Annotated in this window: 42 protein-coding genes, 1 tRNA gene, 1 other RNA gene and 2 riboswitches (2 of these 46 cut by a window edge); of the genes, 12 read left to right on the top strand and 32 right to left on the bottom strand. The window is 58.5% G+C overall.

Annotation, left to right across the window (positions count from 1 at the left end; all coding sequences use genetic code 11):
• From FFV09_RS11570 to FFV09_RS11535, 8 genes are all read right to left on the bottom strand, one after another.
• Positions 1 to 879, bottom strand: partial view of an alpha-L-arabinofuranosidase C-terminal domain-containing protein gene (locus FFV09_RS11570; RefSeq protein ID WP_141447966.1) — the beginning only. Its footprint begins 3069 nt before the window's first position; 879 of the gene's 3948 nt are visible here — the first part of the coding sequence; its start codon is at positions 877 to 879; the stop codon falls past the left edge of the window.
• Positions 880 to 1374: 495 nt separating this feature from the next.
• The gene (locus FFV09_RS11565; RefSeq protein ID WP_141447965.1) at positions 1375 to 2028 is read right to left on the bottom strand and encodes a transcriptional regulator; all 654 of its coding nucleotides are present in this window, start codon (positions 2026 to 2028) and stop codon (positions 1375 to 1377) included.
• A gap of 237 nt (positions 2029 to 2265) precedes the next feature.
• On the bottom strand, positions 2266 to 5040 hold the full coding sequence (locus tag FFV09_RS11560) for a glycoside hydrolase family 3 protein (protein ID WP_141450438.1): 2775 nt from the start codon (positions 5038 to 5040) through the stop codon (positions 2266 to 2268).
• A gap of 334 nt (positions 5041 to 5374) precedes the next feature.
• Positions 5375 to 6454 (bottom strand): DUF4179 domain-containing protein, encoded by a 1080-nt coding sequence (locus FFV09_RS11555; protein ID WP_170315001.1) that lies wholly within the window; start codon positions 6452 to 6454, stop codon positions 5375 to 5377.
• Between the two features lie 2 nt (positions 6455 to 6456).
• Entirely contained in the window at positions 6457 to 7032 is a 576-nt protein-coding gene (locus tag FFV09_RS11550) for a sigma-70 family RNA polymerase sigma factor (RefSeq protein WP_141447963.1), read from the bottom strand.
• A 214-nt stretch (positions 7033 to 7246) separates the two neighbouring features.
• Positions 7247 to 12235, bottom strand: a complete 4989-nt coding sequence (locus tag FFV09_RS11545; RefSeq protein WP_141447962.1) for an S-layer homology domain-containing protein — start codon at positions 12233 to 12235, stop codon at positions 7247 to 7249.
• 493 nt (positions 12236 to 12728) lie between these two features.
• Positions 12729 to 15164 carry a polyprenyl synthetase family protein gene (locus tag FFV09_RS11540; protein ID WP_141447961.1) on the bottom strand — a complete coding sequence of 812 codons (2436 nt, stop codon included), beginning with the start codon at positions 15162 to 15164 and terminating at the stop codon, positions 12729 to 12731.
• A gap of 184 nt (positions 15165 to 15348) precedes the next feature.
• Positions 15349 to 16197, bottom strand: a complete 849-nt coding sequence (locus FFV09_RS11535) for an aldo/keto reductase (RefSeq protein ID WP_141447960.1) — start codon at positions 16195 to 16197, stop codon at positions 15349 to 15351.
• A 174-nt stretch (positions 16198 to 16371) separates the two neighbouring features.
• On the opposite strand from FFV09_RS11535, the gene FFV09_RS11530 reads away from it, so the two are divergent.
• The 6 genes from FFV09_RS11530 (at position 16372) to FFV09_RS11505 (ending at position 22756) form a co-directional block, all read left to right on the top strand.
• Positions 16372 to 18024, top strand: coding sequence for an AraC family transcriptional regulator (locus FFV09_RS11530; protein ID WP_141447959.1), 1653 nt, complete (start codon positions 16372 to 16374; stop codon positions 18022 to 18024).
• Between the two features lie 123 nt (positions 18025 to 18147).
• Positions 18148 to 19200 (top strand): ABC transporter substrate-binding protein, encoded by a 1053-nt coding sequence (locus tag FFV09_RS11525; RefSeq protein WP_141447958.1) that lies wholly within the window; start codon positions 18148 to 18150, stop codon positions 19198 to 19200.
• Between the two features lie 28 nt (positions 19201 to 19228).
• Positions 19229 to 20263, top strand: coding sequence for an NAD(P)/FAD-dependent oxidoreductase (locus FFV09_RS11520; RefSeq protein ID WP_425472298.1), 1035 nt, complete (start codon positions 19229 to 19231; stop codon positions 20261 to 20263).
• Positions 20264 to 20384: 121 nt separating this feature from the next.
• Positions 20385 to 21029: a TetR/AcrR family transcriptional regulator gene (locus FFV09_RS11515; RefSeq protein ID WP_141447956.1), complete on the top strand. Its 645-nt coding sequence runs from the start codon at positions 20385 to 20387 to the stop codon at positions 21027 to 21029.
• Between the two features lie 81 nt (positions 21030 to 21110).
• Positions 21111 to 22022 (top strand): ABC transporter ATP-binding protein, encoded by a 912-nt coding sequence (locus FFV09_RS11510; RefSeq protein ID WP_141447955.1) that lies wholly within the window; start codon positions 21111 to 21113, stop codon positions 22020 to 22022.
• Positions 22023 to 22045: 23 nt separating this feature from the next.
• Positions 22046 to 22756, top strand: a complete 711-nt coding sequence (locus FFV09_RS11505; protein ID WP_141447954.1) for an ABC transporter permease — start codon at positions 22046 to 22048, stop codon at positions 22754 to 22756.
• An 82-nt stretch (positions 22757 to 22838) separates the two neighbouring features.
• Here the strand turns inward: FFV09_RS11505 and FFV09_RS11500 are convergent, their stop codons facing one another.
• The 12 genes from FFV09_RS11500 to FFV09_RS24485 all read right to left on the bottom strand — a co-directional run bounded on the left by FFV09_RS11500 (position 22839) and on the right by FFV09_RS24485 (position 38453).
• The gene (locus FFV09_RS11500; protein ID WP_141447953.1) at positions 22839 to 24125 is read right to left on the bottom strand and encodes a galactokinase; all 1287 of its coding nucleotides are present in this window, start codon (positions 24123 to 24125) and stop codon (positions 22839 to 22841) included.
• Between the two features lie 193 nt (positions 24126 to 24318).
• Positions 24319 to 24780 carry a GNAT family N-acetyltransferase gene (locus FFV09_RS11495; RefSeq protein ID WP_141447952.1) on the bottom strand — a complete coding sequence of 154 codons (462 nt, stop codon included), beginning with the start codon at positions 24778 to 24780 and terminating at the stop codon, positions 24319 to 24321.
• A 36-nt stretch (positions 24781 to 24816) separates the two neighbouring features.
• Entirely contained in the window at positions 24817 to 26091 is a 1275-nt protein-coding gene (locus tag FFV09_RS11490) for a mechanosensitive ion channel family protein (protein WP_141447951.1), read from the bottom strand.
• Positions 26092 to 26490: 399 nt separating this feature from the next.
• Complete coding sequence (locus FFV09_RS11485) at positions 26491 to 27651, bottom strand: cobalamin-independent methionine synthase II family protein (RefSeq protein WP_141447950.1); 1161 nt, start codon at positions 27649 to 27651, stop codon at positions 26491 to 26493.
• 225 nt (positions 27652 to 27876) lie between these two features.
• Complete coding sequence (locus FFV09_RS11480; protein ID WP_141447949.1) at positions 27877 to 28968, bottom strand: hypothetical protein; 1092 nt, start codon at positions 28966 to 28968, stop codon at positions 27877 to 27879.
• Between the two features lie 326 nt (positions 28969 to 29294).
• Positions 29295 to 30242 carry a DUF3800 domain-containing protein gene (locus tag FFV09_RS11475; protein ID WP_141447948.1) on the bottom strand — a complete coding sequence of 316 codons (948 nt, stop codon included), beginning with the start codon at positions 30240 to 30242 and terminating at the stop codon, positions 29295 to 29297.
• A gap of 347 nt (positions 30243 to 30589) precedes the next feature.
• Positions 30590 to 30958, bottom strand: a transfer-messenger RNA (tmRNA) gene (ssrA, locus tag FFV09_RS11470).
• Positions 30959 to 31309: 351 nt separating this feature from the next.
• Entirely contained in the window at positions 31310 to 31783 is a 474-nt protein-coding gene (smpB, locus tag FFV09_RS11465) for an SsrA-binding protein SmpB (RefSeq protein ID WP_141447947.1), read from the bottom strand.
• Positions 31784 to 32090: 307 nt separating this feature from the next.
• Positions 32091 to 35183 (bottom strand): ribonuclease R, encoded by a 3093-nt coding sequence (rnr, locus tag FFV09_RS11460; protein WP_141450437.1) that lies wholly within the window; start codon positions 35181 to 35183, stop codon positions 32091 to 32093.
• Between the two features lie 246 nt (positions 35184 to 35429).
• Complete coding sequence (gene secG, locus FFV09_RS11455) at positions 35430 to 35663, bottom strand: preprotein translocase subunit SecG (RefSeq protein ID WP_141447946.1); 234 nt, start codon at positions 35661 to 35663, stop codon at positions 35430 to 35432.
• Between the two features lie 435 nt (positions 35664 to 36098).
• A riboswitch (cyclic di-AMP (ydaO/yuaA leader) is annotated at positions 36099 to 36270 on the bottom strand.
• Between the two features lie 606 nt (positions 36271 to 36876).
• Positions 36877 to 37650 (bottom strand): glutamate racemase, encoded by a 774-nt coding sequence (gene murI, locus FFV09_RS11450; RefSeq protein WP_141447945.1) that lies wholly within the window; start codon positions 37648 to 37650, stop codon positions 36877 to 36879.
• A 74-nt stretch (positions 37651 to 37724) separates the two neighbouring features.
• A complete protein-coding gene (locus FFV09_RS24485) occupies positions 37725 to 38453 on the bottom strand; it encodes an aminoglycoside adenylyltransferase domain-containing protein (protein WP_342782103.1) in 729 nt (242 codons plus the stop codon).
• A gap of 245 nt (positions 38454 to 38698) precedes the next feature.
• On the opposite strand from FFV09_RS24485, the gene FFV09_RS23740 reads away from it, so the two are divergent.
• Positions 38699 to 38896: a hypothetical protein gene (locus FFV09_RS23740; RefSeq protein ID WP_170314999.1), complete on the top strand. Its 198-nt coding sequence runs from the start codon at positions 38699 to 38701 to the stop codon at positions 38894 to 38896.
• Positions 38897 to 39454: 558 nt separating this feature from the next.
• On the opposite strand, the gene FFV09_RS11440 is transcribed toward FFV09_RS23740, so the two are convergent.
• Positions 39455 to 40438 carry an acetate and sugar kinases/Hsc70/actin family protein gene (locus tag FFV09_RS11440; RefSeq protein WP_141447943.1) on the bottom strand — a complete coding sequence of 328 codons (984 nt, stop codon included), beginning with the start codon at positions 40436 to 40438 and terminating at the stop codon, positions 39455 to 39457.
• 165 nt (positions 40439 to 40603) lie between these two features.
• A riboswitch (purine riboswitch) is annotated at positions 40604 to 40702 on the top strand.
• An 88-nt stretch (positions 40703 to 40790) separates the two neighbouring features.
• Between FFV09_RS11440 and FFV09_RS11435 the strand changes: the two genes are divergently transcribed.
• Positions 40791 to 42002 (top strand): MFS transporter, encoded by a 1212-nt coding sequence (locus tag FFV09_RS11435; protein ID WP_141447942.1) that lies wholly within the window; start codon positions 40791 to 40793, stop codon positions 42000 to 42002.
• A gap of 213 nt (positions 42003 to 42215) precedes the next feature.
• Here the strand turns inward: FFV09_RS11435 and eno are convergent, their stop codons facing one another.
• The 6 genes from eno to FFV09_RS11405 form a co-directional block, all read right to left on the bottom strand.
• Entirely contained in the window at positions 42216 to 43514 is a 1299-nt protein-coding gene (gene eno, locus FFV09_RS11430) for a phosphopyruvate hydratase (protein ID WP_141447941.1), read from the bottom strand.
• Positions 43515 to 43570: 56 nt separating this feature from the next.
• Positions 43571 to 45121, bottom strand: a complete 1551-nt coding sequence (gene gpmI / locus FFV09_RS11425) for a 2,3-bisphosphoglycerate-independent phosphoglycerate mutase (protein ID WP_141447940.1) — start codon at positions 45119 to 45121, stop codon at positions 43571 to 43573.
• The gene (tpiA, locus tag FFV09_RS11420; protein ID WP_141447939.1) at positions 45121 to 45873 is read right to left on the bottom strand and encodes a triose-phosphate isomerase; all 753 of its coding nucleotides are present in this window, start codon (positions 45871 to 45873) and stop codon (positions 45121 to 45123) included. Before tpiA ends, gpmI begins: the two co-directional genes overlap by 1 nt.
• Before the next feature lie 319 nt (positions 45874 to 46192).
• Positions 46193 to 47377, bottom strand: a complete 1185-nt coding sequence (locus FFV09_RS11415; protein WP_141447938.1) for a phosphoglycerate kinase — start codon at positions 47375 to 47377, stop codon at positions 46193 to 46195.
• 208 nt (positions 47378 to 47585) lie between these two features.
• Complete coding sequence (gene gap, locus FFV09_RS11410) at positions 47586 to 48596, bottom strand: type I glyceraldehyde-3-phosphate dehydrogenase (protein ID WP_141447937.1); 1011 nt, start codon at positions 48594 to 48596, stop codon at positions 47586 to 47588.
• Positions 48597 to 48701: 105 nt separating this feature from the next.
• Entirely contained in the window at positions 48702 to 49739 is a 1038-nt protein-coding gene (locus FFV09_RS11405; RefSeq protein WP_141447936.1) for a sugar-binding transcriptional regulator, read from the bottom strand.
• A 301-nt stretch (positions 49740 to 50040) separates the two neighbouring features.
• Between FFV09_RS11405 and FFV09_RS11400 the strand changes: the two genes are divergently transcribed.
• The 3 genes from FFV09_RS11400 to FFV09_RS11390 all read left to right on the top strand — a co-directional run bounded on the left by FFV09_RS11400 (position 50041) and on the right by FFV09_RS11390 (position 52046).
• Positions 50041 to 50115, top strand: a tRNA-Arg gene (locus tag FFV09_RS11400).
• Between the two features lie 302 nt (positions 50116 to 50417).
• Positions 50418 to 51020, top strand: coding sequence for an ATP-dependent Clp endopeptidase proteolytic subunit ClpP (clpP, locus tag FFV09_RS11395; protein ID WP_141447935.1), 603 nt, complete (start codon positions 50418 to 50420; stop codon positions 51018 to 51020).
• Positions 51021 to 51263: 243 nt separating this feature from the next.
• Positions 51264 to 52046: an AIM24 family protein gene (locus FFV09_RS11390; RefSeq protein ID WP_150233941.1), complete on the top strand. Its 783-nt coding sequence runs from the start codon at positions 51264 to 51266 to the stop codon at positions 52044 to 52046.
• A 186-nt stretch (positions 52047 to 52232) separates the two neighbouring features.
• On the opposite strand, the gene FFV09_RS11385 is transcribed toward FFV09_RS11390, so the two are convergent.
• Together FFV09_RS11385 and FFV09_RS11380 are read right to left on the bottom strand one after the other, a co-directional pair.
• The gene (locus tag FFV09_RS11385; protein WP_141447933.1) at positions 52233 to 52694 is read right to left on the bottom strand and encodes an Rrf2 family transcriptional regulator; all 462 of its coding nucleotides are present in this window, start codon (positions 52692 to 52694) and stop codon (positions 52233 to 52235) included.
• A gap of 72 nt (positions 52695 to 52766) precedes the next feature.
• Positions 52767 to 53858 carry a branched-chain amino acid aminotransferase gene (locus tag FFV09_RS11380; RefSeq protein WP_141447932.1) on the bottom strand — a complete coding sequence of 364 codons (1092 nt, stop codon included), beginning with the start codon at positions 53856 to 53858 and terminating at the stop codon, positions 52767 to 52769.
• Positions 53859 to 53968: 110 nt separating this feature from the next.
• On the opposite strand from FFV09_RS11380, the gene FFV09_RS11375 reads away from it, so the two are divergent.
• A complete protein-coding gene (locus tag FFV09_RS11375) occupies positions 53969 to 54886 on the top strand; it encodes a LysR family transcriptional regulator (protein WP_141447931.1) in 918 nt (305 codons plus the stop codon).
• Between the two features lie 215 nt (positions 54887 to 55101).
• On the opposite strand, the gene FFV09_RS11370 is transcribed toward FFV09_RS11375, so the two are convergent.
• The 3 genes from FFV09_RS11370 to FFV09_RS11360 all read right to left on the bottom strand — a co-directional run.
• Positions 55102 to 56217 (bottom strand): DUF3298 and DUF4163 domain-containing protein, encoded by a 1116-nt coding sequence (locus tag FFV09_RS11370; RefSeq protein WP_170314998.1) that lies wholly within the window; start codon positions 56215 to 56217, stop codon positions 55102 to 55104.
• 158 nt (positions 56218 to 56375) lie between these two features.
• On the bottom strand, positions 56376 to 57005 hold the full coding sequence (locus tag FFV09_RS11365) for a DUF4262 domain-containing protein (RefSeq protein ID WP_141447929.1): 630 nt from the start codon (positions 57003 to 57005) through the stop codon (positions 56376 to 56378).
• A gap of 249 nt (positions 57006 to 57254) precedes the next feature.
• Positions 57255 to 57671, bottom strand: partial view of an SIMPL domain-containing protein gene (locus FFV09_RS11360; RefSeq protein WP_141447928.1) — the 3' portion only. Its footprint extends 336 nt past the window's final position; only the last 417 of its 753 coding nucleotides appear in the window; its start codon lies off the right edge, out of view — the gene reads right to left on this strand; the stop codon is at positions 57255 to 57257.

The raw sequence follows: 57671 nt of genomic DNA, 5'->3' as shown, positions 1-57671 counted from the left end.
CGGACGGCTGGATGTCCAGTTCACGCGGACTTTGCCGCCCATCAGCGAAGTAGGCAGACTGACGTCGCCCGTCAAAATGCTCGTCGGAAAAGACAAATATTTGTCCGCCGCCAGCCGCACGATCTCTTCGTCCGTCAGCGATTCGCACAGCACCTCGATCACGTCGTCGGCCGACAGGCCCGCCGCGTAGACGCGGAAGTCCGAGATCGAGCCGGCAAAATCGTCGTCTGCGGCGTACTGCGAACGGCCGATGAAATTGCGGCTGTAGCTGCCCTCTTCGACGAACGTCTCGAACCAGCGGCGCAGCTGCGCGTAATGGCCGCTCGACGTCTGGCTGATCGTGCCGTCGGCGACCGGTTCGCCGTTGACGTACGCGACCGGGCCCGCGCTGCTCAGCGTTCCGCCCTGCGTGCCGACCACGCTCAGCGCGACATGCATCCATTCGCCGCGCACGAACCCTCGGCCCGGATCGACGACGAGGTCGCCGCCCCCTGACAGCGTGCCGCGCAGGCTGCGGGTCAGGAACAGCGACGGTCCGCCTTCATTTTGGCCAAAATCGAAAATGCGTTCCCACACGCTCGTGCCCGCGTCAAAACGCACCCAGGCCGTCACCGTCACACCGCTGCGATCGCTTACATCTTGCAGCAGATCGGACGGCAGTTCGAGGTAAGAGGTGCCGCTGCGCCCTCCGCCGAACGTGACCGCCGGCCTGCCGGTCTCCTGCGAGATCCGCGGCAGCACGCTGCCGGCGGCGCGAGCGTCTCGCCCGTGCCCGGAAGCGTCCCGCCCGATATCGGCAGCGTCATCGAACGTATAGTGGGCAAGAAGGCGATCGCGGAACGAAGCCTGGGCTGGATTAGGGATTGGCGTTGAAGTCATGGATGAATTCTCCTATCGTTAATGGATTTCTTAATTTAATTAATATAATTGTTAATTAGTAATAGATATGCGTTATATGCTTATCATACCCTGTTGTACGTACAACTTCAAGTCGGGTCGGGGAATCCCCGTTCCCCGTTCCCCGTTCCCCGTTCTCCGTCCCCCGTCCCCCGTCCCCCGTCCCCCGTCCCCCGTCCCCCGTCCCAATGATGCAGCTAACGAACCCTCATAACGCTATTCCGGAAAAAAAGCCGTTTTCCGAATGTTAACGAATCGTCGTAACGCTATTCGGCCCCATATCGCACATTTCGCACGTTTTTGTTCCTATAGCGTGACTACGATTCGTTAGATTTTCAAAATCCCCGTTTTCGCCAATGTAGCGTTATACGGATTCGTTAGCTTTTACCCGAGAGCCGGCGAAACCCGTCTGCGGGTCGTTGTGCGAGCCGTTTTGTCGTTTTGTCGTTCTGCCACCTATCCCATCTCCCCAAACCCTCATTTCCACTCCGGCAGCCGGTACGTTCGGAATCTTTCTTTGCCGCTCGCCACGACGAGATGTCCGCTTGATACGGACGCATGCAGCAGGCGCCTGGCGTGCTGGCTGCTGATTCGCAGATGCTCCGCAAGGCGCGCCGCCGTAAACGGGATCGGCGTCGTGCGAGCAAACCGCAGCAGCTCCGCCTCCAACCAGGATAGAGACGGTTCGGCAGCCGAAGCGGTGAATTTCCCGGCAAAAGCAAGGATCAGCTGGCGGCAGCGGCCCGGCTCTTCCGCAATCGACGGATACGCGATCGGCAGCAGCGTCCAGTCGTCCAGAGCGAGCAGGCTGTGCCTCCAGCACAGATCCTTGAACCGCCGCACATCCAAATCCCGGGCATGCGGACCGTAGCCCTGGATTTCGATCGCGCCTTTCGCGCCGCCGGGCCGGTACGCGAAGTCGATATACCGGTATCCCCCGTTCAGATCGCGCACTTCCCATTCGGCATGCAGATGGTCGAAATGTTTGAGCGCGGGCAGCCAGATCGAACGCAAAAACTCCACGCTCCCGTGCCCCAATCCCGCTTCGAGCCGCTCTCTTCTTCTCGGATTCGGCTCGGCCGCAAGTTGGGCGTCTATCCAACCGGCGTATTCTTTTGCAAACTCCGTCATTACAGCCTCTCCCTCCTTCTCCCGAGACGCGCGAGCACGCAAAAAAGCCGCTTCAACCCCGAAGGATTAAAGCGGCGCGTGCTTCGCGTCCGTATGGCATCAAGTGTAGAAAAGAACGCGAAAAGAGGCAAGTGCCGTTCGCCTTACAAACGCGGGGCGACCGAACTCCCCACACTTTGCAATCTTAAATCGCTCTAACTCTTAACCTGCTCCAAGCTCTTAACCTGCTCCAAGCTCTTAAACCGCTCTAAACTCCACCGTACCGAGCTGCAGGCCCGGTTTCGTGAATTCGACTTCGAGCTTGTACGTGCCTTTTTCCAGCTCGATCGACACGAGGCGCTGCTTGAGCCAGCGGCCCTGGGTGCCGTTCATCTGCACGGTCGTCATGATCTTGCCGTTGAGCAGCAGGTTGCAGGCGCTTTGCGAAAGTTCCGGCTCCGGCGACATGACGTTGACCGCTACGCGGTACACGCCCGGCTGCTCGACTTTGAGGTAGACCGGCGAATCGACGGAAGGCTGAATGTCTCCCTGGCCGGCCAACGCCTGCGCGCTGTCCAGTTGGGTGACGCCTGCCGCTGCGAATTTCTCGAACGACTCGTCCGTTTTGCGTTCTCTTCCGAACACCGGCGCGTCCATGATGAACTGGCAGATGTTTTTGGCGCTGCGCTGAAGCTCGCCGCGGGTTAACGTGCCGTCCGCCAGCGATTCGATCGTGTTGTCGCCCCAGATGTTGGTCTCGGCGCCGTAGTTCATCACGACCATGTACAGATCGTTTTGCGCGCGAATCATGAAGTTCGTGTTCTTGCGATCCGCTTCGCCGCCGTTGGCCGAATCGTTCATGATCGCCCACCAGTCGGTCATGACGATGCCGTCAAAGTTCCACTCGCCGCGCAGGATCGTCGTATTGAGATCGTAATTCGACGCCGCCCAGTGGCCGTTGATCGGATTGTACGAAGTCATGATCGATTTGGCGCCGCCTTCGCGGACCGCGATCTCGAAGCCTTTGAGGTAGATCTCGCGCAGCGCGCGTTCGGATACGACCGCGTTCACTTTGCTGCGGTACTGCTCCTGGTTGTTGCAGGCAAAGTGCTTGAGCGTCGCGTTGGAACCGCCTTTGGCGATACCGCGCACGCAGGCTGCCGCGAATTCGCCCGACACGATCGGATCTTCGGAGAAATACTCGAAGTTACGGCCGTTCAGCGGGCTGCGGCGGATGTTGAGGCCCGGTCCGAGCAGCGTATCCACTTCGTTGAGCACCAGCTCCTGTCCTTCCAGCACGTACAGTTCTTCGACCAGATCTTTGTCCCAGGTCGCTGCGAGCAGCGTGCCGATCGACACCTGGGTCGCCTGTTGGCCGCTGTCCATCCGGATGCCCGAAGGGCCGTCCGCCGTACAGGCGACCGGAATGCCGTAGCCGAGCAGCGTGTCGCTGACTCCGCCGAACACGGATGCCGTACCCGGCGTCGCAAGCGGGCTGCTCATGCCTTCGCCGCGCACGAGCGTCGCCAGTTCGTCGTTGCTGAGCTGCGCCACGAAAGCGTCCAGCGAAGCTTTGCCGGCTTTGACGTCCTGCAGCTTGATGCCCTGATCTCCGGTCTCCGCCAGCGATTGCGGCATACGGTCCTGGATACGACGCGCCATGTCGACGCTGCGGGTCGGCACGATCTCGCTGTCCATCTCGTACGAACCGTCCGCTTGGCGGGCGCCCGGCTTGAGGCGGTTGAAAGCTTCGACCGGCGCCATCGCTTCTTCAAACTGGGCCACGACGCGCAGTTCGTTCACGATGTAACCGCCGGCTCCGTCCACCTGCACGACCGAGGTCTGCTTGACGCTCGATCCGACGTGCAGCAGGTACGTACCTTCTTCGAGCACGTAGGCGTGCGCGTGTCCGGTCGTGCCGGCGTCGTCGTACGAAGCGAGCTTGTCGATCGGGAAACCGACCGTAATACGCTGCGATTCGCCCGGTTGAAGCGACTTCGTTTTGCCGAATGCCACGAGCTTTTTATACGGCTGGCCGAGTCTGCCCTGAGGCGCTTCCACGTAGACCTGCACGACTTCCTTGCCTTCGAACGTATCGCCCGTATTCGTCACGGTTACGCCGACTTCGATCCATTCCGCGCCGTCTTTTTGCAGCGTTTGGGCGGGTTCCGGTGCATGCTCAAAAGTGGTGTACGACAGGCCGAAACCGAATTCGTACTGCACTTTTTCCGGTCGAAACGTTTCGAAATACCGGTATCCGACGTATACGTCTTCCTCATACACACTCTTGAACTCATTGCCGTAGTTGCTCGTGGACGGATAATCGTCGATCGAGTAGGCGATGGTGTCGGTCAATTTGCCGCTTGGCGTCACGTCGCCGGACAGCACGTCCGCGATAGCGTTGCCGCCTTCCATCCCGCCGTGCCACGCATAGATGACGGCCGCGATCGGATGTTTGTGCGCCGCGTCTTTGACCCAGCTCATGTCCACGATGTTCGACACGTTAAGCACGACGATCGTCTGCTCGAAATGGTTCGTGACCTGCGTCAGCATATCCAGTTCTTCCGGCGTCAGGCGGTAGCTGCCCGGTGCGTCGGCGTTGTCCTGGTCTTCGCCGGCCGTCCGGCCGATGACGACGATCGCTTTGGACGATGCGTCGCGCGCGCCTGCGACCAGTTCGTCGCTCAACGGCATTTCCGCCTGGTGCCACGGTTCCGCCGCCCAGCCGCCTCCGCCGTTATCGAACGGATTTTCTTCGATCCATTTCGTGTACACCGACGCCAACTCTTCGTTGACCGTGACGGAAGGCTTGCTCCGCAGTCCGTCCAGCAGGTTCGTCGTATGCGACACATGCACGCTGCCGCCCGATCCCGTACCGCTGCGGTAATAGTTGAGCTGTACCCGTCCGAAAATCGCCACGTTCTCGTTTTCCCGGATCGGCAGTGCCTGTCCTTCGTTCTGAATCAATACGGCACCTTGAGCGGCCACCGTTCTGCTGAATTCCGCGAAGCCTTTTAGAGGTCCTGCACCCATTACTTTATTCAAAGCTTTCCCTCCCGATTCTGTGTGAATGCTGCACGTGCGCGTACGTTCCCTGCGCTTTCCGGTCGGCTGCCGAATGTTTTCCGATTGCATGATCGCGCTTTCCGAAAACAGTTTCGTAAATGCCGGAAACACGCCGCGCATCTCCCTCCACTATAAAGAATTCCGCCCCAAGAAGCAAAGCTTTATCTGTGAAAAAAGACGGGGAAGCACTCCGGTCCGCCTAAACAGACCCGGGCCGCCGCGGCCGGGTCTGTCCGAACCTTCCTCCTTCCTCCATACGCGGCCGATTGTGCCGAAACAGCGGGCTTTCCATAGAAACGTTCTATTTTTCCAGCGCAAAAGATTCCCCGACCGCATGCGGTTCACCGTCAAAATGCTGATACGGCGTCAGCGTGTACGCATGGGCAGCCGGATCTATGGTCGCATAACGGGCATAATGCCAGGCTTCTCCGGAACGGCCCGACGCTTCACGGCTGCCTGCCTCGATAAAAGGAATCTCCGTGCCGTGCTCGTCCTGCAGAAGAAAAGCGGTCATTCGCGGCGTCTCGGGATTCGCAAATTCGCTCTCGTTAAGCACGCGATAATACAGCAGCGTCGATACCGGACTCACGATCGCTTTTTCTACCCGAATCTCTTCGCCTGTAGCCAGCTTCATGCTCCGTTCCAGTTCGATCGTCTGCGTGTCCGCCACAAGTTCTCCGGCCGAAGCTTGAATATCGAACGTCCACGGCCGCTTCGGTTCGATGATCGACGAGTCCGATAGCCAGGTCTGACCGTGCCTGATCTCGTCGTAGATGATGGACAGATTCATCGGACCGTCATTCGGAAGTTCGCTCAGGTTCACTTCGCCGTAGATCGTATACGTGCCGTCCTTTTCTTCGATCGATTGGGTGCCCGTCGTCAGTTGAAGGTCGTCTCGCCCGTCGATCGCGACCGCAGCCGACAAAAACGTCCGGTAATCGAAGTCGGCTTGGGCGGTCGGCTCGAACGTGGCACTGATTAGAAGCCGGTCCGTGTCGAACAGCACTTCGTTCAGCGTGAGCTTCCCGTATTCGTTCTCCGCCGTCTGTCCGATCTGCGTTTTGTACGACGAGTAATCCGCCGCTTCGCCTCCCGACGTGCTGCCGAAATTCTCGATCAGTCCCGCTACCCAGGGCATCTCGGCCAGCGCCTGCGGGCTGTACGTCCATGCCGCTCCGGCGAGCAGCAGAACGGCGGCGGCAGACATCAACCCTTTGGCTTTTCGGTTTCTACCGCGCTGCCGGACGCCCCCCGTCGACTGCAAGCCGCCGGGCAGCCTGCTGCCTACTCGCTGCGTCCACTCGCGCCGCTCCGCCTCGCTTAACGCTTCTTCTTCGTAATCCGCGGCATCCAGCTTCCATTCGTTCAAATCGTCGTACACGCTCATTTCTCCTGCACCCCGTTTCGCGAAATCCAACTATTTTTCAACTTCCGCCGGCCGCGCGACAGCTTGTTATGAATCCACGATTCCCGCACGTTCAGTCCCGCCGCAATCTCTCTCGCCGGAACGCCTTCCAGATAGTAGCGTTCGAACAGCCTGCGCTCGTCTTCCGGCAGCTGCTCCAGCACGTCTTCCACGCTCGACTTCGCCGCCACGCGATCGCTGTCCGTCCCGGGCAGCCGCTCCGGGTCCAGCTCTCCGCCGGCTCGGCGCCCGCGTTCGCGCAGCTCTCTGCGCCGATAGTCGATCGCCCTGTATTTGGCGACGGCCGCCGACCACTGCCGCAGCGTATTGCGCTCCGCGTCGAACGACCCGATATGGGTCCAGATCGCCAGCAGCACGTCGTCGAGGCATTCCTCGCGGTCCTGCCGACTGCCGGGCAAATGCCGATACACGATCGCTTTCAGCAGCGCACCGTGCAGGTCGATCAGCTCGCGCAGCGCCCGTTCGTCCCGGCGGCGAATACGGTCGACCAATTCTTTTTCCTTCTGCTGCCTGTCTTCCGACTCCTGCTCCATCCCGCTCGTCCCTCCTTCCGTTCCAAGTACCGACCCCGTTCGAATCCGTACCGACATTGTATACTACGAAGGGAATAAAGGGATTCTATCGTGGGGTTCAAAAAAAGGAGTCATGAAAAAGAACCCTCTTCCCTTACGCACGCAAAAAAAAGGACGCCGATGTGTGATCGGCGTCCGTTTTTCTTCTTGTCCGCGAAGCGGACTTCGTTTGATTTTACTGCACGTCGTCTGCCAAAGTTCCCGTCCAGATCTCGCCGGAAGCGCCGCGTTTCGCGGTGTGCGAAATCGTCGCTTCCTGCACGTCGCCGAACGCCCAATGCGTCTGCGGCATGTCGGGGAACTGCGGCTTCAGTCCGGTCAGCGGACCGCGGGACAGCATGCGGTTGATCAGCGTTACCGCTTCGGAACGCTTGAGCACCTGGTTCGGACGGAACGATCCGTCCGGGTAGCCGGCGATAAAGCCGTCTTGGCTCAACCGCTCGATCGCCGAGGACGCCCAGTGTCCCTTCGTGTCCGTGAAGGTCGAACCGCTCGCGGCCGAACCTTCCAGTCCGAGGAAGCGGACGGCGACGGCGGCCAGTTCGGCACGGGTCACCTGGCTTTCCGGCTTGAACGTCCCGTCTTGGAACCCGTCGAAATAGTCGTGCTTGACGGCGATGCGGATATAATTGGCCGCCCAATGCGAAGTCGGCACGTCGCGGAATCCGATCGGATCGTTAAGGTTGACGTTTTCGGTCAGGCGCGCGACGATCGCCGCGAGTTCGGCGCGGGTCAGCGAACGGTCCGGCTTGAACTCGCCGTCGGGATAACCGAGAATGTAGCGCTGATGGCGCAGTTCTTCGAAGCGCGGCGACAGGACGCGGACGTTGACGTTGGACTGCGCCGCCGCCTGTACGCCTGCCTGCGAAGCGCCGGCCGAGAAGCTGCCCGTCACCGGGTAGCTGCTTTCCGGCCCCTGCTGCATCGGCCATTTCAGCACGATATTGTAGCTGCCGGACTTGCCTCCGTCCAGATTGCGGACGGTCCATACCAGGCTACCGCCGCTGCGGGTTCCGCCCGCCGCGTCGATCACTTCCGCTCCCGCGGGAAGGGCGACGCGAATCGTGCCTTCGCCGAGCGTTACGCCCGACACGTTCTTGTAATCGACCTTGATCGTCGATTGTCCGCCTTCTTCGACCGGATTGCGGTCGACCGTCAGCTTCAGTTCAAGCTGCGGCGCCTGTACCGGCTCCGTCGTCGCGACCGCGGCCGGGCTGCCGGAGCGCTGCGGCGTCAGTTCAAGGTCGTGCCGCACGATCTCCTGACCGACCGACAGGGTCGGGCTTGTGTACGTATCGTACCCTTTTTGCGTGACGATCAGGTAGTAATCCGTCTCCGGGTAGACCATGTAGGCGTAGAAGCCGTTCACGTCGCTCAGCTGGACCGGGCTCGCATTGTCGTTCGGAGCGAAGCCCGGAATGGCCGGCAGAACGACTTTGGTGTTCGGAGCGACGCCGCTGCCGCGATTTTTGGCGGTATCCGCGTAATACAGCGTCACGGTGGCTCCTTCGATCAGCGCTTTGGTCGAAGCGTCGCGAATCGTGCCGTACGGATCGACCAGTTCCTGGGAAATATTCATCTCCCCGTTGGCCTGCACGTGGACGGTGCTCGTCCCGATCGTGATCGCCTTGCCCGGTTCAAGCTCGTAGCGGATCTCAAGCTTGTAATCGCCGATCGTCAAGCCCGGGGCGCTGAATACGCCCTGCTTGCCGAGCGAGAACGACTTCGGACTGCCGTTTTCGGTCACATAGTGGCCGGAAGCGTCCTGCAGGTAGACCGACGTATGCGCGATGAACGCGTTGTCGATCAACGAACTGCTGCCGTCGGGCCGTTTGAACATGACGATGCCGGCCGCGGTCTTTTGCGATTCGTAGACTTCTTCTTCCGTCGTGCCGGCCATGCCGACCTGGGCTTTCTGCTCGTACGTCACCGGCGTCGGAACGCCGCCGACTTCGATCAGGCGGGTCACCGTCAGCGTGTATTCGCGTCCGCCGAACGGAACCGGCACCGAGTAAGCGCCGTGCGTGTCGGTGTTCACCGTGCGGTCGAAGTCGACGCCCGGCTCGATCGAGCCGTTACCGTCCACGTCAAGCGTGATACGGACAGTGGCTCCGACGACAGGCGTATTGTTTTTGCCTTCCGTCAGCACGCCTTTTACGGATGCGGGCAGGAAGACGACGCGGATCTCTTTTTGTCCCCACAAGCCGCGGACCGGATCGTTTACGGTCGCCGTGACGGGGAACGACTGCTCCTCGACGCCGGTAATATTCGCCGATTGATACGTCAGGGTCGCTTTGCCGTCCGCGCCCGTCACGGCGCGATCGCCGTTCGGGAACGAGCCGATGCCGCCCGAATCGAACGACACTTCCACGCCCTGGACAGGGACGCCTTCCGCGTCTTTCAACAGCGCCGTCAGTTCGGTCCGCGACGTGCCGTCGCCGACGATGGCGGCGGGATCGGCGGTCAGCGTCAGATCGACCGCCAACACTTCAAATCCGTTATCGGCCAGACGCGTTTCCGGTTCCGCCGGCAGGATCATGCCTTCCGACCCCAAGGCCGTATAGGCGACCGCGTAGCGGCCGGGAAGGGTGCGGGCGTCCAGCGCATACGTCGATTTTTCCCACTGCTTGTAGCCGTCCTGCGCGAACGTCGAAGCGTTGGCCAGCAGCAGCGGCACTTCCTCGCCGCCCACCGTCGCGCTTACGCCTTCGGCCAGCAGCGAACTGACGGCCGACAGCTTCAGCGATTGGCCCGGGATCGCTTTCGCGGGACGGGTATCGCCTCTTTCCTTGTCGCCCGGCCATCCGTCGAGCGTCCGATCGATACGGACGGTCACGGTCGCCGGAGCGCTTTCCTGGCCGTCTGCGTCTTTTACGGTATACATGAACGTATCCGTGCCGCCGATGAAGTCGGGATTCGGCACGTAGGTCCAATTCCCTCCGTTCGGATCGGCGGGATCGGCCGGCGTAAGCACTCCTTTGAGCGGCTGGCTCGCAATGCCGTACACGAGCCCGGTGACCGTTTCCGGATCGCTGCCGCGCAGCGTGACCGGAATGGACGCGGCGCCTTCTTCCGCGCCGACGCCTACCGCGTCTCCGCTCGGAACGCCGCTGTAGGCGATCGAGACCGTACCCGGAATTTCGGAGTACATCTTGCCGTCGTACGCTTCCCAAGCGAACATCGCCGTTCCGCCGTTAGGCAGGCCCGCCGAAGGCGTGAAGCGCAGCGTGTCCAGCTCGCCTGCCGCGATTTCGGTCCGTGTACCGCTTGGCAGATACACATTCCCCGTCACCGTGGTGTACGAGAGTTCGCCCTGCTTGGCGCCGAAATCTTCGGGCAGCGTGATCCGAATCTTCGTTAACTTGTCGTTCTCCGGGTCCGCATAGGCCGGCTTCAACGAAAAGTCGTCCCGGCCGAACGACACCGCTTCGCCGGCGGAACCCGACTTGCCCACATGTCCCGCCGCAGGCGGCGCGTTCACGCGAATCGTCAGGCTGCCCGCTTTGAGCGCGTATTGGGTGCCGTCGTAGCCGTTCCAGCGGAACTCTTCCGTGCCGGTGAACCCTTCCGCCGGCACGAATCTCAGCGCCGACAGCTCGGAAGCGTCAAGCTCGCCGCCGGGCTGCACGTCGATCGGAGCGCTGCTGCTTCCTCCGTCCAGCACCAAACGGCCTTTGGACGGATCGGGCAGCGTATCGAACCGCAGCTTGCTCGGCGGGCCGGATTTGCCGTCGCTGTAAGCCGCATCGAAGATCGACTGCGGCAGCGGCACGGTCTCGCCTTTGTTCGCTTCGATCAGGATCGGGTCGAGCCGCGGCGCGTGGTTGGCCGTCAGCATGACCTTGCCCGGATAGACGGCGTATTCGTCGCCGTCATAACCGTTCCATTCGAAGCTGGCCGAGCCGTCGAAGCCACCTTCGGCCGGAACGAACTTCAGCTTCGGCAGATCGGCGGCCGCAATCTCGCTGCCGGCCGCAATATCGGTCGTAACGCCGCTTGCGCTCTGGAGCACCAGACGTCCCGCGGAAGAATCCGGAAGCGTCACGATACGAACTTTGTCCAGATGGGCGCCGTTCGCGGCTCCGTTGATTTTGAGGTAATTTTCCTTGAACTCGTTCGGATCGAGCGCCGTCGCGTCGTACTGCGCGACCGAGGTCGCGAAGTCGCGCAGCTTGGGATCGAACGTCGATACCGTATATATATGCTGCGCTTTGCCGGGATTGGTGTAGCTCTCCCCGACCTTGCCGTCGCCCCGATCGTCGAACAAGATCACGTTGACGTCGTACTCTTTGGCCGGATCGATACTCGGATCGACCAGCTGCACGCCGCTCCACGGCTGTGGCACGTTCGCTTCGGCGCCGCTGAACAGTTTCTTTTTCGTGTCCAGGTTCTGGTCGACTTCCGTTTTGCTCGCCGCCGGCTTCACGACGCTGACTTCCATCGCGAAGCTGCCGTTTTGCTTGGGTACGAAGCTCGTATCGACGGTGATTCCGCCTTTTTCGACCGAAATGTCGCCTTTGTCGATCGCTCCGCTTTCTTTGGCTCCGCCGTCGACGATGAGCTGCGCCCAATCGACGATAACTTCCCAGTTCGGGGTGGAGCCGCTCGAAGCGGCATTGACGTAATGATGCGTCGATACGCCGTAATAATAAGGTTCGTCCGCTTGGATCTTGGACGCATCCAGCTTCATGACGGTCGTGTTCCACTTTTCGTTATTGCCCGAAAGCGCGCCGACGTAAGTCTGCTGCGGAAATTCTTTTTTGTAATCGGCCGTTTTGTTGGACCAGAAAGTGCCCGACGTCGGCCACGCCGTATACGGATTGCCCAGACGGAGCAGCGCCGGATCTTCGGACAGGTAGACCCGATCCCATTCTCCCGTGCCGCTGCTTCCGTCGTATTCGTCCACGTCGAACGCCCGCATCAGCAGATACGCGCTCTCCCGCGGAGCCTGGGCCACGCCGTCGATTTTCGATTCGATCGGATACAGCGCGGTTTTGGTCGTGCTGTCCACGTATCCGTTGCTGATCCGCTTGCCGATGCCTTTGTCGTAATCGAGCTGCATCTCGGCACCGGTCGGCACGCCTGTTCCCACGACGTCTCCGTTCCAGGTGTCGATATCGTTAAACGACGTCGCGCCCAGCGTCTCCGCCGATGCGTGAGGCATGTTCGGCCATACCGGACCTGCCGCCAACAACAGCGCAAGCAATGCGGCTGTCGTTCTTTTGCCTGTTCTTCCCGTAATTCCCCTCTTGCCTACTCCCGCTGCCTTCACCCTGCCAAGTCCCCTCCGCCGATAAAATGTGTCTATCCAGTTGCTTGGTCATTATAATGGACAAGACTATACAATTTCTGAACAATTCCGCGCTTAAACCTTATTTTCCGACAAAAAATAGAAAAATTTCGTCCCGGAAACCGATTTTTTCCCTGAATTATCCGATTTGGACCTTTTTTTCGGCAAAAAAAGCGGATGTTCGAACGGGTTTGCGGCAGCGAGTATCGGTGAATAGGCAAAACGCACAAAAAAAGCCGCCCGGTCCCGGGACCAAACGGCTTTTTCCATGTCTTTTGATCTACGCTTCTTTGTACTCTTTTCTCATCCGATCCAATGCGAACCGACCCGGCCCGGCTCGCTTCATCTCGTCCAGCCCCGCCCGGCCTTACCGTTCCCGCTGCACCAAATAATCCAGCAGATGCTTCAGGAACCGCAGGCTTTCCGGCAGCTCCCGCACGGCATCCGCGGCGTCGCAGTAGTGATCCCACATCGCGCGCTTCGCCCCGCCGAGGCCGAGTACGGTCACGAACGTCGAACTGCCGTTGGCGGCGTCCTGTCCGGCAGGCTTGCCGAGCAGCAGCGCTTCGCCTTCGGCGTCGAGCAGGTCGTCCCGGATCTGGAACGCGATGCCCGCGTGATACGCGAACTTCTCCAGCAGCTTGAGCTGATCCTGCGGCGCGTTCGCCAGCATCGCCGGCATGATAAGGCACGCTTCGAACGCGACCCCCGTTTTGTAAAAACAGATCTCGTTCAGCCGTTCCAGCGTCAGCTTCCGCCCCCGCGACTTCAGGTCCAGCGCCTGGCCCATGCACAGTTCTTCCGCTTTGTGCGCCGAATAGTGCATCAGCTCAAGCACCGTCTCCGCCTTGAAGCCCTGCAGGCGCGATTGTTCGCGCACGCCCTGCTGGATCAGCAGCAGCCCGGACAGCTCGGCGGTCGCGCCGTCGTAGCGCGTATGCAGCGTCTGCCGGCCGCGCCGGGTATCCGCGTCGTCCTGCGAAGGCAGATCGTCGAAGATCAGGGACGCGGTATGCAGATATTCCAGCGATTTGAGCAGCGGGCGCAGCTTGGCCGCTTCCAGGCCGTAGCCTTCCGTCGCTACGAGATGCGCCAGCACCGGACGCAGCCTTTTGCCGGAACCCGCCAGGCTGTAGTTGGCCGCGTCGATCAGCGAGTCGCCGACGTGGGGAACGTTCGAGTCGGACGGGATCGGCAGCGAGGCGTCGATCTCCGCGCGCACTTCGCTCAGCAGCGTACGGAAGCGTTCGCGGTCTTCGCGGTCCCGCTTCATCTCGGTCAGCATCCGGTCGCGCAGCAGCTTGTCGAAAAACTCGACGTCTTCCGCCCGGCGCACCATGTTCTGAATGACGGCGTTCAGCTCCGGCATGCCGGCAGCCAGCACGTTCATCAGCTCTTCGTAGCGGGGAATGCCGAGGCGCTGGCGCGCCCGCTTGAGTCCGTTGATCGCCCGGTCCAGCAGCACTTCGCGCGTATACGCGTCGCCGTCGTATACGTCGCGGATCAGGTAGGCGATAACGCCCCAATACATCTCGAACGGGCTTTGCAGATCGGGCCGTTGGCCGCGATGCTTCCAATAATACGTGTACGGCGTCACCGCGCCCGCTTCCAGATCGTCGAACAGATCCGCGAAGTCGTCGGCGAGCTGGTTGTAGATGCCGTAGAAAAACGTGCGCCGCTCGAATCCCCCGTCTTCGCCTTCCTGACCGACCGAACGCGCGATAAGGCGCGAACCGGACGACTTCAAGATGACCGGGACGTAGAGCTGGCGGCTGTCGTAACCGTCATGCGCCAGCACTTTTCGCCGATCCGTGTCCTGCGCTTCGAAAAAGACGTACGCCTGCTCGAAAAACAAACTGCCAAGCCCGTCCGCCTGCCGGCTTTTGATATACAAAAACGCTTCGCCAAGTTCGCTGTGGATATACCGGATCAGGTCGAGATTGCGTCCGCCGTCGCTCTCGAAAGCATGGTTCCACTCGTCCCATTTCGGCACCGCCCCGCTCAGCAGCGCGCCGCGGATCAGGTCCGAATACCGCTCTTTCTCTTCGTCCGTCAGCAGCGTCGAATCGAGCAGGTCGTCGACGAACGGATACGTCAGCCCGTACGAATAGCCGAGCCGTACCGCTTCGTCCAGCCGGCGCGAGCGTTCGGCCTTCGGCGTCCGCTCGTCCATTTCTTCGCGCGTATGCAGCACGACGCCGGCGATGATCTTGAGTAGCTTGCGCTGGGCGTGTTCCGCGCTGAGCCCTTCCGGAATGTTCTCCGATACCCGCTTCATCTTGGCGATCATCCAGATCACCGCGTCTTCGATTCCTTCCTGCTGCCCCCATCGGTACAGCGCCGCCGTGTCGAAACCGTCCGTCGGCATGCCTTCCTGCGGATCGCCGCCGCTGAGCAGCGAGCGCTTGAGTCCGGCCGCCGTATGGCGCACCCGCCGCTGCGTATCCGGATCGTTCAGCGCCCGGCCGAGATCGCGCATATACAGATACGACACGCTGCGCTCCAGGTAATCGTCCAGCTTGCCCGCCGTCTCCATCCAGTGAAGGTAGCGGTCGTAATCGCGGTTGTCCGGACTCCCGCCGCCGCGCAGCAGACGCGCCGGCCACGGGCGGACGTGCTTCTTTTTCCACATGCGAAAATCTTCCGTCAGCGCCGCCGCGTACGTTTTCCCCCGCACGCTCGCGATCAGCTCTTCCAGATATTCCGCCGCGCGCCGTTCCGCCCTGCGGTACGCTTCTTTGGCCCGACGCTCGATCGGATCGATCGGCTCGGCCGGGTCTACAGTTACGGATGTCGAACTCATTGGTCATTCCCCTTAGGTTTTGTGTCGTGTATGAAATCGTTAGGGGTTATACGGCGGGTCGGGGGATTGGGTTACACTTCCGGGCCTGCCTCTCGGTAAAAAGAGCAAACCGGCTCCGCCCTTCAACAAAGAAACCCGACTCTCCAAGAGGAGAGCAGGGTTTGCGGACACGCCAAGATTCCGTTCAAAACTCTTCATATTCCGCCGGGTCCTGATCCCACAACCGCTTGTTGCCCTGGCTGAACGCGGAGATGACGGCCATCTGCTCCTTGTTCAGCTCGAAATCGAAAATGTCGAGGTTCTCCTGCTGATGTTCCCGCGAGCCGGCTTTGGGAATCGGAACGGCGCCCAGCTGCGTATGCCAGCGCAGTACGATCTGCGTCGGCGTCTTGCCGTGCGCCTGCGCGATCGCGCGCACCGCCGAGTCTTCCAGCACGCCGTCGCCTTTGCCGCGGCCGAGCGGGCTCCACGATTCGGTGACGATGCCGTGCTTGGCGTCTTCCGCGCGCTGATGCGCTTGTTCGAAGTACGGGTGCAGCTCGACCTGGTTGAGGCTCGGCGCGACGCCCGTCTCCCGGATGATACGTTCGTTATGCTCCGGCAGGAAGTTGCTCACGCCGATCGAACGGACGTAACCGCGCTTGCGCGCTTCGATCAGCGCCTGCCACGCTTCCACGTATTTGCCCTGCTTCGGGTTCGGCCAGTGGATGATGTAGAGGTCGAAGTAGTCGAGCCCGGTACGCAGCAGCGATTCTTCGATCGTGCGCAGCGCTTTGTCGTACGCGTGGTGGCGGCCCGGCAGCTTGGAGCAGATGCGCAGCTGTTCGCGGGGAACGGAAGCTTCGCGCACCGCGCGGCCGACCGCTCCTTCGTTTTCGTAGTTAAAAGCCGAATCGATCAGCCTGAAGCCGGCTTCGATACCGCTTTTGACCGATTCGACGCCGGAAAAGCCGTTCAGCGAGTACGTACCGAGCCCGATCGCGGGGATGTCGAGACCGTCGTTCAGGCGGATGTTCGGAATATGCGTTGACATGAAAAAGCCCTCCTCTCGTATGGTTCTACGATAGCACTTTTGGGCGCGGCGATCAAAATCGGTGCTTGGCCTGGAGCGTATGCGCCTTTATGATAAAAAGATCGAAATGCCGCAGCCGGGCCGGAACATGCCCGTCGCCGCGGCAGGCTAAAGCCCGGACAGGAGGAAGGTTCCATGACGAATTTTTTGGAATACGGCGAAGCATCGGTTCCGGTGCAGTTTCAATGGATCGGCTGCTGGCGGCTGTCCGATTGGCTGGCGGAAGCGCCGCAGGCGCGCAACCTGGATACGAACTTCCTGTTTCTGCTGGGCACGGGCGCGATGGCCTGGAGCATCGAAGGCCGCTCCGTGACGCTGCGCTCCGGCGAAGCTCTCGCCGCGCTCGAAGGCGTGCGGATCGAAGCGCCTTCGAGCGCGGCGGAAGGCGCCGAAGGCTGGGTCATCGCGGTGCGCCTGTACGGGCTGCGCGGCGACGAAGGCGGAGCGCCGGAGCTGCATCCGCGCTTCTGGGAGCTGCCTTCCGGCGACAGCTTCCAGCTGTCTTCCGTGCCGGCGGAGACGCTCGCCGAGCTGAGCGGCGAACTGCGGCGCGGCCAAGGAGGCAGCGCCGGGCAGGCGATCCGCCGGCAGCGGCTGCTGCTGACGCTGATCGAATCGTTCTACCGGCCGGAGAACCGCGCGGGCGCAGACGGCACCGAAGAAGGGCTGCGCCGCTCGATGGCCCATATCCGCCAGCATTACGCCCGCAATCTGACCCGCGAGACGCTTGCGGACATCGCGGGTCTCAGCCCGTGGCATTACTCGCGCAAATTCCGCGACTATGCCGGACAGCCGCCGCTAGACTATTTGTCCGCGTACCGCATCTACCGCGCGCAGGAACATCTGCTGTCTTCCAGCCTGCCCACCCGCGAGATCGCGGCGCGGGTCGGCTTCGAAGACGCGTCGTACTTCAGCCGCCGCTTCAAACAATTCGCCCGCTGTGCGCCGCGCGACTACGCGGGCACGGTCTCTTCCCGCCGCATCTGCGTCACGTCCGCCCGCGGCGCCGAGATTCTGCTCGATCTCGGCGTGACGCCCCACAGCGTGGCGCTCACCCCGGAGCTTGTTCCCGCCGCGCAGCTTGAGCGGTTCGAGCGGCACGGCGTGCGCGTGATCCGCTCCCCGCAGCATTCGCTGCAGATCGATGCGATCCGCGAAGCCCGGCCGGAACTGCTGCTCTGCGGACCGACGGACGACTATACGCTCCATCGGCTCCGCGCGCTCGCGCCCGCCCTCGTGCGGATCTCGCCCGACCTCGTCGGCACGGTCGAGCGGCTCGCCGCCCTGTTCGGCCGGGAAGCCGCAGCGGCCGAACGGCTGCGGCAGATGGATGCCGAAGCCGCGCAGGCCCGGCAGGAACTCGCCGCAGCGCTCGAACCGGGCGCCTCCGTCATGGTGCTGCGCGTCGAACGCACGGGCTGCCGCTATCTCGGCGCGCATTCGAGCGGCGCTTCGCGCGTGCTGTACCGCGAACTCGGCTTGTCCCTGCCTGCCGCCCTCGACGCCGGGCAGGCCTGGTTCAATCCGGTGGCGCCGGAGCGGCTCGCCAGGCTCGATCCGGATTACCTGTTCGTCGAGAATCGCCTGACGGAAGCCGGCGCCGCGGACGAGAACATGGAGCGCCTGCTCGGCAGCTCCTTCTGGCCGCAGCTGACCGCCGTTCGCCGCGGCCGGGTCTACGACGCGGATACGCGGCTGTGGGCCGCGGGGCTCGGCACGACCGGACATGCCGCCCTGATCGCTTACGTCGTCGCCTGCCTGACCGGCAGCGCGCATGCGCAGTCTTGAGCCCGCGCACAATCGTCCTATTCTTTTCGCACGTTCGACTATGGAGCCCTCTCCTTCTCTTTGCTATGCTGTGTAAATGACAATGATTATCATTATTACACAGAAGACGAGGAGAGATTCCCTATGTCCCAACGCTTGATTCCCCTGCTCGGAACGTTGTTCCTGGCCGTTACGCTTGCCGCCTGCTCGACCGATGCAAGTCCGGCGTCGCCTTCCGCTTCCGCGGACGCGGCTTCTCCGGACGCAGCCGCGCCGCCGGCCCATACAGTCTCCGCCGACAAAGCCGCAGCGAAGCCCGCGCAGGAAGCTTCGCCCCGCGCCTATACGGATCTGTACGGCGAAGTGAGTATTCCGGCCGATCCGCAGCGCGTGCTCGTGACGAGTTCGCGCTACGCCGAATACCTGGCTTCGATGGGCGAAGCGCCGGACATGGTGCTGTACACGAGCAGCGTCGAGCCGGAATACCGCACGCAGTATTTGCAGGAGCAGGGCGTCGAGATCATCGAATATCCGCAGTACGAACACAACTTCGAGCTGCTGCTGTCGCTGGCTCCCGACCTGATCGTCGCGCCGGGCATCTCGGTCGACGAGAGCACGTACGAGCAGATGACCAAGATCGCTCCGACCGTCGCGCTCGATTCGACCGTCGGCATGGAAGAATCGATGCCGAAGCTTGCGCAGCTGTTCGACAAGCAGAGCGAGAGCGACGCCGAGATGGCCGCCTACCACGCGAAGACCGCCGAAGCGGCTTCGCAGTTGGAGCAGGCGCTCGGCGACCGGACCGTGCTCGTGCTGCGCGTCGAAGCCAAGCAGTACCGCTATCTGGGCGACGACGAGCAGCGGGGCGGCGCGATCAAGCTGCTGTATCACGATCTCGGCCTGAACGTGCCGCCGGCGATTGCCGGCGCCGAAGACTGGTTCACCCCGTTCTCGCTCGAATTTCTGCCGGAGATCGATCCCGACTACATCCTGCTGGAGCAGCGGGTCGTCGACGGCGAAGACGGCACCGAATTTTACGACCAGCTCATGAAGAGCAGCCTGTGGAAAGGCCTGCGCGCGGTCAAGGAAGGCCATGTCATTCCGGTCACGACGCAGGATCTGGTGCAGGGCGAAGGCCCGATCGGGTACGCCAACTTCACGGACGAACTGGTAAAGCGGCTGACGGCCCTACAATGACGGCACGCTTCCGCGGCCGAATAGGAGAGTGAACGCAATGACCGATATTTATGACCTGACGATCGTGGGCGGCGGCCCGGCGGGCATGTATGCTTCTTTCTATGCCGGCATGCGCGAGATGCGCACCAAGCTGATCGAGGCCAAGCACGAGCTCGGCGGATTCATGCGCATGTACCCGGAGAAGATGATCTGGGACGTGGGCGGGGTCAACCCGATCCGCTGCGAGCAGCTGATCCTCGATCTGGAGCGGCAGGCGCGGACTTTCGATCCGACGATCGTGTTCGGACAGGAGATTCGCGGCCTGCAGCGGCGGGAAGACGGCGTGCTGATGCTGACTTCCGATACGGGCGAGCTGCATCTCACGCGCACGCTCCTGATGTGCGCCGGACGCGGCATCACGCAGATCCAGAAGCTTGCCGTCGAAGGCGCCGACCGCTACGAACTGGCGAATCTGCATTATACGATCACCGATCTGGAACATTTTCGCGGCAAAAAAGTGCTGGTGACCGGCGGCGGCAATTCCGCGGTCGATTGGGCCGTCGAACTTGCGGACTATGCTTCGCATGTCACCGTCGTCCACCGGCGCCGCGAGTTCGACGCGCTGGAGCGCCAGGTAACGCGTATGTACGCAAGCGCCGAAGTGCGCACGCCGTTCAACGTCTCCCGCCTGATCGGCGAAGGCGACCGGATCCATGCCGTCGAGCTGTCCGATGCCGAGACCGGCGCCGAAATGCGGATCGAAGCGGACGAAATTCTCGTCAACCACGGCTTCAGCCGCAATTACGGACATCTGCTCGAATGGGGATTGGAGCGGCAGGATTACGGCGTGACGGTCGACAACAGCATGGCCACGTCGATTCCGGGCGTGTTCGGCGCGGGCGACTTCGTCACCTTCGGCACGAAGGTGCGCCTGATCGCCGGTGCATTCAACGACGCCGTGCTGGCGGTCAACCACGCCAAGCTGTACCTCGATCCGAACGCCAGCAAAATGGCCGGCGTGTCGTCGCATCATGACCGGTTCCGCGAGTTGAACCGGGCGTTGGCGGCATCGAAGCCTCTGTGATTTCATTCCAATGCACAAGCCGGCGGTTCAACGTCCGGCTTGTTTTTGCTTTGGATTTGACTTTGCCGGCAAACGCGCTTATTATTGGTTCAACGAACGTTTAGTGAAATGAGGAACGGTTATGGAATCGAAACAGCCCGGCAAACGTATGACAAGTCGAGATCTTCAAGCTGTACATCGCAGACAGCAGATCCTCCAGACGGCCAAGCAACTTTTTGCGAGCAAAGGGTATCATGCCGTATCGATGCGCGAGCTGAATAAAGCGATCGGCATGGCGGATGCCCTGACGTATCACTATTTTCCCGGCGGCAAATTCGAAATTCTGACCACCGTGCTGCAAACGGCGCAGGAAGAACGGATCGGCGGCATCGTTTTGTTTTTTCAAAAGATTTTTGCAAAAACCGATCTGCCCCTGTCCCATGTATTAACGGAACTGATTGTCGGACTGGCGCAGAAATTGACGGAAGACCAAGCCTACTTCCAGATTCTGCTTCGCGAGCGCTCTCTGCTGAGCGACGAACAGAAAGAAGCGCTCGACAGCGTCACCCGTCTTCCGTTCGAAGCGATGTCCGATTATCTGTCGCAGCGCGCGGAGCAGGGCGATATTCGGTACATGGATTTCTCGCTCGCTTCCTCGCAGTTTTTGGCGCATATCGTGTTTACCGTGATCCAGCAGCTGTTGAGGGGAAACCGCATGGAGCAGGAGGAAGCCCGGACATTATCGCAATTCTACATGGAGTTGTGGGCCAAACCGATCAGCGAATAAGCGGCACTTCGGTGCTTCTTTTTTTGACAATTTGACTCAACGAACGTTCGGTAAATGAAATAAAAAAAAGGAGAGTTGATGATGCAGGAGATCATTCGCACGGAATCTTTGACCAAACGGTACGGCGCCCATTCGGTTCTGCAGGACGTATCGCTGAATGTGCACCGGGGAGAAATTTACGGATTTCTGGGTCTGAACGGAGCCGGAAAAACGACGACGATCCGTATGCTGCTGGGCATGATTCGGCCGACTTCCGGAGCCGCCTATATCAACGGTCGAAGCATCATCGAAGCCAAGCCCGATCTGTGGCGACAGATCGGCTACATGGTGGAGACACCTTATGCATACCCGAATTTTACGGTACGCGACAATCTACGGCTGATCGCCAGACTGCGGGGTCTGCCGGCAAAAAGCGCGACCGAATCCGTCATCGAAAAATTGCAGCTGACGCCTTATGCCGATACCAAAGCCAAAAATCTATCGCTCGGCAATGCCCAGAAGCTTGGCCTGGCCAAAGCCTTGATCCATAACCCCTCCGTTCTGATTCTGGACGAACCCACCAATGCGCTCGACCCGGCAGGCATCGTTCAGGTTCGCGAACTTCTGCGCCGCTTGGCCAGGGAGGAAGGGATGACCGTATTTATTTCCAGCCACATTTTGGAAGAGATGTCCAAGCTGGCATCGCGGATCGGCATCATTCACGGCGGCACACTGATTCAAGAGATCAGCTCGCAGGAATTCGAGCAGCTTCGGCGTAAACGGCTGATGGTTAAGGTTCAAGATCATGGGGAAACCGCGAATCGACTGCTGCTGGAAGCCGGTTACCGTGCGCAAATCTCGGCTGAAGGCAGTATCGAGATTGCGGACGAACAGGCGATCCGGCAGCCGGAACGGGTAGCCAGGCTGCTGGTGGACGCCAACCTTTCACTGGCCGGGCTGACGGTTGAAGAAGAAGGGCTTGAATCGTATTTTTTACAGCGGGTAAGCGAATAATGGCTGTAGGGAGGATATCCAATATGAGATTATTAGGGAATGCCGTTTACGTGGAAAATCGAAAATTGAGCCGTTCACCGGTATTGTGGGGGATGTTGGTCTTCCTGTTGTTCGTGACCGGCATTCGCTCCGGCGGAGCGGACTGGAACGAGCATTTGGGAAGCATGACCTTCTTGTTCGCTTCCGTATTCGGTCTGATGGGGTTCGGGACGATTACCGCCTGGACCTTCGGGAGGGAATATACGGACCGGACCGTGAAAGATCTGCTGGCCCTGCCAGTCTCGCGCACCACCCTTGTGATCGCCAAGGCTGTCGTTATCGCGTTCTGGTGGCTGGTCGCCGCGCTGACGATCTTCGCTTTCTCGCTGCTGATCGGCTTGTTCATCGGCGTTCCCGGTTTTTCCTGGCCTATTATCGCCCATCAGTTCGTCGAACTGCTGCTGATAGCCGTGTTTCATCTGCTGCTCTGTTCGCCGATCGCGCTGCTGGCCAGCATCTCGCGCGGTTATCTGGTTCCGATCGCTTACGCGTTCACCACGCTGATGGTCGCCCTGACTGCAGGACCGACCGCACTCGGCCCTTATCTGCCCTGGTCGATTCCGGCACTGCATCTGTCGATGAGCGGCTTGACGCTGTTTCCGCTGGGTACAGCCAGTTATGTGATTCTGATCCTGGTATTTGAGCTTGGTGCGTTCGGGACGATATCTTGGTGGAAACGAGCGGACCAGCGGTAATTCGACGGACAAGACGGAATGTAAAAAACGAGCCTCCCGAATCTCTTCGGCGGCTCGTTTCTTTTTTAGCGTGTATTGAAGGCTACTTCACTCGATCCAGGCAGACGGCGCCGTGCGCGCGGACCTGGATCTCAAGCGACTCCGTGCCCAGCGTGCGCTGGATCAGATCTTGATACGCCGTGACCGCATCCTGCGGCAGCACGGCCAGAATCACGCCCGCAAATCCGCCGCCGTGTACGCGGCACGCGCCCGCTCCGAGCTGCTTGATATAGCGCTCTGTGATCGCCAGCGCGATCGCCACTTCCTGTCCGCTCGTCGCTGCGGGACGATAGACGTTCTGCAGCCATTTCCACGACGAATTGCCCGATTCCGTAATCAGCGGCAGGAACGCCTGCAGATCTTCGCGGCGCAGCGCTTCCAGCATGCCGTCTACGCGCTCGTTTTCTTCGAAAAAGTGCAGCGCGCGAAGCACGGCACGGTCGCCGGCTTTTTCCCGGATTTCCGGCAGGCGCGCGTACAGTTCGTCCGCCGACGTGCCGCGGCAGAACTCGGTTCCGAGCAGCTCCGCCACCGCGAACATTTCCCGCGGAACGGCTGCGTAGTCCTCGGTCAGATCCGCATGGTTGCCGCCGGTATTTACGATCACGAGCGCATACCCGTCCTGATCGAAACGGTACGTAACCGGCTCGATCACCGGCTCGTCCGGATTCTCGAAGTCGATCGAGATCAGGCCGCCGTGCGCGCAGGCGATCTGGTCCAGCAGGCCGGACGGCTTGTTCCAAAATTTATTTTCCGCGTATTTGCCGATCTTGCCGATCTGCACCGCGTCCAAGCTTCCTTCATTATAGAACTCGCTGAGGATCGTGCAGATCAGCATCTCGAACGAAGCGGACGAGCTGAGCCCCGAAGCGCTGTACACGCTGCTCGAGACGTAGGCGCGGAATCCGCCGGTCCGGTAGCCCTGTTCGGCGAAGCCGGCGACGATGCCGCGGATCAAGCCCGCCGTCCCGTCGTCTTCGGCGTTGATCTCCAACTGATCTAGATCAATGGCGTACTGCCGCTCGTAGCCTTCCGAACGCAGCGTAATGACGTTCTCTTCCGTCTTCGCCGCCGCGGCGATCGTATCGAGATCGATACTGCCGGTCAGCACTTTGCCGTGGTTATGGTCGGTATGGTTGCCGCCGATCTCGGTCCGTCCCGGCGCGCTGAACAGCCGCACCGCTTCCGGTCCGTAGGTGTCGGCGTACGCGTCCAGCACTTTTTGGTAGCGCACCGTTTGTTCGTCAAGCTTGGCTGCGCCGTACAGCGCGGTCAAAGCGGAGATCATCTCCGGCGTGTGCAGAACAGCCGGGTTAGTTTCATTCGTCATACCAAATTCCTCCTGAATACGGGGTAGGTCAAGCCGGTTAAGGAAGCGGATCTATCCGCCCACCTCTTCAATATGACACATTTTTGAATACGCATACAGGGCAAATTGCCAACATGCCTGTTTTTTCGGCTTGGTCATTCGGCTGCACGGCAAAAAGGCGCTCCGGGAAGGAGCGCCTTCAAAGCGGAAAAATTCAGTCCCGGTTCCACACCATCGCGTATTCGCGTTCGTTCGTGGCAGCATCGACCTGCTCGCGTTCAAGCTTAAAGCCCTGCTTGCGGTAGAATTCGCCGGCCTGCGCATTTTGCGCGTATACGTTCAACGTGACTGTATCCCGGCCTTCTTTTACCCGATCAAGCAGTCTCCGTCCGTATCCCCGGCCCTGACGCGATTCGTCGATGAACAGCGCCGCCAAGCGGTTCTCCTTCACGGCCGCAAAACCGACGATCTCGCCGTTTTCCAGGCACATCTGGACGTCCGATTCGGGCAGGTACCGCTCTTCCATCGCCTGCTTGTTCGTCGTCCAATGCGCGGAATCGATAAAAGCATGCGCCGCGAGCGACGTATCGAGCCAGAGCTGCGCCAACTGCGGGAAATGCTCGGGCAAAGCTTGCATAATCTCGACCTGATCGGCATTCGTTTCGTACTCGTTCATGGAGAATCGCCCCTTCGCTTCGTTTGGGTTAATCTTCTAACCGATCCTCGATTCGGTGCCGGCCGCGGCCGGGCGCTCTTCGAGTTCTTGCAGACGCGTAATGTCGTGGCCCGTCGGGTTCTGGAACAGACGCAGACCGAACATCGGAGCGACGGCGAAAATATGGTCGAAAATGTCCGCCTGCACCGATTCGTACACCGCCCACGCCGTGTCGTTGCTGAACGCGTAAATTTCGAGCGGAAGCCCGTTGTCGCCCGGTGCCAGCTGCCTGACGATCAGCGTCATCTCCTGGTGGATCTTCGGATGATGCCGCAAATACTGATGGATATACTCGCGGAATACGCCGACGTTGGTGAGGCTGCGTCCGTTGACTTTGCTGCCCCGGTCGATCCGGTGTTCGCGGTTATAGTCTTCGATCTCCTGCAGCCGGCTCGTGACGTAATCGGACAGGTAATGGATCTTTTTGAATTCGGCGATCATCTCGTCCGTGCAGAACCCGATACTCGTCGTATCGACCTGAACGCTGCGCTTGATCCGCCGGCCGCCCGACAGCTGCATGCTTCTCCAGTTGCGGAAAGAGTCCGAGATCAGCGCGTAACTCGGGATCATCGTAATCGTTTTGTCGAAATTCATGACTTTGACCGTGTTGAGCGTAATGTCAACCACGTCGCCGTCCGCGTTGTAATTCGGCATCTCGATCCAGTCGCCGACGCGCACCATGTCGTTGGACGACAGCTGAATGCCCGCCACCAACCCCAGAATGGAGTCTTTGAATACGAGCATCAGCACCGCCGACAGCGCGCCGAGACCGCTGAGGATAATCAACGGGTTCTGCCCGATCAATCCCGCCACGATCAGAATGCCGCCGATGATGAACAGCACGATTTTCATAACCTGGATATAGCCTTTGATCGGACGCACTTTCGACACTTCGAACGACCGGTAAATTTCGTCAAAAGCGTTCAGCAGCGCATTGATCACCATAATGGTGACCGCGATCATGTACACCGCCGCCAATCGCTCGATCAAGACCTGATAGATCGGAAACGACCACGCGGAAAAATAAATGATGATCGCCGGCACGAGATGCGACAGCCGATGCAGCACGTTTTTCTCCAGCACGATCTGGCTCCAGTTGTGCCGATACTTGCTGACTACCCGCGAGATCACGGTCAGCACGATTTTTTTCGTAATCAGATTGGCAATAATGGAAATGGCCGCGATGAACAGCACCATGACGATGTTCGATACGTACACAATCATCGTCTCGCTCATGCCGTAGCCTTCCAGTTGATTTCGGATAAAGTTCATGAGTCCCTCCCAGCCCGGTGATGCATAATCGAACAAGCCTTTATTATAAAGGATAGGGAGGGGCGGAATCAAAGTCGGACACAGAAAGCAGCGCGTTTAACGATACCGCTTAATAAGGTTCTCCGACCATTCCGGTACTTTATCCACACAATAGATCATCTTATTCTATCTGATTTACCCGCTCCATCAGCTGTTCCCGGCTTATCGCCCTATCCATCCCTCCGTTGTCTATATGCCCTGTAGTATCATTAGCCTGATTATATATAAGCAAAAACCAGCTCTCCACGGCTTGGAGGCTGGTTTTGCTTATATAGGCTTGATCCCCGGTACCTTGTGAGCGTAAAAGGTAACGTTACCCAGAGAGATCGAAAACGTTAATCCCTGTACCGAAAGCGGCTCTTATCTCTCCCAGTACTGCTGTGCGATTTTCTGGCCCTGATGGATCTTCGCCCACTGCTCCGCCTGAGTCAGCTCGTTGCCGCCGTCGCAGGAAGCAAAGCCGCATTGGTGGGACAGCAGCAGACGGTCTTTGTCGATGATGCTCGAAGCTTCGTCCAGCAGGCGCAGCACGCGTTCTTCGTCATCGAGCGTGTTCGTCTTGGAAGACAGCAGGCCGAGAACGATCTCCGTGTCCGGCTTGTCCCGGAACACTTCCAGCGCTTCGAGCGAACCCGCGCGGTCGTCGTCCCATTCGAGGAAGAACCGATCGTATTTGAGCTGCTTGAGGAACAGGTTCGCGATCTTCACGTACGAACCGCCGCCCATGTTCCGCGAATCGTAGTTGCCGCGGCAGTTGTGCGTCCACATTTTCAGACCCAGCTCGTGCCCGAAGTCGATCACCGTGTTGTTGATGTCGATAAACTCGGCCGCCAGCGCCTGCACCTGCTCCTGATCGATGTTCTCGCCCGTGTACGGGGAGTTCGGGTTATCGTCCGCGAACAGCTCCCACAGGCAGTCGTCGAACTGGAGAATCTCGCCGCCCGCGTCCGCGAAGTCCTGCACGAAGTCTTTGTACGCTTTGACGAGACCGGCTTTGAGCTCTTTGGCGTCCTTGTATACGGAGTCCGTGCCGCCGATATTGTCCGACCACGACAGCTCGCCGAAGATATGGGACGGGGACGGCACGCACAGCTTCGTCTCGCGGTCGCCGGCACTATTTTTGAGCTGCTCGAACGATTTGAGGAAGTGGTGGTTCTTCGCGCCGAGTTCGCCCGTGATGCGCAGCCCGATGTCTTTGCGCGTCTCGTATTTGGAACTGCCGTCCGTATCGCGGAAAAAGTACCCGTGATCCGCAATATACCGCTCAATCCCCTGGAAGCCCCACACAAAGTCCAGATGCCACATCGATTTGGAATATTCGCCGTCCGTGATGATCGAGAGATCGTGCTTGATCTGGTCCTGCACGACGGAGTCGATCGCCTTCGCTTCGCACTGCTCGTAGCCGTCGAACTCCTGGTAGAACGGGTACTGGATATCGTCGCGATGCTCGATCTGCGTCTTGTATTCAAGCAGCTCGGAAGGGCGCAGCAGGCTGCCTACGATTTGAAATTTATCGGTCATGGGGATGTGCCTCCTTGGATGTGTATGATTTGTGCCAAAGCACTCGGTTGATTATGTGTGGTTATTGTAGCACGGGTGCAAGGGGGGTGGAGTAGACGAAGAAGGTATGGCTGGTTATAGGGGATGGGTATAAGGGGACGTTTGAGGAGAATTGGGCGATGAAAAAAAGCAAAAACCCGCTCGCTTGAGCGGGTCATGGATACGTAAATCGCTTCTCTCGATTCACTATTTGACGTCGTACTCATCTACATCAAACGTAAGGATTTTATCGAAAATGACGTATTCGCTGCGGCTTTTGAACGGCCCCGGATTCCAGGTCTTGACGAACTTATATTTGGCAGGACCTACGCCGCTATCCTTGGTATCGTACCATTCGATAAATGCGTTTACTTCGGAAATCGAAAGATCATATTCCTTGATTTGACCTCCCAAAATGTAAACAGTAAGAAGGGCTCTTCCACCATTGCTGTCCGTGCCGAATGGGATGGCACTTACTTCGTTAGACGTACTATCGGTATCCGTTGCAGTAACAACGTAATAGTATTCGGTACCATTCACGACGTCGTTGTCGGTATAAGAGACGGCTGCTGCATCCGATACAAGTGTCGTATACGGACCTCCGGGCTTGGTAGATCGTTTAACTACGTAACTTTTGGAAATGCCGACATTCGTCCAGTTGAGCGTAACAACCTTATTGCCCGGAGTTGCGGTTAGCAAGATAGCGTTATTTTCGTTGGCCGCTTTTTTGTTCATCATTTCCAATTCGCCGATCCCTGTCCAATAGACACCCGTTGTGGTATTTGGTCCGATGATTGCGGTGATGTAAATGCGATAATTTTTGTAGGCTTTTAAATTGGAAAAAGCAAACTCTTTTTTCTGTCCGATAGTCCAAGAAGTCACGTTGGACTGAGTATCAAGCGTTACCCATTTGCCAGTCGACTCGTCATACCCTTCAAAAGTCCAGTCTTTCGGATGTCTTCTCATAATATTATCGGAAGAAGTCATATTGCTGAACATCTGGCCGGTAATCGAATATGTATTTACTACCGTCGGAGCCTGAAACTCGTAAGCCAACCAGGCCGGCAAGCTGTTGGCTATCCAAGGAGAATTGGCCTCGTCCTTATTTATGTCATCGAAAGCATAATAATTTTGGGCGGCAGACCAAGTATCGCTTGATGACGTCACTTTCCCGCTTGGCGCATCGGAAGCCGTCATTTTGGGAATCAAATCCGCGTTCGAATTTTCACCGGGTTCTGCGATTGCAACATTGGTTAACAGCAAAAACAAAGCACAAAACATAATCAATAATTTTTTCATTTTGCCAACTCCCTAACTGTTTTTCATCATATTATAAGAAAAAAATAGATATGACAAGAATTTATGTAAGGTCTATTAATACAGTCGTGCAGGTGGGGCATAGCGCAGCTTATTGATATTTTGAGACGAGAAAAAAAGCGGATTCCTAATGGGATCCGCTTTTTTTATTACATATGGAAGTGAGGGGAGTCGAACCCCTGTCCGAAGGCAAGTGGCATAGCCTAGCTTCGCTGGGTGAAGTCAAGGTCTTGATGTCAAACCAAGTGTAAGCGATCCAAGTTGAGAAATACGAGAATACTACTATTTTAACTCTGGCCTGTCAGCCATCAATCAATTAAGGAATAATTCCGTCCTCTTCCTTCAACTTCATCCTTGTATCCCAGCAACATGCGAACCAATGTATTCGGATACCCCATCAGCTTACGATACTCTTTTGCTGATAGATCGGGATTTCTCCACATGATCGCCTGAAGCTTGGCTATTTCTGAAACATCATAACGAGACTTGTACACCATAAATTGAGATACGTAATCACCTATAGACAGTTCTGACAGATTTTCATTACCGTTCCATGAGTACAATTTGATCTGTTTTAGGAACCGATTTATGTTACTACCTTCAGACAAAAAGCGATATATTAAATCACTCTTAATCAATGTTGTATTTGAATCTCCCATGTAACTCTGTTCCATCAGAAACACCACAATTCCCATGAACGTATCAATAATTTGCAGAGGAATAGATTCATGAGACTCTTCCGACTCGACAGATGCAATCTTATACGTTTTGCTCCGATATACAGAATGAGCATTCATCTGCTCTTTAATTTTGGAATGAAGTCGTAATGAATCGTACTCATCGTTTCGGTCAATTTTAATATTCACCTCTATTTGACCACTCAAGTGACGTGTAACTCCGTAGAACAACCTCTCGGGAATTTTGATATAGAACAGATTTCGTAGCTCCATCATTGTAAGATTTAGTTCTTGAGCAATGCTGTGAGCTTTTGTATTATCGACAATGAAAATATTAATATTCACATTCTGATTGATGATGTAGTGAAGAACCTTGAAGTATTTCTTCAGATACTGGTCATGATTGTATTCCCTAAAATGTAATTCGCTCTTAGTGCTCATTTCTTCATACATACGTTGTATCGTCTGCGTTATGTTCGTCATTGTCTGTTCACTGCCGCCATAAGCACCGTAATATGAATTTTCTTTTCCTGGCTGATCAATTTTATTTGCTTCATCGAAATAGATATTATAGATCATTGGACACTTCCTAAACAATCAAAATTATAACGTCAGTCTTGACTTTCTTCCATATAAATACTATCATAATTATATAGAAATAATACGGATGAGTATAGCCTTCTCCGCTTCGCTAGCTAGAGCTGACTATACTCAAAAAAAGAACCTCCTCCGCTTCGTTAGCAGAGTTGGTTTTTTTGTTTTACAATACTTTTTAGCTTTGTTAGTTTGATCTTTAATCATACTACAGAGAGCCCTGTATAATACAGATACTCTGTCGCAGCTCATCCTGTGAAAAACAAGAAGAAGAAAAGATGGTTGATATAATGTAAAAAAAGACACCTGAGTTAGGTGTCTTTTCTTCGTACATATGGAGGCGAGGGGAGTCGAACCCCTGTCCGAAGGCAACGCAGCATAGGCTTCTACGGGTGTAGTCACAGTTTTGATGTCACCCGAGCAGCGCCCCGTAACCGGCTCTGCGTTGGGTCAGCCTGATTGTCTTCTTCCGTCTACCCCCAGGCGGAGACTAGACGGCGTAGCCTACTAATTGGGTTGGGCCCTCATCCCGGCACATAGGCGATGCCGGGCGAGAGCACGCATCACAGTTTCTTAGGCTGCGAAAGCGTAGTTGGTTTGTTGTTTGCCATTTAATAGGCTTTAGCGTTGATAAAGCGGACGCGTCCCCACTACCCGCTACCCATGCCCGAACTACCCCCGTCGAATCCATAAACGCCCCCTGGTCGGAAAAAGGTCGCCCTTCGAAGATCGAAGCCGGCGCGCATTTTTCATAAAAGGGAACTTCCGGATTAAAGGGCCGTGTTCTTGGAACCGCTAGGTTCCGGCACGAGCCGTATGTTCCTTAAGTTCGCACGGTGTCTTTCCCTCCATAAAAGAAAGAACCGTTCGCGGGAGTGCAAGCACTTCCCACAGACTTTGATTATACCACATTTCGTGGTGTAAAGGTAGATTACCCTGCTCGCTCGACCGTAAAACCGGAAAATGCCGTTTCGGCCGCTTTTCGGCTGATCTCGCGTTCGCCGCGCAGCCTCACCGGCTTTGGCAGACCGTCGAACGCCCGACTGTACCGCTTAACGCTGACGGGATTTGAGCGCCCGCTGGATGTCCCGCTGCGCGTCGCGCTTGGCGGCCGTGTCGCGCTTGTCGTGCTGCTTCTTGCCTCGGCCGAGGCCGATCAGCAGCTTGGCGTAGCCGTTGCGCACGTAGACTTTGAGCGGCACGATCGTGTAGCCTTCCTGCTTGGCCTGGCCGATCAGCTTGCGGATCTGCACTTTGTGCAGCAGCAGCTTGCGCGTGCGCGTCGGATCTTCCGGGTTGTTGCGGTTGCCCTGCTCGAACGGGCTGATGTGCATGTTGTGGACGAACGCTTCGCCGCCGCGGATCGTCGCGAACGCGTCGCCGATATTCGCTTTGGCTTTGCGCAGCGATTTGATCTCCGTGCCGGTGAGCACGAGTCCCGCTTCGTACGTATCCTCGATGAAATAATCGTGGGACGCTTTTTTGTTCTGCGCGAGCACTTTGCCCTGCTCCGTATTTTTAGGCATGTCTTGCACCTCCTCTGCTTCTTTATTTAACGCTTCTATATTGAATTGTAACAAGCCGTCTTTGGAAAAGGCAAGAAAAGGAGCGGCGGGCGATCGAGGAAGATACGTTAACGGGTCGAGAGATCGTTTGGCTCGCCGGTTCATGCCGCAAAAAGGCCGCTAACGGATATGCAATCCGTTAGCGGCCGGAACCGCGGTTGCCCAGCCGAAGACATGCTCTCGGGCTTCAACAGCGGCGGCGGATCGATCCTCGAGCCGCCGCCGCTGTATGACCTTCCATGCGGCCTAGCCGCCGCTCCGAACCTTTTTACTTGTCTTTGCGCGGCGGACGGCTGCCGCCTGTCGAACCCGGACGGCCTCCGCCGCCGGAACGGCCGCCTTTGTTCGGCCGTTCGTTGCCGTTGCGCGAGAACGTAGCCGTCTCGCCGCCGTAGCCGCCCGTGCCGGAACCGAAGGCAAATTTGCCTTTGCCCGGTTCGCGCGCGCCTTCCGGCGCGCCTGCCCCGCTCGCTGCGCCCGCGGAACTGCCCGCTGCGCCGTTCGAGCCGTCAGGGCGGCCCGGACGGGCACCGCCGCGTCCGCCCGAAGCCGGCGGACGACTGCCCCGCTCGCCGGCTTCGCCCGGCGAGCCGTTGTACGCATCTGCGCCGCCCTGGCCGGCTTCGATCTGAATGCCGCCTGTGCGCGCAGGCTTGCGCGGCTCGGAACCGGCTTCGCCTCTCGGAGCGCCCTGACCCGCGCCTGCGCCCGTACCGCCGTCTCCGGTCGGCACGCCGCCGAAGGTCCAGCCGCCATCCTGGCCGCCTTTGCCTTGGCGTGGCTGTGCGCCTGCGCCGGCTTCGCCGCTGCCGGTTGCTTCCGGCACGCCGCCGCCTTTGCGTCTGCGCTTGCCGCCGCCCGGAGCGCCGGCTTCGTCGCCCGCACCCGGTACTTGCGCCGCAGGCGCGATCACCGTCGTGCCTTCAGGCAGGGCGGCACCGCCGCCTTTGCCTTTGCGCTTGCGGGTACGCTTGCTTTTGGTCGGAGCGCCGGCTTCCGCCGTGCCGCTGCCGGCCGCCGCAGGTGCGGTGCCCGCCGCCGGAGCGGAAGCTGCCGCTCCGTTCGGACGGAAGACATCGCCCTGCTTTTTGCCTTTTTTCTTGCCTTTGCCTTTATCTTTGCCGAACTTTTCTTTGCCGGTCTTGTCGCCGCGTCCGCCTCTTGGCGCGCCGCTCGGCGCACCGTCGCCGCGGCCTCCACGGCCGCCGCGGAACGCGCTCTTTTTCATATCCACCAGCTCGAAATCGATCGTATGCTCTTCCATGCTGACCTTGGACACGCGGATCTCGACCAGGTCGCCGATGCGGAAGATGCGCGACGTGCGCTCGCCGACCAGCGTCAGGCGGGACTCGTCGTAGTGGTAATAATCGTCGGTCAGGTTGCTGATATGGATCAGGCCTTCGATCGTGTTCTCAAGCTCCACGAACAGACCGAAGCTCGTTACGCTGCCGATCACGCCTTCGAACGTCTCGCCGACTTTGTCCAGCATGTACTCGGCTTTTTTGAGCTGGGCCGTATCGCGCTCCGCATCGACCGCCACGCGCTCGCGAATCGACGACTGCTGCGCGATGTCCGGCATGCGGATATTGAGGTATTCCTCGCGCGACTGCGACAGCTTGCCGCCGTGGTCCAGCACTTCCCCGATCACCCGGTGGATGACCAAATCGGGATAGCGGCGGATCGGCGACGTAAAGTGCGTATAATATTCGGCCGCCAGGCCGAAGTGGCCGAGATTGGCCGAATCGTATTTCGCCTGCTTCATCGAGCGCAGCAGCAGCGTGCTGATCGCTTTTTGCTCCGGCGTATCCTGCACTTCTTCCAGCAGCGATTGCAGCTCGCTCGGCTGGATGGTGCCTCCGCGCGTGCCTTTGACCTGATAGCCCAGATTGGCGGCGAAGGCCGCGAACAATTCCAGACGCTCCTGATCCGGGTCTTCGTGGATGCGGTACAGGAACGGAACTTTGGCTTTGCTGAAATGCTCCGCCACCGTCTCGTTCGCCGCCAGCATGAACTCTTCGATGATACGTTCGGCAATCGAGCGCTCGCGCGTCACGATGTCGATCGCTTTGCCCTGGTCGTCGAGCAGCACTTTGGCTTCTTCGAAGTCGAAATCGACCGCGCCGCGCTTCATGCGGCGTCCGTTCAGCTTGAGCGCCAGCTCCTGCATCGTGCGGAACGTGTCGGCCAGATAGCCGTAGCGCTCCTGCAGTTCCGGATCTTCTTCTTCGAGCATGCGGCGCACGTTTTTGTACGTCATGCGCTCGACCGTCTTGATCACGCTTTTGAAAATATCGTAGCGAACCAGCTTCATCGACGCGTCGAATTCCATCTCGCACGACAGCGTCAGACGGTCCACGCGCGGATTCAGACTGCAGATGCCGTTGGACAGGCGCGGCGGCAGCATCGGAATGACCCGGTCCACCAAATACACGCTGCTGCCCCGGTTATACGCTTCCTGATCGAGCTGGGAGTTTTCTTTGACATAATAGCCGACGTCCGCGATATGCACGCCGAGTACGTAGTTGCCGTTCTCAAGGCGTTCCACGTTGACCGCGTCGTCCAGGTCTTTGGCGTCTTCGCCGTCGATCGTGACGATCTGCTTGCCGCGCAGGTCGCGCCGGCCCTGGCTGTTGATCTCTTCGTCGGAGATCGTCTCCGGCGCCTGCTCCGCTTCTTCGAGCACTTCGTCCGGGAAAGACTCCGGCAGCTGGTGCTTGCGGATGATCGACAGGATGTCGACGCCCGGGTCGCTGTTATAGCCCAGCACTTCGATAACTTCGCCCTGGGCCGCCGCGCGGCCTTCCGGGTAGGCGATAATGCTCACGACGACCTTCTGGCCGTTCAGCGCGCTTCCGGACCGTCCGGCCGGGATAAAGATGTCGCGCGTGATGCGCTTGTCGTCCGGAAGCACGAAGCCGAACGATTCCTCGTCCTGGTACGTGCCGACGATCTGCGTCACGGCGCGCTTGACGACCCGCACCACTTCGCCTTCCATGCGTCCGTTCGAAGAACGGCGCGACGCGATGCGAATCAGCACCGTATCGCCGTTCATCGCGCTCAGCATGTCGTTCGCGTTAATGTATACGTCCGCGTGTTCGCGATCCTCGGGAATCAGGAAACCGAAGCCCTTGGCATGCGTTTGCAAACGTCCGCGCAGCAAATCCATACGTTCCGGTACGCCATAGCACTGGGTACGCGTCAGTACGATCTTGCCTTCTTCTTCAAGTCCGTTGAGCATGTTCATAAACTCCCGAAACTGTTCCGCATCGTCGATGCCGAAATGTTGCTCCAGTTCCTGGTGCGTCATCGGCTTGTAGGCGCTCTCGCGCATAAAGCCCAGCAGCATATCTTCCGTTATCATGGTTATCACCTCAAAATGGCTCCGGCTGCCTACAGACCGCCCGATCGGCTGCAGATCGCGAATGCTCGATTTTTTCTTCTACATTCTCTATTATACGTTAAAAGTACCCGCGCTGGCGCATGCTTAATCCTTGCTTGCTTTTTCGTACGCATTTATTTGAATATATACAAAAAAAAGCCCTCGTCTCCCTTGAATCCAAGGATCAACGAAGGCTTCCCGGGCAGTCCAACCGCCCCGATCGCCGGGTTAGTTGGTCAGAGCCGTAGTCAACAACGCCATGATTACGAATCCGGCACCCAGTACGACGGTCGTGCGCTCAAGCACCAAGTCCATGCCGCGAGCTTTGCTTTTGCCGAACAGATGCTCCGCACCGCCGGAAATTGCGCCGGCCAAGCCTGCGCTTTTGCCTTTTTGCAGCAGTACGACCGTGATCACACCGACAGCAAAGATCAAGAGAACTACCTTCAGAAAGATTTCCATGTCGTTTAACCTCCTAAGCGTAAGCCGCGTATCCTGTATCGATTGAATCAGAGTTTCTAAAATGGAAAACAGCATTTTTAGTCTACCATAGTTCTCGGTATTTGACAATCGACCAAGGGCAGACCGGATGCGGAAAAGAATGGGCGATCCCTGCAAGCGGACATTAAGAAGCCGCGCGGCGGCTGGATCTCCCGCGGCGCGGCTTCGGTTCATTTGACGGTATGGGGACGTACGGCCCTGACAAGCTCGCGCTTAACGGCGCTGCTCTTTGGCTTGAACCGTACGGTCGGTCCAGAGAATGTATCCCGCGGATACGGCCGTAAGGACCAGAATGGCCATGATGATCATGGCATCCGACATGCTTTTTCCTCCTCTGCTGATGTGGCTCCGGTGTGACGTGTGAGAATGGCCTGGTTTTCGAAAGATGCGAAAAAGGTCACCTCTCCTGCTCTGCTTACGAGGTTAGCTGACGGATTGGGACGCAAGAGTCGCCCCGCCTGCCGCAGATCCGGCGTACCGGAGAGCGTCAGGCTTCACCCCATGAGCGCCTGCGCGGCGTCTCGATCGGTTCCCCCGTTTTTATCGAAAAATTCAGCAGTCTAATCTGGGTCTTCGTGTTCGAGTGACGAATCTCATCATCCTTTCCGAAAAGTGGGCGGCATGCCGGAACGTTCGATGTGCCAAGCTTCGAAAGTCCGGGAAGAAGCGGCAATTTTCCCGCGCCTCGCGCGGTGATATGCTGCTTTTATGAACCGTATCTTAACCCCTTCTGACACCTCGTGTAAAGGATGAACCTGAGCGTTTTTTGCGGGTTTGGGCGTTAAAAGCTGACATTGGAATCTCCCACGAAGCCGGATCTTTCCTTTTCGCGGAAAACCTCCCGTTTGCTCGATTTAGCTCTGAAAATGCGGCTGAAAAAGCAGCCTGCGGCACTTTGCCGGAGCTTGATGGGCCGTTTAGGTCGAAAAGCGGATTTTGTTACCGTTTTCATATGCGGAAACGAAGTCGTTTTGTGCATCCTGCCCGGCCTTGCGGGACGTTCGTTCGGAGCGGGATTTGCCCTGCGCGGGCGCGAGAAAAAAGCCTGAGACGAGTCGCAGGCTTCGAAGATCGGAAAGGCGGATCGCAAGTCCGCGCAGCTTCCGTGAAGGCTCCGACCGTACGCGGCGGGAGCTTTTTATTGATTCTTTCGGGTTCTTTTCCTATTCAAATCTCAAAGCATTACGCCGTTCAAAATTGCCCACGCGCGCTCAAGCTTGGCCTGATAGGCCGGATCGTCCGCGGAGTTCATGAACCGCACGCGCCCGCTTCCGCCGCCGGCCAGCCCGCGCTCTTCGAGAACGCGCGCCACTCTCCGCACCGTGCCGGCGCTTCCGTCGATGACCCGGATATGCGGCGGCAGAATCTGTTCCAGCAGCTCCGCATAATACGGGTAATGCGTGCAGCCGAGCACCAGCGTGCCGTAGCGGCTTAGGTCGAACCGGTCGAATTTGCGCAAAAAGTAAGGACCGAGCTCGGCCGGATCAAACTTCAGCGCTTCGCAGTATTCCACGAGTTCCGGCATCGGCAGCGAATCGACGATCCCCAGATCGTCCACGCGCGACACCAGATCCCGGTATTTGGCCTGGCTGAGCGTCAGTTCGGTCGCCAGCACCAGCACGCGCCGCCCGCTCGCCCCGTTCATCTCGACGGCCGGCTTGACCGCCGGTTCCATCCCGATCACGGGCACGTCGTAGGTGCGCCGCAGCTCGGTCGCCGCTACGCTGGTCGCCGTATTGCACGCGATGACGAGTGCTTTGACGCTTTGGCCCAAAATGCGCTCCGCCGCTTCGCAGACGTATTCCGTCACCTGTTCTTTGGTCTTCGGCCCGTAAGGGACATGCAGCGTATCCGCGAAAAAAATAAAGTCCTCGTTCGGAAGGCTGCGGGCCGCTTCGCGCATCACGGTCAGCCCTCCGATCCCCGAGTCAAAAAAAGCGATGCTCATGCTGCTTCCCCTGCCGTTTCGTTGATTTGGTCTCATTGGTGGAGCCTCGTCGGTCGAGTCTCTTCAGCCTCTTATTATAGCCCTCCCCGCAGGGAAACGCCATGAAAAGCCGCCTGCTCGGCGATCGCCCGCAGCATGTCCTGCGCAAAAGCCGTCAGCCGGGCTTCCGACACCGCCGGGGCACTTCGGATGTCTCCTGCGTAATCCTCAAGCGCGGGCCGCACCACGTCCGTCCATTCCGGGAGCGCCGAAGCTGCCCATTCTCCGCCTTCTTTTTTCGAAGCGACCGTCCCGGTCTTCAGGAACATCAGCACCCGGCACAAATTAAGCGTCAGATAGACCGGATTGTCCGTAATCTCCGCTTCGGCGCCGCGCACGTCGCTCCAGACCGACTCCAGATAAGCATGCTTGGGCACCGGCGGATACGAATCGCGCAGCGGCGGACCGTACAAAGCGACGCCGCGCTCGTAGGCGACGGTGACCTGCGCGGCCAGATCGTCATCCGCGTAGTCCGCGCACAAATAGTGCGGATCGGAAGCGTACCGTTCGCGGTGCGCCCCGGAATAATGATAGACGCACGGCGCCGGATGCCTGAATTGACGGAGAACATCCTCTTCCACGACGCTGAATTCCAGGTCGCGGCCGGCCGGAAAACGGGCGTGCGTCTCCAGCGTACTGCGCGTCAGCGCATACAGCCGCTCCGACTCCGGCCGTTCTCGCACGACGACCAGCAGATCGATATCGCTCGACGCCGGATTGAAGCCGCCGATCGCCAGCGAACCGTGCAGGTAGAGGCCGGTCACGCAGGCTCCCAGCGCCTCGCGTATGCTTGCGGCCGCATGATGGGCCTCTTGGAGGGCGGAGGCTTGGAGCGCGGATTGGCGGGTGGCTTGGAAGGCTGCTTGGCTGGCGGGGGGTTGGAGCGCGGATTGGTGAGTGGCTTGGCTAGCAGCGTTATGGACGGATTGGGAGGAGGCTTGGAGCACGGATTGGTGAGTGGCTTGGAGGAAGGCTTGGCTGGAGGTGGCTTGCGGACGGGAAGCCGCGGGTGGCTGATGCGGGTTTGTCGGATTTGCTGGTCGCGCTGGATATGCTGGTCGCGCTGGATATGCTGGATGTGGCTGTGGCGGGTTTTTCGGATTTGCTGGTTGTTCTGGCCGTGCCGGATTATCTGGATGCGCCGGATTTGTTGGATTTGTCGAATGTGATGGATTTGATGAGTTTGTCGGCTGTGCCGGATTTGTGAGATGCGTCGGATTATCTGGATTTGATGGATGTGCCGGTTTTGTCGGTTTTGTTGGATTTAACGAACGTGTCGAATCTGCGGGCTGCACGGGCTTCATCGGGAGCCCTCCTTTTCCATTTCTAATTTCCACTTCCACTTCCACTTCCACTTCCACTTCCACTTCCACTTCCACTTCCACTTCCACTTCCACTTCCAAAGTGGATTATGCTCGCGGCCGCCGCGCTTGGCTAACGAATCCTGATCACGCTATAGGCGCGTTTTGGACCTTTTTTCAAATCTAACGAATCGTCATCACGCTAATTGCGTGTAAAGCGCCTTTTGCAGCCTCTACGCACGAAATAGCGATATGAGAATTCGTTAAAACACGGGATTGTCTCTAAAAGCCGATTTAACGTTATGACGATTCGTTAGAATTCGGCTGTCTCATGCTTCCCGCTTATCGGCACGCCTACCGGCCAGGGGCACGCGTGCGTATTCGCCCGCGAGACGTACAAGCCCGCTGGACGCTCTTGTAGGGCTCGCAGATTGCCCAGGCGTGCAGCGGGCCAAGCGTCAGGTTCACCGCCTCATCGCCGCATACAGGGCGCCCAGCGCGCCGCTGTAAGGGCCGGCCTCGGGGATGACGGCCTCGGAGCCGAGCATCGCCGTAAACCGCACGGTCAGCTCGCGCAGCAGCGCGTTGTGCTCGTACGACGAACCGACGTACACGACCCGGCGCGCTCCGTGCAGCTTGGCGTGCTGCACGCCTACCGTCGTGACGATCTCCGCCACCATGCCGATCACCGCCGCCGCATAATCCTGCGGCCGTGCGCCGCCTTCGGGCGGCAGAGGCCGCGAAAAATTCGCGGCTGTCAGGTCGCCGGCAATCGGCGGCTGCGCCGGGGCATAGATCTGCCCCACCGTCAGATCGACCGCCTCCCGGTCGCCCAGCGGGGCCAGCCGCGCGATTTCCGCGTAATCGCGCACCCCGCACAGCAGGCCCGTCAGACCGACGATCGTGCCTCCGCCCAGACCGATCCCGCCGATCCTCGGCCGCTCGGCCCCGTCAATCACATAGAACGACGTCCCGGTGCCGACGTTGACGAGCACGAAGCGTTCGGCCCCGCTATCGGGGGCAGAGCTGTCCGGCGCTGCCGCGCCGGACGAGGCGCCTTCGCCTGCCGCGCCGCCGGAAGCCCGGCCGCCGGAACCGCGGCTCTCTGCCTCCAGAATCCGCACGGCGCCTTCGGCCGTCGCTTCGAATTCCGGCACGTCCGCGAAGTTCGCATGCTGCGGCAGCAGGCGGCGCAGCCTCTCCGCCTGCCCGCCGGTACAGCCGATCCGCGTGCCGGGCGGCAGATGCGCCGCGATCCAGGCGGCCGCCTCTTCGATACGCGACGTCGTGAACTTCAGCAGCTTCGGCGCAAGGGCGGAAGCTTCCGCCCCTTCCTGCCGGGCTGTCGGCACCTGACGCTGCGCAGTGTTCTCCCCCTCTGAATCCTCGTCCACATAAGCGATCTTGATCAGCGTGCCTCCCGCGTCGATGCCTGCGTATGTCGTCATTTCGGTCGGTCCTCCCGCCTGCGCCGAACCGTCGGCGCGGTTGATCCGGCCTGCCGCGATCGGCTCGCCGGGGTTTATTTTCCCTTATCATAAACGCCGCGCGGCCGAAGGCCAAATTTTTGCGAATTCCGGAACTTCCCTCTTGATCTTTCGCGTCCGATCCTTTAGAGTAAGACGAGTTGACATTGTATAACCTCAATAAGACGGTTTGAGGGTATCTACCGGGAACCATATCTCCCGACTACAAAGTCGCGCCGAAGGCGCCTTTGCAGTCGGGAGTTTTTGCGTTTTCGCACACTTCCGCACTCCTTTCGCGCCGCACTTTCAAGGAAAAAAGGAGACCCGAATCAAGATGAATCTGAAAGTTCTCGTTCTGACGATCGCCGCGTTTACCGTAGGCCTCGTCGAACTTATCATTGGCGGCGTCCTGCCGCTGATCGCCGGCGATCTGGGCGTGTCCGTCAGCACGGCGGGCCAGCTGATTACCGCGTACGCACTCGTCTACGCCGTATCGGGGCCGACGCTGCTGGCGTTCACCGCCCGCTTCGAACGCCGCAAGCTGTACCTGTGGTCGCTCGTCGTGTTTATCCTCGGCAGCCTGCTCGCTTACTGGAGCCCGAACTTCGGCGTGCTGCTGATCTCACGCTTTGTCACGGCGGCGAGCGGCTCGCTGATCACGACGCTGTCGCTGACGCTGGCCGTCAAAGTCGTGCCGGAAAGCCACCGCGCGCGCGTCATCGGCATCATCTCGATGGGCATTAGCTCGTCGATCGTGCTGGGCGTTCCGCTCGGCGTGCTGGCCGCCGACCAATTCGGCTGGCGCATCCTGTTCCTGTTCATCGCGATCTTCGCGCTGCTGGCCATGTTCGTCGTCTACAAGTTCATGGAGCCTGTCGCTCCGCAGCAGGCGATCCCGCTCCGAACGCAGCTGGCTTCGCTCAAAAGCTTCCGCGTCGTCGGCGCCCATCTCGTGACGGCGCTCATGCTGGCCGGCCATTACACGCTGTATGCCTACTTCACGCCGTTCCTTGAGAACGTCATGAACCTTGGCGCTTCGTGGATCAGCATCGTCTACTTCTTCTTCGGCCTCGCGGCCGTAGCCGGCGGCATGATCGGCGGATTCATGTCCGACAGCCTCGGCGCCAGAAGAAGCATCATGATCGTCGTCGGCGCTTTTGCGCTCACCATGTTCCTGCTGCCGTTCTCGGCTTCGTTCGTGCCGCTGTTCGCGATTCTCGTCTTCGTCTGGGGCGCGCTGAGCTGGGCGCTCTCGCCGGCGCAGCAGAGCTACCTGATCGACGCCGCACCGGAAACGTCCGAGATCCAGCAGAGCTTCAACTTCTCCGCCCTGCAGCTCGGCATCGCAGCCGGCTCGGCGATCGGCGGCGTCGTGATCGACAACACGCCGGCCGTGACGTTCAATGCGTGGATCGGCGGCGGCATCGTCGTACTGGCCTTCGCCGTGGCGATCTACACGCTGTACCGCAAACCGTCTTCCCGCCGTCCGGAAGGACACGGCAAACAGGCCGGTTCGAAGCTTGAGCCGACGTTGGGCGGAGATTGATTCTTCGCCTCTCCTTTACAAACGGCAGTGAATCCGAAAAGCCCGGCCGACAGATTCCCTGTCGGCCGGGCTTTTGCTATACGAGAGCGAACAACAAAAAAGAGACGCCGCGTCCGGCGTCTCTTTTTTGTGCTGCGTCTTTCGATCCCGGCGTCCCGGGATCGAAGCCGTCAGCGGTCCACAAGATCGATTTCGGCCGATCGGCCGAACCTCTTATTGGAATTTCGTGAGGTCGAGGTTGTAGAACGATTTCAGGCCGTTGTATTGAGCCAGTTCGCCCAGTTGGTCTTCGATGCGAAGCAGTTGGTTGTACTTGGCAACGCGGTCCGTACGGGAAGGTGCACCCGTTTTGATCTGACCGGCGTTTGTCGCAACGGCGATGTCCGCGATCGTGCTGTCTTCGGATTCGCCCGAACGGTGCGAGATTACAGCCGTGTAGCCTGCGCGTTTTGCCATTTCGATCGCGTCGAAAGTCTCGGTCAGCGTACCGATTTGGTTAACTTTGATCAGGATCGAGTTACCGATGTTTTCTTCGATACCACGGCCCAGACGCTCGGTGTTCGTTACGAACAGATCGTCGCCGACCAGTTGGATCTTGTCGCCCAGTTTCTCGGTGAGCAGTTTCCAACCTTCCCAGTCGTCTTCGGAGCAGCCGTCTTCGATTGTGATGATCGGGTACTTGTCGACCCACGAAGCGAGCAGGTCAACGAATTCTGCGGAAGAGTACGATTTGCCTTCGCCCGCGAGTACGTATTGACCGTCTTTGTAGAACTCGGTCGAAGCGACGTCCATACCGAGGAAGACGTCTTTACCCGGCGTGTAGCCGGCTTTTTCGATCGCTTCGATGATGGTCGACAGTGCTTCTTCGTTCGACGTGAAGTTCGGAGCGAAGCCGCCTTCGTCGCCTACAGCCGTTGCCAAACCTTTGCTGCTCAGTACGGATTTGAGGTTGTGGAAGATTTCTGCGCCCATGCGCAGAGCTTCTTTGAACGTAGGCGCGCCTACCGGCAGAACCATGAACTCTTGTACGTCAACGTTGTTGTCGGCATGCTCGCCGCCGTTAACGATGTTCATCATAGGAACCGGAAGCTGCTTGGCGTTGAATCCACCGAGGTAGACGTACAGCGGCAGGTCGAGAGCGTCAGCCGCAGCGCGGGCAACAGCCATCGAAACGGCCAGGATCGCGTTAGCGCCCAGTTTGCCTTTGTTTGGCGTTCCGTCCAAAGCGATCATCGCTTTGTCGATGCCCAGTTGGTCAAGAGCGTCCATGCCGATGACTTCAGGAGCGATTGTTTCGTTTACGTTTTTAACGGCGTTTTCTACGCCTTTGCCCAGGTAACGGCCTTTGTCGCCGTCGCGAAGCTCTACGGCTTCGTGAACGCCGGTCGAAGCGCCGGAAGGTACGATTGCGCGGCCGATTGCGCCGGATTCCAGGTACACTTCAACTTCAACAGTAGGGTTACCGCGGGAGTCAAGGACTTCGCGTGCGTAAACGTCAGAAATAATCGTCATTTTAAGTAATCTCCTTTGAGTTCGGTTTTATAAGTTAACTATGCCACATTCGAGGCTTAATGAGAAGTTTTGCGTGCGGAAATGACGGATTGTCCGGTCATGTCCGCCGGTTGGACGACCTGCATCAGGTCGAGAATCGTCGGCGCGATGTCGGCCAGGATGCCGCCTTCGCGCAGCGTCACTTCTTCGCTGGTTACGATGAACGGAACCGGGTTGGTCGTGTGCGCCGTCTGCGGGCGTCCGAATTCGTCGATCTCGGTCTCGGCATTGCCGTGGTCGGCCGTGATCAGCGCGACTCCGCCTTTGGCGAGGATCGCGTCCACGACGCGGCCTACGCACTCGTCGGTCGTCTCGACCGCTTTGATCGTCGGCTCCATCATGCCGGAGTGTCCGACCATGTCCGGATTGGCGAAGTTCAGAATAATGCAGTCCTGTCTCTCCGCTTCGATCTCGGCGATGCAGGCGTCGGCCACTTCGCGCGCGCTCATCTCGGGCTGAAGGTCGTAAGTGGCGACCTTCGGCGAGTTGATAAGGATGCGCGTTTCGCCTTCCAGTTCCACGTCGCGTCCGCCGCTGAAGAAGAACGTCACGTGCGGGTATTTCTCGGTCTCGGCAATACGCAGCTGCGATTTGCCGTTCTGCACGAGAACTTCGCCGAGCGTGTTGTTCAGGTTCTTCGGCGAGTAAGCCACGCTGCCCTGCACGTTCACGCTGTATGTCGTGAACGAGACGAAGCTCAGCGTTTCCGGCTGCGCGTCTCCGCGATCGAAACCGGCGAAGCCCGGAGCGGTCAGCGCTTCGGAGAGCTGGATCGCGCGGTCGGGACGGAAGTTGATGAAGATGATCGAGTCGCCCGTTTGGATCTTCGCGGTCGGCTGTCCGTTTTTGGCAATCACGGTCGGCAGAACGAATTCGTCCATCACGTTTTTGGCGTAGGAGTTCTCCACCGCTTCCAGCGCGCTGTCGGCCATCTCGCCTGTTCCGTAGACCAGGGCGCGGTAAGCCAGTTCGACGCGTTCCCATCTCTTGTCGCGGTCCATCGCGTAATAGCGGCCTTGTACGGTCGCGATTTCGCCTACGCCGATTTCGGCGATCTTGGCCACGAGCTGTTCCATATACTTCTTGCCGCTGTCCGGAGCGACGTCGCGTCCGTCCATGAAGGCATGGATGTATACGTTATGGAAGTCCAGCTTTTTGCACAGTTCGAGCGTAGCGTACAGATGCTCGATATGGCTGTGCACGCCGCCGTCCGACAGCAGGCCAAGCACGTGCAGCGCTTTGCCGCTGTCTTTGGCGGATTGAACGGCACCGACCAGCGTCGCGTTTTCGAAGAAATCGCCTTCGCGGATCGATTTGGAAATCCGGGTCAGATCCTGATACACGATACGCCCCGCGCCGATGTTCAGGTGGCCGACTTCGGAGTTGCCCATCTGGCCTTCCGGCAGGCCTACGGCTTCGCCGCATGCCGTCAGCGTCGTGTGCGGATACTTGTTCCAAAAGCGCTCGTAGTTCGGCTTTTTGGCTTGGGCAACCGCGTTGCCTTCCACGCCTTCGCGCAGACCGAAGCCGTCCATGATGATCAATGCTACCGGTTTTGGAGCTGTCATTACTTCGCCCCCTCAACCAGGGCCGTGAAGGAGTCGGGCTGCAGGCTTGCGCCGCCGACGAGTGCTCCGTCGATATCGCTTTGGCCGAGGTATTCCGTTACGTTCTCGGGCTTCACGCTGCCGCCGTATTGGATACGGATCACGTCGGCTGTCGCTTGGTCGTACAGGTCGGCCAGAACGGTGCGGATGTAAGCCGTCACTTCGTTCGCGTCCGCCGATGTCGACGATTTGCCCGTGCCGATCGCCCAGATCGGCTCGTACGCTACAACCACTTCAGCCGCTTGTTCTTTGGACAGGCCCTGGAACGCGCCTACCGTTTGAACTTTGCAGACTTCTTTGGTTTGGTCGGCTTCGCGCTCTTCGAGCTTTTCGCCTACGCATACGATCGGAGTCAGGTCGTTGCGGAAAGCCGCCACGACTTTTTTGTTTACGATCTCGTCGGTCTCGCCGAAGTACTGGCGGCGTTCCGAGTGACCGATGATGACGTAGTCCACGCCGAGCTCTTTGAGCATAACGCCGCTGATTTCGCCCGTGAACGCGCCGTTGTCTTCGAAGTGAAGGTTTTGCGCGCCTACTTTGATTCCGGTGCCTTTGACCGCTTCGGTCAGGGCAGGAAGGTTGGTGAACGGTGCGCAGATGACGGTTTCCACGCCTTCCACGACTGCGCTGCCTTTTACCGCTTCGGCAAAGGCCAGCGTTTCGGATACGGTTTTGAACATTTTCCAGTTGCCGGCGATGATTGGGGTTCTCACGAAATAATCCACTCCTTTTAATGACTTCTTTGAAAAAGACTTTCCGGCTGGCGTTTGCGGTCGGGAGGCGCTTCGAGTAATAGAGGCCTACGATCGCGTGTTGAAATTCGATTTCTGTAATTGAAGCCTAACAGAGGTTGAAATCGAATTTCAAAGGCGACCACTTCGTTTCTTCGGCTCTCTATCACTCTCCGCTGCTCCGAAGCGCATGCCGAACTTGAATCATTTTTCAAAATCGCTTTAACACTCGCTTCGCAGGAAAAGGCGGCGGGATCGGTTGACGCGATCCCGCTCGGCTCTTGGTGGGAAGACGGGAATCTTACTTATCGTTGAGAGCGACAACGCCCGGGAGGGCTTTGCCTTCCATGAATTCCAGGGAAGCGCCGCCGCCCGTGGAGATATGGTTCATTTTTTCGGCCAGACCGAATTTCTCGGTAGCCGCAGCGGAGTCGCCGCCGCCGATGATCGTGTAGCCTTCCGTGTTCGCGCAGGCTTCGCCTACGGCACGCGTACCGTGGGAGAAAGGCTCGATTTCGAATACGCCCATCGGTCCGTTCCAAACGACCAGTTTGGATTTTGCGATGACGTCCGCGTACAGGGCACGCGTCTTCGGACCGATGTCGATGCCTTCCCAATCGGAAGGGATGCCTTCTTCAACGTTGATGATCTTCGTGTTGGCCGAAGCGCTGAAGTCGTCGGAGATCACGATGTCGACCGGCAGCATGAAGTTCTTGCCGAGCTTTTTGGCTTTTTCGATAAAGCCGAGCGCTACGTCGAATTTGCTGTCGTCCAGCAGCGATTGACCGATTTCATAGCCTTGGGCTTTGAAGAAGGTATACGCCAGGCCGCCGCCGATCAGCACGTTGTCGGCGATGTTCAGCAGGTTGTCGATCACGTCGATCTTGTCTTTGACTTTGGAGCCGCCGACGATCGCCGTGAACGGGCGTTCCGGGTTCAGCAGCGCTTTGCCGAGCACGTCGAGTTCTTTTTCCATCAGCAGGCCGGAAACGGCCGGCAGGTGGTGCGCGATGCCTTCTGTCGAAGCATGTGCGCGGTGAGCGGCGCCGAAGGCGTCGTTTACGAACAGATCGGCGAGCGAAGCGAACTCTTTGGCGAGTTCCGGATCGTTTTTCTCTTCGCCTTTGTGGAAACGCACGTTTTCAAGTACCAACACGTCTCCGTCTTTGAGCTCGGCGATTTTAGCCTTGACCGTCTCTCCGATCGACTCGTCCGTTTTGGCAACCGGTTTGCCCAGCAGCTCGGACAGGCGTTCTGCGGCGGAAGTCAGTCTCATCGACTCGACAACTTCGCCCTTCGGACGTCCCATATGGCTCGCCAGCAGCACTTTCGCGCCTTTTTCGGTCAAATATTCGATCGTCGGAATCGTTGCACGGATACGCGTATCGTCCGTAATCTTTCCGTCTTCGAGCGGAACGTTAAAATCGACGCGCACAAACACGACTTTGCCGCTTACTTCTACGTCACGTACACTTTTCTTATTCATAAATTAAATCCCCCATGCCCTCAAATTTAGAATTCAGGATTCCAAGGAATACGACTCTCGCAGCGCGGCAACTTAGAAAAAGCGGAAACAAAATTACCCTGTTTCCGCTTTATCCGCATGTCGCACATTGACCGGGTTCCCATGAACACGGCCAACGTACCCAAAGATTGCTATTTACTTGCCGTAATCCGTGCGAAAATGTCCGGAATTACTGAGCTTTTTTCGCGAAGAACTCAAGCGTGCGAACGAGTTGAGCCGTGTAGGACATTTCGTTGTCGTACCAAGCTACCGTTTTAACGAGCTGCTTGTCGCCAACTGTCATTACGCGGGTTTGCGTAGCGTCGAACAGGGAGCCGTAAGTCATGCCCTTGATGTCGGACGATACGATTTCGTCTTCCGTGTAACCGTAAGTTTCCGGGTCGGCTGCAGCTTTCATCGCAGCGTTGACTTCGTCAACCGTTACGCTCTTCTCGAGAACCGTTACCAGCTCCGTGAGGGAACCTGTAGCAACCGGTACGCGCTGTGCAGCGCCGTCAAGTTTGCCTTGCAGTTCAGGAATAACCAGACCGATTGCTTTTGCAGCGCCAGTCGTGTTAGGAATGATGTTTTCCGCTGCTGCACGGGCACGACGGAAGTCGCCTTTAGGGTGCGGAGCGTCCAGCGTGTTTTGGTCGCCGGTGTAAGCGTGGATCGTAGTCATGAGACCTTGAACGACGCCGAACTGGTCTTGCAGCGTTTTTGCCATAGGAGCCAGGCAGTTCGTTGTGCAAGATGCGCCGGAGATAACCGTTTCCGTACCGTCGAGGATCTCGTGGTTCACGTTGTAAACGATGGTTTTCATGTCGCCTGTTGCCGGAGCGGAGATGACGACTTTTTTGGCGCCAGCCGTGATGTGCTTCTCAGCGCCTTCTTTGGTTGTGAAGAAGCCTGTGCATTCCAGCACGATGTCAACGCCGAGCTCTCCCCAAGGAAGTTCTTCAGGGTTGCGGTTCGCCAGAACCTTTACTTCTTTGCCGTTCACTTTGAAGAAGCCGTCGTGTACTTCGACTTCGCCGTTGAACTTGCCTTGCGTTGTATCATATTTCAACAGGTGTGCGAGCATTTTCGCATCGGTCAAGTCGTTGATTGCGACAACCTCGATACCTTGCACGTCTTGAATACGGCGGAAAGCCAAACGTCCGATACGACCAAATCCGTTAATTCCTACTTTTACAGTCATTGAACAGTTCCTCCTAAGAAAATGGTTTTTGAAGAAATGTTTTCATTTATTCAAGGCGTGTGTCTCCATATCGATGAAAACACGGCGCCATGAGTAACAAGTTCATCAGGCGCTCTCCAGCACCCGGACAATCTCCATCGCGGCCGCTTCGTCGATGACCAGAATGTCTTCCTGGCCGAACCGCAGCACCGCGTGGATCGCCTTCGCTTTCGATTTGCCGCCCGCAATGCCAAGAACGACGTCTGCCGCCTTGATATCGTCGAGCCTGAGTCCGAGCGTCAGCATGTTATGTACGACGCTGCCGCTCTCGTCGAAGTAATAACCGAACGATTCGGCTACCGCTCCCTTATCGCGAAGACCGTCGGTGGTAGCTTCGTCCAGCTTGCGCCTTCTAGCCATATCCACCGCGTTCCCGATCCCGTGCACAATGATGCGGGCGGTGCGGATCTCGCGAACGATTTCCTGGATGTTCGGGTCGTGTACGAGCGATTCGTACGCTTCCCGGCTCAAAAGATCGGGTACGTGCAGCAGCCGGTAATCGGCGCCGACGCGCTTGGCCATGTTGGAAGCGATCGTGTTCGCCTGGATTTCCAGGCTCTCGCCCAGTCCTCCGCGAGCCGGAACGAACCAGCTCCCCTTGAGGGGACCGTTGACCGGATAGGTCAGCTGCTCGGCCATTTCGGCCAGCGTCGTGCCTCCCGTTACGGCCACCACGTCTCCGCCCCGCATGACGCCGAGCAGCGCTTTGGCCCCGGCCTTGCCGAGTTCGCGCTTGGAGAGAGGCGATTCTTCGCAGTTCCCCGGAACGACCACGACTTTCTGGAGTCCGTAGAAACGGCGAATCTTCTCTTCCAGGTTGGACAATCCTACCAATTCCTTCAATACCGGTTCCAGACGCTCAAGAAGGAGTTGTCCGGCATCGCTGATCCGCATGCCCGCCGTGTCCGTTTCAATCAAGCCCTGCGCTTTCAGCAGATCGGTCTCGGCTCTCAGCACGCGTTCGGTCATCTGAAGGGAGTGGGCCAGCGTTCGGCGTCCCGTCGTGCCCGTCAGCATAATCTGATGCAGGATCGTATACCGTTTCTTGAGAGTTTCCATGAGATCGGGAAGCAGCTGCTGCTGAATTTCGAGAATGTTCTGCATGCGTTCCACCTCTGCAAACTTCGTCTGCCCGTATAATGTTGGACCAATGGACGATTATTGTCCCGGGAACACTTTTTATGTCCCACACCTAGTTTACCCAATTTGCCGCTGCGATGCAAGCTTTGCCCTGCGTATATTTTGCGCTTTTCCAATGTAGCCGACGGCCTACTAGATATGGGAAAAAGACATGCAGCAAGCGCATGATGTAGGGGTGTTTTTGTCCCCTTTTTCACAACTTTCTTAGGGCTTGCAATTTCTCTTGCTGCCTAGTATAATAATGATTGCTGCTGTTTGTAAGCGTGCGCCCGTGGTCCAATGGATATGACGTAGGCCTCCGAAGCCTGAGATCCAAGTTCGATTCTTGGCGGGCGCGCCATTATTTTTTACAGCATCCCGCCATTATTTTTTACAGCATCCCAGTGTATCGAAATGTTCCGTTAAGGGACAGCCCGTTATTATTTAACTGTATTTTTCATTCCTGACGCCGATATCGGCTATTTTTTTTGCATAAAGTTTGACTTTCTTTGACTTTATGTTTGGGATTGTTTATCATATGGGTAATACCAGCTAGACGTTTATCGGACCTTCGTTTGCGCAGGGTTCGACAGCTCATCCAGCCTGGGCATCCATTCCAATTCTAAGAGCGGAATCCATCCGTTCACAAGGAGGTTTTTCACTGTGGGTTACATTCCTATGGTCGTTGAACAAAGCAACCGCGGCGAGAGAGCGTACGATATTTACTCCCGTCTGCTGAAAGACCGCATCATCTTCCTCGGCACCGAAGTCAACGATGTCGTGGCCAACGCGATTATCGCACAGCTCCTGTTCCTCGAAGCGGAAGATCCGGAGAAAGACATCTACCTCTACATTAACAGCCCGGGCGGTTCGATCACGGCCGGCATGGCAATTTTCGATACGATGCAGTTCATCAAGGCAGACGTCTCCACGATCTGCGTCGGCATGGCCGCTTCGATGGGCGCATTCCTGTTGAACGCCGGCGCCAAGGGCAAGCGTTTTGCCCTGCCGAACAGCGAGATCATGATTCACCAGCCGCTCGGCGGCGCCCAGGGTCAGGCTTCGGACATCGAAATCCGTGCCCGCCGCATCCTCGCGCTGCGCGACAAGCTGAACCGCATCCTCTCCGAGCGTACCGGCCAACCGCTGGAACGCATCGAAAAAGATACGGACCGCGATTACTTCATGGAAGCTGCTGCGGCAGCCGAATACGGCATCATCGACAAAGTGATCGAGAAGCCGATTGCCGAAGCCGGCGTGAAGTAAACCGATTATCTCTTAAAAAAACAGCCGTCCGGCGCAAGCCGGACGGCTGTTTTGCGTAGATTGGCGCAACCCGGCGCTCATCAGCCTGGATTTGCGGTCAGTTACGGTCATCGCCGTGCCTGTATCGGTCATTGTCGTTCATTTGCGTTCATTAGGCGCGCATTTCGCAACCGTCCCGCCCGCTTTGCGTAATAGGTGCAGATACATAACCATTCGCACCTATATCCGAGGAGGACAATGCCCATGCAATTTCGCCATAACGATTTTCGCGTCTTCAGTTCGCTCCGCAGAGAAAATATGATCATCGAAGTCATTCAGGCCGGCGGCCTGCCGGAAAATTATAACGCCGAACTGGCCAAATCCGTAAACCATCACGATTCGGAACGGTTCGGCTGGCAGCAGGTGCGCATCCTGCTCGACGACTCTTCGGCCATTCTCGAAGCGGGCGCGCTCCAGTTCATGTTCGGCAATATCGAGATGGAGAACCGCTCCGGCGGCGTGGGCGGCTTCGCCAAGAAGTTCGTCGGCAGCGCCGTGACGGGCGAGACCGCGAGCAAGCCGGTCTACCGCGGCACGGGCGAAATCTATCTGGAACCCAAACGCAAAGACTTCACGCTGATCGAGCTTGCGCCGGGCGAAGAGATCATCGTGGACGACGGTCTGTTCTACTGTGCGGAAAACACGGTCAAAGTCGGCGTCGCCAAACAGGGCAATGCCTCGACGGCGCTGTTCGGCGGCGAAGGGCTGTTCCAGACGAAGATCACGGCGACGGACAGCAGCTATGTCGTGCTGGAACTGCCGGTACCGGAATACGAACTCGTCCGCTACGAACTCAAAGGCGAGACGCTCAAAGTCGACGGAACGTTCGCGGTGCTGCGCAGCAGCACGATCGAATTCTCTATCGAGCGTTCGACCAAGTCGCTGATGGGCTCGGCTTCGTCCGGCGAAGGCATGCTCCAGACGTTCCGCGGCCACGGCGAAGTGTGGCTGGCCCCGACGCTGCCGATGCGCGCGCAGCCTTTCTAAAGGCGGGCTTCGCGGCGCAGGCCGAGCAGGCCGAGCAGGCCGAGCAGGCCGAGCAGGCCGAGCAGGCCGAGCAGGCCGAGCAGGCCGAGCAAAAAGCCCCGTTCTCCATCAAGATGGAGAACGGGGCTTTTGCGATGCGGCCGGCCGGTCCCGGGCGAATGTGCCCGGGGCTTCGCTTGCGGCGGCCTAGCGGCCGGCCTGCGAGAACTCGGGCAGCGTCAGCCCGTCAAGATGCGAGATGTCGCCGGCTACGTCGGCGACGCTCGTGTCGCGCAGCACCTGCTCCATCGCCCGCTGGGCGGCGAGCAGAATCGGGTTCATGGCGGCCTGGATATTGCGGCCGACTTCGCAGTCCGGGTTCGGACTCTCGTGCAGGCCGAACAATCCGCCTTCGCCGACGGCTCCGACCGCGCGGTACACTTCGAACAGCGTAATGTCCGCAAGCGGCTTCTGCAGGCGCGCTCCGGCGATGCCCGCTCTCGCTTCGACCAGGCCGGCACGGCCGAGCATGCCGGTGATGCGCCGAATCACGACGGGGTTCGTGTTTACGCTGCTTGCGATAAATTCGGAAGTCGCCGTGCCCGGCTCCGAAACGCTAAGCAAAATCAACGTATGCACGGCCACGGGGAATTTGGTGCTGATATTCACTTTGCATGCCTCCCTCCGGCGTTTCTGGGATGTGTTTGGGTGAAACCATTCTAGTTACATTACCGGAAAATGTCAACCCTGCGTCGTTTCCGCGCTGCAGATCACTTCGGTCCAGCCAAAACGGTCTTCGATATCGCCGCGCTGCAGCGCAGTCAGCTCGTCGTACAGGCGGCGCGTCCATTCGCCGGTCTCTCCGCCGCCGATTTTGAACGTTTTGCCGTTCCAGCCGATCTCGCCGATCGGCGACACGACGGCCGCCGTGCCGGTGCCGAACGCTTCAAGCAGCGTGCCGTCTTCGGCGAAAGCGCTGAGTTCGTCGATCGTGACCGGACGCTCTTCCACTTCGAAGCCGAAATCGCGCAGCATCTGGATCGACGAATCGCGCGTGATGCCGTTCAGGATGCTTCCGCTGAGCGAAGGCGTGACGATGCGGTCTCCGATCCGGAAAAAGACGTTCATGCTGCCGACTTCTTCCACGTACTTGCGGTGTACGCCGTCCAGCCACAGCACCTGCGAGTAGCCGGCTCCGTAAGCATTCTCCTGCGCCTGCATGCTTGCCGCGTAGTTGCCGGCCGTCTTGGCTTCGCCGACTCCGCCCGCGACGGCGCGTACGTCGCGCGTCTCCACGTGGATACGGACCGGATTCAGCCCTTCCGCGTAATAGGCTCCGACCGGCGACAGGATGATCATCATCTTGTAGCTAAGCGAAGGGTTCGCGCCGAGATGATTCTCGGTCGCGATCGCGAACGGACGGATGTACAGCGACGTTCCCGGCGCCGAAGGCACCCAGCTGCGATCAAGCTTGATCAGTTCCTTGAGCGCTTGGAGCACGAAGCTCTCGTCGATCTCCGGAATGCTCATCCGGCGGCAGGAGCGGTTGAAGCGCTCGAAGTTTTTCTCCGGACGGAACAGACGGATATCGCCGTCTTCGCCCATATAGGCTTTCATGCCTTCGAAAATGGTCTGTCCGTAATGGAACACTTTGGCTGCCGGGTCCATCGGGATCGGTCCGTAAGGAACGATCTTGGCATCGTGCCAACCTTCGCCCTTTTTGTAGTCCATCGTGAACATATGGTCCGTCATATAAACGCCAAACGACAGATTGGCGGTATCCGGTTTCGGTTTGCGCTGCGTCGTCTCTTGAATCTTCAGTTCACCCTGCATGATGCACGCTCCTCTTTTTATATTGAATCCTATCATCGTCTTACCTATATTAATAATATCCTTTTCGTCGGTTCTGCATACCCCAAAAGTATGAAAGGAGCAGAAAAAAGATGGATCTTCGCCAACTGCGCTATTTTTCCGCCGTGTTCAGGGACGGGCAAATCACTTCCGCCGCCAAAAAATTGAATATGGAACAGCCTCCCCTCAGCCGGCAGATGAAGCTGCTCGAAGAAGAACTCGGCACGCCGCTGTTCGACCGCAGCGGCCGCAAGCTGATCCCGACGGAAGCCGGCAGACGGCTGTACGAACGTTCCGAAGCGCTGCTCGTGCAGCTGGAAGAGACGCTGCTCGAGATCCGGGAGCTTGGCGAAGGCATCGGCGGCACGCTGTCGATCGGCGCCGTCGTCTCGTGCGTGTCGCTGCTGCCCGGCGCGATCGAACGGTTCGGGCGGGAACATCCCGCCGTGACGTTCAATATCCAGGAAGGCGACCATTTCCAGCTCGCCGAACTGCTGCGCCAGCGCCGGATCGAGCTGATCGTCGCGCGGCTGCCGTTCGAGGCGCCGCCGGGCGCCGACGATTACGGCATCGCGCCGCTGCCGCCCGATCCGCTGGCCGCCGCCGTGCCGGCCGGCTGGACCGAATACGCGGGCAGGCGCAGCCTGGACCTGAACGAACTGTCGACGCGTCCGCTTCTGACGCTCAAGACCGACCGCACGACCGGCATGCATGAGCGGATCATGCAGGAGTTTGCGGCGCGCGGCGCCGCGCCCCGCGTCTTCTGCGAATGTTCCAGCGTCGCGGTCATTCTCGCGCTCGTCGCCCAGGGGCTCGGCGCTTCGCTGCTGCCCCGCTCTGTCCTCGCTTCGTTCCGTTCGGAAGATTTTCGCGTTCTGGAACTCGGCGACGCCGTGCTGCAGGCCGATGTCGGTCTTGTCTGGCTGCAGGGCCGCTATTTGTCCAGAAGCGCGGAACGCTTCATGGACAAGCTGCTCGAACCCCGCGAACCCCGCGAACCCCGCGAATAAGCGGACGGGCAATTCTCCGGTGCATGCGCACGAACGCAACCGCAATCGCACCCAAAGCAAAAGCCCGGCTCCGGCGAAGCGCGAATATCTCGCGCTCCGCCGGGCCGGGCTTGCGTGTTCCAACCGGGCTTGCCGGTCCGAACGGACAGGCTTTTATGTGCGACGCCGGTCTTTTTCTTACGCTGGATTATACGCTGGATGAAGATCCCGCGAAGTTACAGGCCGGCAAAAGGATCGGTGCCTTTTGGAAGCAGGGAAGCGAACGTGAAGTCGAAGGACGGAATACCTGCCGCGTAAGGCGTGTATTCGTACTGCTGGAAGAAGATCGTGAAGCCGCCGTTGCGGACGTAGAAGCCCGGTTTGCTGCCGATCGTCTTGAAGCCGTCCTCGCTGAGCAGCGAACCGGCTTTTTTGAAAGCCGCGGCGACTTTTTTGTCCAGCTCGCCGAACGCTTTCGGATTCGCTTTGAGCAGCTGCTTCAGCGGCACTTCTGCACCCGTCTTCAGGTTGAAGTTGTAGCCGGTCTGAACCGTGCCGCCGTGAGCGCCGCCGTAGAACGAGTAATCCTGCATCACGGCGCTGAACAGTCCGTTTTTGTTGTAGGAGATCATGTAATTGGCATCCGCTTCGTAGTGCATCTCGCCCGACAGCGGGCCGAATTCTTTCATGTCGGCTTCGAAGCTCTTCAGGAACGACTGGGCGTGCTGCTTGAGCGCCGCGTTGATCTTCGCGATGCCCGCGCCGCTGCCGGCCAGCTCCGGATACCGGATATTGATGACCGCGTCTTTGCCGGCCGCGCTGCTCTTGAGCGTTTTCTCCGTTACGGTAACGCCCGGGCTTGCCGCCGGCTTAAGCGCGATGGAACCTGCGTTCAGCGTGCCGTCGATGCCCGCGTAATCGCGCAGCACGGACAACGGAACGTACATCGTGCCGGCTTTGGTCCGGCCTTCCGCCTGGAGGCCTACGCCGTTCGCGCCGATCCAGATGTTGCTCTCGTAAGGCGACAGCGTCAGCGCGTTCGGCGACGTGCCGAGCTCGTAGAGACCGGTTTCTTTATCGAAAGCGAGCGACAGGCCCGCGGCTTTGGCCAAAGCTTTGACCGGCACGTACGTGTCGCCGCCCGCCTGGTAAGCGTTCGCTCCCAGCGCTTTGCCGTTCCAGCTCACTTTGACGCTGGCAGTCGCGGAAGCGGTTGCCGGGGCGGCCGCCGCATGGGCTCCGCTCGTGCCGATTCCTGCCGTGACCGGCAGCAGCAGCCCTGCCGTAAGGACGGCGGCCGTCATCATCTTGGTCGTTTTTTTCCATGCTTGCACGTTGTGATTTGTCATCATCCGTTCAGCTCCTTCGCATCTTGGCGGTTTGTCTTTATCCATCCTGATTATAAAAGGGCCGCGGCGGAAATGGGTGACAAGGAGCGTTACAGTATTGCAACCCTTACTCGGGCTTTTTTACAAAATTGTTAAGGTTGGCGGCTTGCAAAATGCGCGGGTTACGCATCGGCTCCTTCGTTGCCTTCATTCCACCTGGGTGCGCCCATGATGCTCGACAGCCGGCCTCCGGGAGGCGCGGGCAGCACCGGAAAATCCAGTTCCATGACGAGAATCGGCAGCTTGCCGGTCTCCAGCGTGCGGTCGGCGAAGTATCCGTAGAACGAATACAGATAGCCGCACGGGTAATTGTCCGCGTCCGATTCCTCGTAATGGCGAAAAGCGGCTTCGCTTTCGATATCGCTGAAATCCGGCTGACGTCTCAATTCGGTGCCGTAATCGGCTTCCGTCTCCATGCGGCTGCCTTCTTCCACGCGCTGCGCGAACCATTCCAGCATGCGGTTCAACTGGCGAGCCGAACGGTTCGGCGACGCAATCAAAATTTCGGGATGGCCAAAGCTGTATTCCAATCCAATCGTAAACGCGTAGTTCATTCCTTCATCAGACAAAACGATCGGCATCCACCCCTTGTTCATGAGCTCGGGGATGTAAGACAGTCTTTTGCGTGCAAAGTCCGTATACTCCTGGCAAAACAACGAATAACGCTCGAACAGGTTGCGACCGGGATTTTCGTGCAGCAGCCTGCGGTAATATTGTTTGCGGTCTTCGGGAATGTTCATTGTTTCGATCACTGGAATCACCTCGCTTCTCGGTTCCGAATATGGGATGTTGTGTGGAGAGTCTAAGGGAGAGTCACGTTCTTTGCTTACTCCATTTATAAACCTCACATTCGATTCCAAACAGTTAAGCGGTTCTTTTTTTGTAAAAGATTCAATCGGCACATCTCGAAAAAAGCCCCGGCTGGCGCGAATTTAAGCAACAAAGCCGCCTTCGCACAGGGCGAAGGCGGCTTCAGGTCGAACGTCCGGATCAAGGCATTCTTATTTCATCTCGTATTGCACGGTCAGACGGGTCGTTACCGTGATTTGACCCGGTTCGATAGAAGTCGGGGGGGCACCCGCCGCCATGTCCGCCGTAGCGCGTTCGTACTGCGCGTACACGATCGGAGCTTCCGCGTCGTCCTGGCTGATCGAAACGATCGCGCCGAGCGTACGGTTGGCGGATTTGGCGATTGCCGACGCTTTTTTGTTGGCGCTGGACATCGCTTTGGCGATGGCCTGCTCTTCGTACTGGTCCGGATTCTCGGCCGCGAAGCTGATGTTCTGGATACGGTTGGCTCCCGCTTCGGAAGCGGCGTCCAGCAGTTGGCCCAGCTTGTCCAGGTCGCGGTACGTCACTTTGAGCACGTGCACGGAGCTGTAGTCCTTGATCGTCTGGCCGTTGTCATCGCTGTACGT

The sequence above is a fragment of the Saccharibacillus brassicae genome, from assembly GCF_006542275.1.
GTDB lineage: Bacteria > Bacillota > Bacilli > Paenibacillales > Paenibacillaceae > Saccharibacillus > Saccharibacillus brassicae.
The sequence above is the reverse complement of the archived record's forward strand: the minus strand, read 5'-3'. Positions and strand labels throughout refer to the sequence as shown.

What these genes read in the sequence shown, in the direction of transcription:
- FFV09_RS11565 (WP_141447965.1), bottom strand. Translation starts at nt 2,028, where the DNA reads ATGACGGAGTTTGCAAAAGAATACGCCGGTTGGATAGACGCCCAACTT.
- FFV09_RS11560 (WP_141450438.1), bottom strand. Translation starts at nt 5,040, where the DNA reads ATGGGTGCAGGACCTCTAAAAGGCTTCGCGGAATTCAGCAGAACGGTG.
- FFV09_RS11550 (WP_141447963.1), bottom strand. Translation starts at nt 7,032, where the DNA reads ATGGAGCAGGAGTCGGAAGACAGGCAGCAGAAGGAAAAAGAATTGGTC.
- FFV09_RS11545 (WP_141447962.1), bottom strand. Translation starts at nt 12,235, where the DNA reads ATGCCTCACGCATCGGCGGAGACGCTGGGCGCGACGTCGTTTAACGAT.
- FFV09_RS11540 (WP_141447961.1), bottom strand. Translation starts at nt 15,164, where the DNA reads ATGAGTTCGACATCCGTAACTGTAGACCCGGCCGAGCCGATCGATCCG.
- FFV09_RS11535 (WP_141447960.1), bottom strand. Translation starts at nt 16,197, where the DNA reads ATGTCAACGCATATTCCGAACATCCGCCTGAACGACGGTCTCGACATC.
- FFV09_RS11530 (WP_141447959.1), top strand. Translation starts at nt 16,372, where the DNA reads ATGACGAATTTTTTGGAATACGGCGAAGCATCGGTTCCGGTGCAGTTT.
- FFV09_RS11525 (WP_141447958.1), top strand. Translation starts at nt 18,148, where the DNA reads ATGTCCCAACGCTTGATTCCCCTGCTCGGAACGTTGTTCCTGGCCGTT.
- FFV09_RS11515 (WP_141447956.1), top strand. Translation starts at nt 20,385, where the DNA reads ATGGAATCGAAACAGCCCGGCAAACGTATGACAAGTCGAGATCTTCAA.
- FFV09_RS11510 (WP_141447955.1), top strand. Translation starts at nt 21,111, where the DNA reads ATGCAGGAGATCATTCGCACGGAATCTTTGACCAAACGGTACGGCGCC.
- FFV09_RS11505 (WP_141447954.1), top strand. Translation starts at nt 22,046, where the DNA reads ATGAGATTATTAGGGAATGCCGTTTACGTGGAAAATCGAAAATTGAGC.
- FFV09_RS11500 (WP_141447953.1), bottom strand. Translation starts at nt 24,125, where the DNA reads ATGACGAATGAAACTAACCCGGCTGTTCTGCACACGCCGGAGATGATC.
- FFV09_RS11495 (WP_141447952.1), bottom strand. Translation starts at nt 24,780, where the DNA reads ATGAACGAGTACGAAACGAATGCCGATCAGGTCGAGATTATGCAAGCT.
- FFV09_RS11490 (WP_141447951.1), bottom strand. Translation starts at nt 26,091, where the DNA reads ATGAACTTTATCCGAAATCAACTGGAAGGCTACGGCATGAGCGAGACG.
- FFV09_RS11485 (WP_141447950.1), bottom strand. Translation starts at nt 27,651, where the DNA reads ATGACCGATAAATTTCAAATCGTAGGCAGCCTGCTGCGCCCTTCCGAG.
- FFV09_RS11480 (WP_141447949.1), bottom strand. Translation starts at nt 28,968, where the DNA reads ATGAAAAAATTATTGATTATGTTTTGTGCTTTGTTTTTGCTGTTAACC.
- FFV09_RS11475 (WP_141447948.1), bottom strand. Translation starts at nt 30,242, where the DNA reads ATGATCTATAATATCTATTTCGATGAAGCAAATAAAATTGATCAGCCA.
- smpB (WP_141447947.1), bottom strand. Translation starts at nt 31,783, where the DNA reads ATGCCTAAAAATACGGAGCAGGGCAAAGTGCTCGCGCAGAACAAAAAA.
- rnr (WP_141450437.1), bottom strand. Translation starts at nt 35,183, where the DNA reads ATGATAACGGAAGATATGCTGCTGGGCTTTATGCGCGAGAGCGCCTAC.
- secG (WP_141447946.1), bottom strand. Translation starts at nt 35,663, where the DNA reads ATGGAAATCTTTCTGAAGGTAGTTCTCTTGATCTTTGCTGTCGGTGTG.
- murI (WP_141447945.1), bottom strand. Translation starts at nt 37,650, where the DNA reads ATGAGCATCGCTTTTTTTGACTCGGGGATCGGAGGGCTGACCGTGATG.
- FFV09_RS11440 (WP_141447943.1), bottom strand. Translation starts at nt 40,438, where the DNA reads ATGACGACATACGCAGGCATCGACGCGGGAGGCACGCTGATCAAGATC.
- FFV09_RS11435 (WP_141447942.1), top strand. Translation starts at nt 40,791, where the DNA reads ATGAATCTGAAAGTTCTCGTTCTGACGATCGCCGCGTTTACCGTAGGC.
- eno (WP_141447941.1), bottom strand. Translation starts at nt 43,514, where the DNA reads ATGACGATTATTTCTGACGTTTACGCACGCGAAGTCCTTGACTCCCGC.
- gpmI (WP_141447940.1), bottom strand. Translation starts at nt 45,121, where the DNA reads ATGACAGCTCCAAAACCGGTAGCATTGATCATCATGGACGGCTTCGGT.
- FFV09_RS11415 (WP_141447938.1), bottom strand. Translation starts at nt 47,377, where the DNA reads ATGAATAAGAAAAGTGTACGTGACGTAGAAGTAAGCGGCAAAGTCGTG.
- gap (WP_141447937.1), bottom strand. Translation starts at nt 48,596, where the DNA reads ATGACTGTAAAAGTAGGAATTAACGGATTTGGTCGTATCGGACGTTTG.
- FFV09_RS11405 (WP_141447936.1), bottom strand. Translation starts at nt 49,739, where the DNA reads ATGCAGAACATTCTCGAAATTCAGCAGCAGCTGCTTCCCGATCTCATG.
- FFV09_RS11390 (WP_150233941.1), top strand. Translation starts at nt 51,264, where the DNA reads ATGCAATTTCGCCATAACGATTTTCGCGTCTTCAGTTCGCTCCGCAGA.
- FFV09_RS11380 (WP_141447932.1), bottom strand. Translation starts at nt 53,858, where the DNA reads ATGCAGGGTGAACTGAAGATTCAAGAGACGACGCAGCGCAAACCGAAA.
- FFV09_RS11375 (WP_141447931.1), top strand. Translation starts at nt 53,969, where the DNA reads ATGGATCTTCGCCAACTGCGCTATTTTTCCGCCGTGTTCAGGGACGGG.
- FFV09_RS11370 (WP_170314998.1), bottom strand. Translation starts at nt 56,217, where the DNA reads ATGATGACAAATCACAACGTGCAAGCATGGAAAAAAACGACCAAGATG.